Origin of the sequence: Halomonas sp. MS1, from assembly GCF_024182575.1 — a bacterium.
In the GTDB taxonomy this organism is placed as follows: domain Bacteria; phylum Pseudomonadota; class Gammaproteobacteria; order Pseudomonadales; family Halomonadaceae; genus Vreelandella.
The window spans coordinates 4,312,140-4,368,917 of the sequence record NZ_CP098926.1 but is presented as its reverse complement, the minus strand read 5'-3'; the positions used below and the strand labels follow the sequence as shown (position 1 = coordinate 4,368,917).

Sequence of the window (56,778 nt, the reverse complement as noted above, 5' to 3'; positions counted from 1 at the left end):
CCGTGTTTTCACAGACGCTGCCTTTGTGCTGGTCAACGGTGAGCGAGTGCCAGTCATGGGTAAAGTGTCAATGAACACAACCATGGTAGACGTGACAGATGTGGAAGGAGTGGAAGCGGGTGATGAAGTGGTGCTTTACGGGCTCCAGGGTGACGAGCGAATTACCATTGGAGAACTTGAAGACCTTAATGGCGCGCTACTTGCCGACCTTTACACGGTATGGGGAAACTCCAACCCGAAGGTGCTGCGTCCAAGCGATAGCGATACAGATACAGGTAGCGATAGCGAGTAATTATTGCCAATAAAGGTAGTAATGTACTGTGTTTGCTGACGAGGCCACCCCGCTCAACTGAGCGGGGTGGCCTCGCTTTGGGGAAGGATTATTGCGCTGAGAGGCTGGGGTTGCGCGTCATAGGATCATCGCGGCTATCCAGCCAAAGGCAATCAGCGGAATATTGTAGTGCAGGAAGGTCGGTACAACGCTGTCCCAGATATGGTCGTGCTGGCCGTCGGCATTGAGACCGGCGGTTGGGCCAAGCGTTGAGTCGGAGGCCGGGGAGCCTGCATCGCCCAAGGCCGCTGCGGTGCCTACCAACGCCACGGTGGCTAGCGGCGAAAAGCCAAAATTCAGCGCCAGGGGTACGTAAAGTGATGCGATGATCGGGATTGTTGAGAAGGAAGAGCCGATACCCATGGTAATGAAAAGGCCCACAAGCAACATAATCAATGCCGCTAAGCCCTTGTTATCACCAATTATCTCTGTAGAGCTGCTGACCAGCGCTTCAACCTCGCCACTGGCCTGCATCACACTGGCGAAGCCCGCCGCAGTGATCATGATGAACCCAACCAAGGCCATCATGCGCATGCCTTCGGTGAAGATGCCGTCCTGTTCGTGCCAGCGGAAGACGCCGCTTAAAGAGAGCAGTGCAAAGCCAAAGATCCCCCCCAGCACCATTGAACCGGTGTAGAGCTGAACGGCCACGGTGCCAACCAGTGCGATTGCCAGTACGGCTTTTTGCCAGCCTTGCAAATGCTGGGCCGCTTGCGCTGGGGTTTCATCGCCCTTGGCCAGATCTCGGTCTTGGTAGCTACGCCCTTTGCGATAGCTAAATAACACAGCTACGGCAAGGCCCAATGCCATGCCACCAATAGGAATCACCATTGCCATGGGCACCATCTGACGGGTGACTTCCAGTCCAAATTCGGCACCACTTTCATTGAGGTTGGTGAGCAAAATATCGTTCAGAAAGATAGCGCCAAATCCTACCGGTAACAGCATATAGGGGGCGGTAATACCGAAGGTAATCACGCAAGCAACGAGTCGGCGGTCGAGCTGAAGGTGATTCATTAGTTTCAGTAACGGCGGAACCAGTACAGGAATGAAAGCAATGTGTACCGGAATAAGGTTCTGAGAGCTGACCGCGGCGGCCAGCAAGGCGGCCAGTAGGGTATAGGTCACCATGCGACGACTGCTGCCAGAATCATCAACATGAAAACGCGCAATGGCGCGGTTTGCCATTACTTCAGTGATGCCCGAACGTGAGAGCGCGACGGCGAAAGCGCCCAGCACGGCATAGGCCAGGGCCACAGTAGCGCCGTTGCCAAGACCGTCGTTAAAAGCATCAAGGATGGCATTGATCGGCATGCCCGCATAAAGCCCACCCACCAACGTTGCGACGATTAAGGCAAAGACAACGGAAACGCGAGCCAAGCTGAGGCTGACCATCACTAAAATGGCCAAAACGATAGCATTCATGAATAGCTACTCTTGTCGTTGGAGTTAGAATTAGCTGGATTTAGATTTAGCTGGATTTAGATTTAGCTGGAATTGAATGCGGTGAAGCCCCGCAGCTTGTTGCTGCGGGGCAAGAATGGCCGCTTAGTGCTGGCTTGGCAGGGTGCCAGGGCGAAGCAGGTGGCTCAGCGTTCTGGCTGCCAACAAGTTGCTGGCTGCTTCAATGTCTGGCGCAAAGAAGCGGTCCTGTTCGTAGTGGGTGACATGTTCACGCAGCAACTGCTTGGCTTGTTCCAGCGGTGCGGTAGTGGTTAAACCGTGGCGCATATCCAGCCCTTGGCAGGCACCTAGCCATTCAATGGCGAGAATGCCACGCACGTTATCGGCCATTTCCCATAAGCGTTTGCCCGCTGCCGGGGCCATGGAAACATGGTCTTCCTGGTTGGCTGAAGTGGGCAGGCTATCCACGCTGTGCGGGTGCGCTAACGCTTTATTTTCACTGGCAAGCGCGGCTGCTGTTACCTGGGCGATCATAAACCCAGAGTTGACGCCGCCTTTCTCGACCAGGAAGGGCGGCAACTGGGACATGTGTTTGTCCATCATCAGCGAGATGCGTCGTTCCGACAGTGAGCCAATTTCGGCAATCGCCAAGGCTAAGTTATCAGCCGCCATGGCCACCGGTTCGGCATGGAAGTTGCCGCCGGAGATGATGTCGTCAGTATCTTCAAACACTAAGGGGTTATCAGACACCGCGTTGATTTCCACCGCCAATACATCGGCAACATGGCGAATCTGTGTCAGTGCTGCACCCATCACCTGCGGCTGGCAGCGCAAGGAGTAAGGGTCTTGTACTTTATCGCAGTTGGCGTGGGAGTTGCCGATGTCGCTGTTCTCACCGAGTAAATGTCGGTAGGCCGCCGCCGCATCGATCTGGCCACGTTGGCCACGTACTTCATGAATGCGCGCATCGAACGGTGAGCGTGAGCCCAGCGTGGCTTCAACTGTCAGTGAGCCGCAAACCGTGGCGGCAGCATAGAGGTCTTCGGCATCGAACAGGCCGCGTAGCGCGTAAGCCGTTGACACCTGGGTGCCGTTGAGCAGCGCGAGACCCTCTTTCGGAGCTAGTGCAATCGGGCTAAGACCGGCGACTTTTAGCGCTTCTTCGGCACTGAGCCACTCGCCTTTGTAGCGTGCTTTGCCTTCACCAATCAGCACCACACTCATATGGGCCAGTGGCGCGAGATCACCTGACGCGCCCACAGAACCTTTGAGCGGAATATGCGGGTACACCTCGGCGTTGATCAATGCGATAAGGGCATCAAGCACTTCACGACGAATACCGGAAAAGCCGCGTGCCAGGCTGTTAACCTTAAGCACCATGATCAGCCGCACAAGGCTGTCATCCATCGCAGCGCCCACGCCGGTGGCATGAGAAAGCACTAACGAACGCTGCAGTGCTTCCAGGTCTTCATCGGCGATACGTGTTTGAGCAAGCAGCCCGAACCCGGTGTTAATACCGTAGACCGTGCGGTTTTCCTCAACTACCCGATTGACGCAATCGACGCTTTTTTGGATCGCCTCGTCGGCACTGCTAGGCAGGCTAACCGTGACGGGGGATTGAAAGACCTGGCGCGCCTGCGCCAGTGTCATTTTGCCGGGCTGAATATCGAGATGGGTCATTATGAGTGCTCCTTGTAGTTGTTGAATTAGCTCTTCAGCATCGGCAAATCGAGGCCGTTTTCACGGGCAGATTGTTTGGCAATGTCGTAGCCTGCATCGGCATGGCGCATAACGCCAGTGCCCGGGTCGTTGCGCAGCACGCGGCCAAGGCGTGCGTGGGCATCATCGGTGCCGTCGGCGACGATAACCACCCCAGAGTGTTGGGAATAGCCCATGCCAACACCGCCACCGTGGTGTAGCGAGACCCAGGTCGCACCACCGGCGGTGTTAAGCAGGGCATTCAGCAGCGGCCAGTCGGAGACCGCATCGGAGCCATCCATCATCGCCTCGGTCTCGCGGTTGGGGCTTGCCACGGAGCCGGAGTCCAGGTGGTCACGGCCAATCACGACGGGTGCTTTAAGCTCTCCGTTTTTGACCATCTCGTTGAAGGCTTGGCCAAGACGCGCACGGTCTTTCAGGCCGACCCAGCAGATACGTGCCGGAAGGCCTTGGAAGCTGATGCGCTCCCGTGCCATATCCAGCCAGTTATGCAGGTGCGGGTCGTCAGGGATCAGCTCTTTGACTTTCTGGTCGGTTTTGTAAATGTCTTCCGGGTCGCCTGAAAGCGCGGCCCAGCGGAAGGGGCCAATTCCCTGACAGAATAAGGGGCGGATATAGGCGGGTACAAAACCAGGGAAGTCGAAGGCATTTTCAACGCCTTCTTCTTGAGCCATTTGGCGAATATTGTTGCCGTAATCGAAAGTGGGTACGCCCATCTTCTGGAAGTCGAGCATGGCTTGTACATGCACTGCCATTGATTGCTTAGCCGCTTTGACGGTGGCTTGTGGTTCGGATTTGCCACGTGCCACGTACTCTTCCCAGGTCCAGCCTGCAGGCAGGTAGCCGTGTAGCGGGTCGTGGGCACTGGTTTGGTCAGTGACCATGTCGGGCTTCACGCCACGCTTGACCAGTTCGGGCAATACATCTGCAGCATTCGCACATAGGCCAATCGAGACGGCTTTGCCTTCGGCAGTGTAGCGTTCGATACGCGCTAACGCATCGTCGAGATCGTCTGCTTGCTCATCTAAATAGCGCGTGCGCAGGCGGAAGTCGATGCTGGTTTGCTGACACTCGATATTCAGCGAGCAGGCGCCGGCCAGGGTAGCGGCGAGTGGTTGAGCGCCACCCATGCCACCCAGGCCTGCAGTGAGAACCCAGCGGCCTGTTAGGTTGCCGTCGAAGTGTTGGCGGCCCGCTTCCACAAAGGTTTCGTAGGTGCCTTGGACAATGCCTTGAGAGCCGATGTAAATCCATGAGCCTGCGGTCATCTGGCCGTACATCATTAGGCCTTTGCGATCCAACTCGTTGAAGTGTTCCCAGTTGGCCCAGGCGGGGACCAGGTTGGAGTTGGCAATAAGTACCCGAGGGGCGTCTTTATGGGTTTCAAATACGCCTACCGGTTTGCCGGATTGCACCAACAAGGTTTGCGTATCTTCCAGGCGCTGCAGAGTCTCAACGATTTTGTCGTAGCACTCCCAATCACGCGCAGCGCGGCCAATGCCGCCGTATACCACTAGATCCTCGGGGCGTTCGGCCACGTCAGGGTGGAGGTTGTTCATTAGCATGCGCAGCGGGGCTTCGGTCAGCCAGCTTTTGCAGCTGAGCTGGCTACCGGTGGGGGCAGCAATCTTACGGGATGCGTCGTGACGTTTGTCGTTAGTGGACATGGCGAAACTCCTCTTGAGTCATCGGTTTGTTATTAAAGGGCTAGTAATAGATGGATTAACGAATCCGGGCGCTAGGTGTCGAGCGCCAACTGAAAGACAATTCGTGCTGCCGCGCGGGCCGTACGGCTATCGATATCGTGATCTGGATTTAGCTCGGCGAGATCAGCTAAGCGCAGCTTGCCGCTGTCGCGAATGGTCTCAATCAGCGGTTCAATCAGCGCGAGTGAGACGCCGCGAGCGGCGGGGGCACTGACGCCAGGGGCTTCCCCAGCGGGCAGTACATCCAGATCGATGGTCAGATAGAGGTGATCGCAACGCACCATGAAGCGTTCTAGGTCGCGCCGAATGCACTCAAGGTGTGCCGGTTGAAAGTCCCGGTCTTCACGAACCATGACGCCGAGTTGTGCAGCACGGTTAAACAGTGCGCGCGTGTTGGCAGCGCGGCTTACGCCTAAGCAGGCGTAGCGAAACGGCCAGCCGCGCTTGGCGCATTCATCAGCAATTTGCGTAAAGGGGGTGCCCGAAGAGCGAACATGAGAGGGATCGCGCAGATCGAAGTGGGCATCAAAATTGATAATGCCGATGCGTGGTGCTTTTTCACCGTTATCAGCGAGATGCTGGGCAAGCCCCAGCCAACTGCCGTAGGCCACTTCATGGCCGCCACCTAGCACAACGGGGAAGTGTTCAGCCTTAAGTAACGCTGCTAATCGATCGGCGAGGGCTTGTTGGGCGGTTTCTAGGGCATCGCCTTCGCAGCGTACATTTCCCGCATCATAGGCTGGGCCTGTGCGGTGCCACGCCAGCGGTGCCAGTGCTTTACGCAGTGCCGAAGGGCCTTGCGCAGCACCGGTACGCCCCTGGTTTCTGGCCACACCTGCATCGCTTTCAAAACCTAATAAAGCACAGCCCGGCGCTGCCGTTGGGCTGAGCGGTTGGATCTTTTGATGCCAACGTTCGCTGTTGGGTTCAGGGTCTGTTCGGCCCGTCCAGAGTGACATGTCGAGTTCAGTGGCAGTGGCTTGACTGTTAATGGCCATGGGTAAGCACTCCCTGGAACATGCGCTGACGAAGGCGTCCTGGTTGTACGGCGTAAGCGAGCTCGGCGGGTGCATCGATATCCCATACACAGAGGTCGGCTTCTGCACCTTCGTGGATGCGTCCTTTGCCCGATAGGCCTAGCGCAGTTGCCCCATGAGCTGTCATGCCCGCCAGTGCCTCTTGGGGAGTCAGGCGGAACAGCGTGCAGGCTAGGTTGAGCATTAGCGTGGGCATAAACAGTGGGGAACTGCCGGGGTTGGCGTCGGTTGCCACCGCCATCGGGACGCCTGCGCTGCGCAGTGCCGCAATCGGCGGCTGTTGCGTTTCACGAAGGGTATGGAAAGCACCGGGCAGGATTACCGCCACACTACCGGCCTCATGCATGGCAGCGATGCCAGTGTCATCCAGGTACTCAATGTGGTCAGCAGATAGGGCTCCGTGGCGTGCGGCCATGGCCGTTCCGCCCAGGTTAGAGAGCTGTTCGGCGTGTGCCTTGATGGGTAGGCCGTGGGCCTCGGCGGCTGCAAACACTCGCTCGCACTGTTCCACCGAGAAGGCGATTTTTTCGCAGAACACATCAACCGCATCTGCCAGGCCTTCAGCCACTGCTGCGGGGATCATTTCCTGGCAGACAAGATCGATATAGCCGTCGCTGTCATCTTTGTATTCTGGGGGGAGGGCATGGGCGCCCAACAGCGTCGTGAAGACGTTGACTGGCAGCATCTTGCCGAGACGGCGCGCGACACGCAGCATCTTGAGTTCGTCTTTGACGGTAAGCCCGTAGCCAGACTTAATCTCTACGGTGGTAACGCCGTCAGCAATCAGTGCTTCAAGACGCGGTTTAGCGAGTCTTAGCAGCTCATCTTCGCTAGCCTCGCGCGTGGCACGAACGGTACTGAGAATGCCGCCTCCGCGTTTAGCGATCTCTTCATAGCTAGCCCCTTCAAGCCGCGCTTCAAACTCTTCAGCCCGAGAACCGCCAAAGACAAGGTGGGTGTGGCAATCCACAAGACCAGGGGTCATCACACCGCCACTGCCCATCTCTGTGCAGTTATTGGCGAGTTGCTCGTCGAACTCACTCATGGGCGACAAGGCGATGATGTGTGCCCCTTCGGTAATAACGGCCATGCGGTCGGGCAATGTCCGCAAGCCATCGAAGACGCTGATATCGCGCCAGAGGCGACGATCCGTTGCATTCGGCATGAGGAGCTCCTTTCAAAGGCGATGTGCAAAAATTTATTTTCAAATCTTAATGTATATACAATTAAGATCAATATGAGCCGATTCGTCAAGCTGCTTGTTACAAAATAGAGGGAAGGGTGAAATACATGAAAAGGTGAGATATTTTTGTTTTTGGTATTTTAAACAGTTTGTTATGTTTTTTTTGATGTTAATGAAGGCTATTTTTAGGCTGATTCATTAGACTAATGTCTATTTATATTGGCTGGAGGTGCTCTTCAATTGGTGTGTATATGTATATACATTAAGTGTTGAAGATACGTGGAAGGCTCACTAAACGCTGTTACACAACAAGAGGCATGCTCATGCTCCCTCCCAATACTACAACCCGCCAGCGGCCCAGCGCCGCGCTGATCCTCAAACTGTTTTTGCCAAGTGCGCTGGGGATTTTGATTTTCTTCGTGCCTGTCGAAATTGGCGGTCGCAGCACTATATTGCTCGATCACATGGTGACTGGTGCCCGGCGCTGGCTAGGAGATGCGAGTGGCTTCTATGCGCTGGCGCTGATTGCCGCTGGGGCTGCGTACCCGTTGATTCGAGGCTACTGGAATCGAAACGTTACCGAGCGCATTTTTACCGCACTAAAATTGCTTGGGGTAATGGCTGCCCTGATGGCGCTGACGGGCTGGGGGCCTGCCTTTCTGCATGAACCCGATATGCTGCCTTTCCTGTTTGAAAAGCTGGTGATTCCCGTTGGTTTGATCGTTCCTATTGGCGCGATTTTCCTGGCCTTGTTGATCAGTTATGGGTTGCTTGAGCTTATTGGCGTGCTGGTTCAACCCGTAATGCGGCCTATTTGGCGAACGCCAGGACGCTCGGCAATCGATGCGGTCGCTTCATTCGTGGGCAGTTACTCTATCGGATTATTGATTACCAATCGGGTGTATCAAGCGGGTCAGTATTCCGCGCGGGAAGCGGCCATTATTGCCACAGGGTTCTCTACCGTCTCGGCGACGTTCATGATTATCGTGGCGCGCACGCTGGATTTAATGGCGGTGTGGAACGCCTATTTTTGGCTAACGTTGTTGATCACGTTTATCGTCACGGCGGTCACCGTTCGTTTGCCGCCATTATCGCGTATGGATGACAGCGCTGACGATGGTGAACCGACGGCGCTGCCAGGCAAACGCTTGCTAACGGCATGGCAGACCGGGTTGGAAGTAGCTGCCCGAGCGCCAGCGTTGCATAAAAGTGTCGCGATCAACTTTAAAGAAGGGCTAGTGATGGCGATTAGCATCCTGCCTTCGATCATGTCGGTGGGTTTGCTAGGCTTGCTTGCGGCTAAATACACGCCGCTATTTGAGTGGCTGGGTTGGCTGTTTTACCCCTTTGTGGCCGTGTGGGGCATTGCTGATGCTGCCGCGCTTGCCCAGGCATCCGCTGCTGGCCTTGCCGAAATGTTTTTACCGGCACTGTTAATGGCAGAAGCGGACTTTGTCGCGCGTTTTGCTGCAGGCGTTGTGTCAGTATCCGCGGTGCTGTTCTTCTCCGCCTCAATTCCTTGCATTCTCTCTACGAGCATTCCGCTTTCTGTAGGGCGCATGGTGGTGGTGTGGTTTATTCGCGTTGCATTAAGCTTGATGCTCGCCATACCCACCGGATATTTGATGCAATCGCTTATTAGCTGAGTCTTTCCCAGCTAAGTCTTTAAGACGCTTGGCGATGTACCGAGGAGCGCAGTTTGTAGCGGTCGCCTGGGTGGAGTAGGCGGGCATAGCTGATGAGCTGCTCGCCTGACCACGTGCGTCGTACCATGCTCAGGCAGGGGGTGGCGGTATCAATAGCAAGCCAATCGGCAGTTTGCTGGTCGACAAGCACGGCTTCAACAGTGTGCTCTACGTCAGTAATCGGGCAGGCCGCTACCAATACTTCATTGGGTGTGTGCAGTGAAAAATCACTGGTTAAGTAGTTGGGTACCCAGCGAGGGTTAACATAGCGGTTTTCAAGCTGAATAGGCGTGTCGTCTTCCAAATGCACCAGCAGCGTTTGAAACACGCGGCTACCCAGGCGAACGCCTAGCCGTAAAGCGACTTCGTCATCCGCTTCAATGGCTTCACATACCAGTACGTGATTGCTGTAATGGTGTCCCCTGAAGCGCACTTCATCGGCAATGTTGTAGACCTCGACCAGGGATGACTCTGCCTTGCGATCTGTCACGAAGGTACCTAACCCAGGCTGGCGTGTTAGGTAGCCTTTTTGGACGAGATCACGAATCGCTTTATTAGCTGTCATTCGGCTTACCCCAAAATCTCGGGCAAGTTGCTCTTCGGGAGGGATCTGGTGGTGTGCTGGCCAGGCACCGCCCTGGATTTTCTCTAACAGGTGCTGCTGTATTTGCAGATAAAGTGGGGGAGCGCTGGTCATGAAGTGCCTTTCAAATGAATCTAATGTCTAACCCTATCCAGTGTACCTTGTGCAAAGGCCCAGGGCATCCTGTTGCTGGTTGGGCGTGTATTATGTACGAGGATTCATTGGCGTTGTCTGATTCGTTTAGTAATCGTCAGCATCGATAAGAAAGCGCTTATTTTAGGAGTTATTTTGCGCCTAAACTATTCTGGGTTACTGCCAGAGCGCGTTGGGTTTTTATTATTACCGCGCTTTTCAATGATGGCATTTTTTTCTGCGGTAGAGCCGTTACGCATAGCCAATCGTATCAGCGGCCAAACGCTGTTTGAGTGGACGCTATTTAGTCGTGATGGTGAGCCTGTCACCGCAAGCAATGGCATGACGCTATTAGTCGATCAGACCATGGGTGGTGGTCTCGATCTGCCATCGTTGGCTGTATGTAGCGGCTTTGAGCCTGAAGACCATTTAAGCCGAGCACTTATTTCGTGGTTGCATCGGCTTGATCAAGCCGGATGTGCCCTAGGTGGGTTAGACACCGGAGGGTTTATATTAGCTGCTGCCCAGTTATTGAAGGGGGAGCGGGTCACCTTGCATTGGGAGAGCTTGCCGGTCTTTCGTGAGCGTTTTCCAACGATTGAAACCACCGACGAGTTATTTGAGATCGGGGAGCGGCGTTTTTCCTGTGCAGGTGGTGCCGCAGCCATGGATATGGCCTTAGCAGTCATCGCCAGACGTCATGGGAGCAAATTAGCCGTCGATGTCTCAGAGCAGCTTATTCATGAGCGGTTACGTAGCCGCAGCGACCAGCAACGGATGTCGTTAGCGCAGCGGTTAGGCACTCATAACCGGCGTTTAGTGGAAGCCGTTGCATTGATGGAAAGACATTTAGAGGAGCCTCTTGCTTTGGCTGAGATTGCACGCCGAAGCGGTGTGTCATCTCGTCAGCTGCAGCGGTTGTTTGAGGATCACCTTCATCAAACACCGCGCCAGTGGTATTTGTCACTTCGTTTGGCGCGGTCAAAGCGTTTGCTGATTGAAACTGATATGAGCGTACTCGCCATAGGGGTAGCCTGCGGCTTTAGCTCTAGTTCGAGCTTTGCCAGAGCGTTTCGTGCTTGCTTTGGCTGCTCACCGATAGAGGCACGCCAACAGGGCCGCTAACTGAGCGATGAACGACGCAGCTCTGTCGTTTTACGCGTAGATAATGTCGCTTTGTGTCGTTTCCATTGTTGTCTAGTCGTCAAACTTGGTGCGGTATATTGCCAAAAGAGGACATTATAATGAAGAACGTACTTGTTGGTTTTAAGGGTATGTCAGCACTTAGCGCCGCTGGGGTGGCAGCGCTTGCGTTGTCAGGGCCCGCCGCAGCCGACCTTGATGAAGTACGGTTTGGTGTTCCTCCCTGGCCAGGTGTCACCGTGAAATCTGAAGTAGCAGCGCAGTTGATGGAAGCGATGGGCTATCAAACAAGTCAGCGTGACTTGGCCGTAAGCGTGATTCTTGAGGGGTTAGCGCGCAACGATGTGGACGTCTATCTGGGCGGCTGGTATCCGGTACAAACCGATATGGTAGAGCCTCTGGTGGCTGATGATAAAATTGAAAAAGTGGTCTCCAATATCCAGGGGGCGAACTCTGGCCTGGTGGTTCCTCAGTACGTTTACGATGCCGGTGTGACATCGGTGGCCGACCTGGACGCCTACCGTGACCGTTTCGACGGTGATATTCAGGGCATCGAGGCGGGCACCGGGATTAACACGGCCATTCTGGCGGCTATTGATAATGACATTGCAGGCTTAGGAGACTGGCGCCTGCGTGAAAGCTCCACCGCCGCTATGTTGGCGCAGGCAGAGCAAAAGATGGCGGATGAAGAGTGGGTGACCTTTGTTGGTTGGGAGCCCCACTGGATGAACGTCAGTTTCGACATAGCTTATCTGGATGATGCCGATGAGGCGGGCATTGCCCAAATTGAGAGCACTGTTTGGACTATCGTTCCGGCCAATATGGCTGAAGATGATCCCCAGCTGCATCGTTTTCTTTCACAGTATGTAGTGGATATTGAGGATCAAAACGCGTGGGTGCATGACTACAGCTATGAGGATCGTCCCGCCAACGAGGTAGCGTCTGAGTGGATTAGTGCTAATTTAGACACCGTAGAGACATGGCTGGATGGCGTGACGACTAAAGATGGGCAGCCAGCGATACAGGCGGTACGTTCGACTTACCAGTAACCAATATTTCGTGTTAACCGTTTGTTAAGCGCTTGGCAAAAATCTTGCCAAGCGCTTTGCATTTCAGGCAGGTCCGCGTGGGCATGCAATGCCGCATGAACCATGTTTTTTGCACAGCGATAGCCTACCGGTATACCGTTGTTCCTCCAGTCCGCAATGGCTTTTTCGAGCGGTGCGGTCAAAGGGTCGTGCTCAACTGAAAGAACCTCAATCTGCGTTTCCGGTGGAAGTGTATCGAAGTGGTTCCCAATCCACGGGCAGTAGGCAATGAGTGACAAGACATCATGTCGGCTAAGTAACGGCGCATTGGCCCCCAGCGTTTGCTGGTTTAGTTTGCCGACCGGCGGATAGATGAGTCCTAACAGCACAGAACGATGCAGTAAGGGGGCTAAATCTATGGCTATGCGACCGCCAGCGCTGTCACCGACTACTGCAATGGGCTTTATGGCTTTAGCAACCTTGAAGCAGTCTTCTAGCATGTTGTGGTAGCTCGCCTCGGGCGCTAAGCGGTAGCTAATGCTGATAACGTGACGCTTTAGCTGCTCTGCTAGATTTGCTGCTACCCCATGGTGGCTGTCGATAGACCCCAGGGTAAACCCACCTCCATGAATGTATAGCACTTGGCCAAACTGAGCGGATGCAGGGATAAAGTGTCGGAGGACGATGCTTTCCCGCGCTTCGTCAGTGATTGTCATGCCTGACGGATTAGGTGGTGCAAACGTTTGGCATAGTTGGTCGTAGCGCTGTCGTGCTACTGCAGGAGAGCCATTTTCGATATCTTTTAAGCCCGCATCGAAGCGGGTTATAAAAGCGTTAATGTCCATTAGCGGCTCCACCAGTCAGTCGTTACTGCGTTGGTTTGATGCTGTCTCTCACTGACAATCAGGCGCTGCCGTTAAGCACGCCTGATGTCATCGGGATGGTTAGATCAACGCCTTCTGCGCTGTGCATCGAGCGTTTCGCGGAACAGCGAAATCAGCACACCAGCCGTCATCACTAGCACTACAACACTGAGTGGCAGGGCGGCTGCAATAAGGGCTGTTTGCAGCGCCGTAAGACCACCGGCAACCAGCAGTACCGCCGCCACTAAACCAATCACCACGCCCCAGAACACTCGGAAGCGTTTAGGCGGTTCATTATCACCTAACGATAAAATGGTGGTCAGCACTAACGTGCCGGAGTCTGAAGAGGTGACAAACCAGCTCATTAGCAGAAATACCATCATGGCGGAGAGTATCCAGCCAAATGTGCCGCTGCCGACAATGCCATCAGCCGTGGCAAACAGCGCTGAGGGTAGGTTCCAAGCGTTAACCAGCTCGATGATACCGGCGCTGCCAGGGCCATTCGTTGCATATAACTCCTGATACATGGCGTTGCCGCCAAAGATGATCAGCCAAACAAAAATGATCAGGGTAGGTACTAACAGAACGCCCAATACAAACTCGCGTAACGTACGGCCTTTAGAAATTCGCGCGATGAAAAGACCGACAAAGGGAGCCCAGGCTAGCCACCAGCCCCAGTAAAAGATTGTCCAACCTTGTTGCCAAGCGGCGGTTCCTTCCTCATCAGCGTACCAAAGTCCCATGGGAATAAAATTGATAGCGTAGTCGAGCATGGTTTCGCCGAATGCCATGATGAGCCACAGCGTGGGGCCTGCAATTAGGAAAATGCTCACGACCACTAGGGACACCCAGATATTCATCTCGGAAATAAGACGAATACCGCCGCGTACGCCGGATACGGCTGAGAGTATTGAGATAACTGAAATACCCGCGATAAGTATTAACTGGGTATTTAGCCCTGGGTCGACACCTATTAGCCGTTCTAAGCCAACGGCCATTTGGCTAACCCCAAGCCCCAGCGAAGTAGCGACGCCAAAGACGCAGCCCAGCACCCCAAGGATATCAAACAGGTGGCCGATAGGGCCGAAGATGCGTTCACCGATAAAAGGATAAAGCGCCGAGCGCAGTGCGAGCGGCAACCCTTTTCGATAAGCAAAATACGCCAGCGACATACCGACAATCACGTAGATGGCCCAGCCGTGAAGGCCCCAGTGAAAAACGGTGACGCGTAACGCATCGATAGCGCGCTCGTGACCGATGGCGGCGGCACCGGCCATGTCGGCATGAGGGTTGTTGGGATAGCCAAAGGCGCCAGTATCGTCAAGGTAGAACACGGGCTCAGCGACGCCAAAAAACAGGATGCCAATGCCGATACCTGCAGAGAAGAGCATCGAGAACCACGCAAAGTTGCTGAACTCTGGGCGGCTGTCGTCAGTGCCAAGCCTTACGCTTCCATAGCGGCTGAAGACAATGAAGGCGCAGACTGCTAGTAGCAGCATGACGGTAATTAGGTAATACCCGCTAAACGTGCTCTCGATCCAGGCGCGAGTTGCTCCGAACACGCTGCCCGCTGTATCTGAGCCAAGCCCGGTGAAAAGTACGAAGAGCAGCACTAGGCCGCTAGCGGTTAGCGTCATTCCCTTGTGCATGCCTTGGAAGAAACCGCCTTGGGCGAGCTCTGTCACCATGTAGTCTGTACTGAGTTCGGCCTTGGGTGAGTTGTTATGCGAAGGCGGCGTGGGTCGGTGAGGGGAAGTTGGCGTAGCGATATGCTTGTCCTCTTGGGCCGGACGTCGGGCCGGCAATCCCGGTCAACCGTCCGTGCTGGCGGACGGTTCTCATTATTTTTAGTGTTGCTTTGCTATGTGGTTTTGCTGTGTCGTTATCGCCGTATGGCAATAGTGCGGCCGGCCAACTCTGGCCAGGCCGAAGGCTGAGCTTGGGGTAGAGCTGCAATGGCTTCTTCAACGGGGGCCGGGAAAGGCGCAGGGCGAGCGGTATTGATATCAATGCCCATCAGCATCTGCTCGCTGGTGGCAAGTAGGTTGCCTGTCTCATCCTGTAGCTTGAAGAAAACATGCAGGCGTTTGGTATCGTGATCCAGCAGGGTCAACGCTACGCTGAGTGGTTGCCCTTCGTGGGCCTCGCGGCGATAACAAAGATGCGTCTCAAGGGTGTAGATCGTGCAGCCGTAGCATGCTCGGCCTGCGCTATCTAAGCCGATATGCTCCATGAGTTCTTCTACTGCCAGTGAGAAGACCCGGGCATATTCGGCGTCGTTCATATGGCCGTTGTAGTCGACCCACTCTGAGGCAACGCGGCTTTGTAAAATAATCATTAGATACGTCCTTCCAAACCTTCGGCTTCAGGCCAATATTTTTGTACTAAGCCGAGCAGTTCCACCAGAAAGTCATCACGGCGGCGATCCAGCTCGGCCACTGAGCGACCAGCGGCTTGATGCTCGCAGCCTTCTACCACGCGATCAATCAGCGCGTTGGTAAGCTCGGGAGCTTCAAGCTTTGTCCACGGTAGTTTTAGCGCCGGACCGAACTGTTCAAGCATGTGGCGCATCCCTGACTCGCCACCAGCCAAATGAAAGGTGAGAAAGGTGCCCATTAGTGACCAACGCAAACCACAGCCGTAGACGACGGCGGCATCTATCTCTTCGGTTGTTGCAACGCCATCATTGACTAGGTGCAGCGCCTCACGCCAGAGCGCTTCCATCAGGCGGTCAGCAATATGCCCCTCAATTTCCCGGCGCACGACCAGCGGGCGCATGGCGAGTGTTTGGTAGAGGGCCTGGGCACGCGCTAGCTCGTCAGACGTGGTGGCTTCCCCGCCCACCAGCTCTACGAGTGGCAGTAAATAAACGGGATTAAAGGGGTGTGCGACGATCACGCGGCCCGGTGCCCGTGTGCAGGCATGTTGCAAATCGGTGGGTTTGAAGCCGGATGTTGACGATCCGATCAAGATATCTGGAGCTGCTGCGGCATCCAGGGCGGCAAGCACCTCACGCTTCAGCGCGAGTCGCTCGGGTACGTTTTCCTGGATCAGGTCGGCACCTTCAACAGCGGCCTCAAGGCTTTCCACGAAGCGCAGCCGCTGGGGGCTGGCGCCCTCGGCTAGGCCCTGGCGCTGCAAAGATCCCCATGCATTCTCAACGAAGGCGCGAGTACGCAGTGGCGCATCAGGGGCTGGATCAAAGGCCACGACGTCCCAGCCCCGAGCCAGAGCGCGCGCGATCCAGCCATTGCCAATCACCCCTGTGCCTATAACCGATAGCTGTTGACTCATGCCTGACCTTCCGTGGTTAGTGCGTTGGAGTGGCTGCTATGCGGATCGCGCAAGTTGAGGTGCACGCGAGTTTCTGCGGGTGTCATCACTCGGCCTCCCAGGTTGTCGATGACAGTGGCGGCTTTCTCAACTAATTGCCCATTAGTCGCCATTACGCCCTTTTTAAGATAAAGATTATCTTCAAGACCGACGCGGGCATGGCCGCCTAGTAGAACTGCCTGAGCCACCATGGGCATCTGATGTCGACCGATGCCGAAAGCTGCCCACTGAGCGTTTTCTGGCAGTTTATTGCGCATGGTCAACATCGTTTCAGTATCGGCTTCAGCGCCCCAGGGGATGCCTAAACAAAGCTGATAAAGAGGATCGCCATCGATCAGTCCTTCCTGCTGTAGCTGGCGTGCGAACCAAACGTGGCCCAGGTCGAAACATTCCAGTTCTGGCTTGACGCCAGCGGCCTGCACCAGGCGGGCGTGCTCGCGTAGCCAGTCGGCAGGGTTTACGTAGACCATGTCGCCGAAGTTGAGGCTGCCGCAGTCTAGGGTGCAGAGTTCGGGCAAAAGCTCACCGACTGGCTCATGGCGTTGGGCGGGCGTCTGGATATCCGTGCCGGGGCCGCCGCGTGTGGGGTCCTGGGCGTCAGGAATCCAATCACCGCCACCGCCAGCAGTAATGTTCATGACAATATCCACCTCGGCCTCGCGCACACGCTGCATCACCTCACGAAAATGCTCGAGAGAGTGGCTGATGCCGCCGGTTTCAGGGTCACGGACATGGATATGCGCAACGCTGGCACCGGCTTTGGCTGCGGTAATACAGTCGTTAGCGATTTGTTTAGGTGTGATAGGCACATGTGGGTTTTTGCCGGTGGTATCGCCTGCGCCGGTAACAGCGCAAGTTAAAATAACGTTGCGGTTCATTGGCCGCTCCTTGAGAGTGGTTCTAAGTAACGTGCTTCAGTATGGCTAAATAGCGTGATGATAATTGACAATAAGCGACGTTAAATATGCACAAAGCGTCGTTATTGATAAGTGGAGTTAATGCGATGCATCTTGAGGATTACCAAAAGTTTGACGCCACTGGCCTTGCTGACCTGATTCGCCGCCGAGAGGTAAGTCAAGCGGAGGTGTTCGATGCGGCAGTAGCTGCGATTGAAACGCTTAACCCCTCTCTTCATGCAGTGGTTCGAACACGCTTTGAAAAAGCAAAGCATGAGTGTGACCAAGTGTTGGAAAACTCGGTGTTTGCGGGTGTCCCCACGCTAAGTAAAGACTTATTGATGGCACTAGCAGGCGAGCCGCTGGCGTTCGGAAGTGCATCGTTATCAGCGTGGTGCCCTAAGCAAGATTCGCTGCTTATTCAGCGTGCGCGGGCGGCTGGGTTAGTGGTGATGGGGCAAACGGCCACGCCGGAATTAGGACTAATGGGGATTACAGAGCCTAAGGCATTTCCTCACCCGCAAAACCCATGTCGAGAGGGCTATTCCCCAGGCGGATCAAGCGGAGGTGCCGCAGCGGCGGTCGCTAGCGGGATGGTGCCTATCGCGTTGGCAGGCGATGGTGGTGGTTCTATCCGCATTCCCGCCAGTTATTGTGGTTTGTTCGGTTTTAAACCTTCTCGCGGGCGGGTGCCGTTAGCGCCTGCCCACGGCGAAGTCTGGCAGGGCGCGGTGGTCGAGCACGCCATCACTCGTAGCGTGCGTGATAGTGCAGCGTTGCTAGAACAGATTAACGGCATGGCGCCTTCTGGCCCTTACCCAGTACTGCGGGAAACGGGCTATGTGGATGCCTTATCAGCCTCTTCTAAGCCGCTGCGCATCGCCGTGTCGCTGGGTAATTTTTTGAGTTACGGACTGGATACCCAATTAAGTACCGATGTGAAAATAGCGGTTGAGAAAGCCGCAAAGGCACTGGCCGACATGGGGCATGAGGTGGAGTGGTGTGAGCCACTGGTTGATGGCGATGCCTTGGCCGATAGTTACCTGACGCTCTACCTTGGCCATTTAGCCGCTGATCTTCAGTGGGTAAGCCAGCAAACCGGTGTGCCGGTGCATCGGTTAGCCATTGAGCCATCTACCCGCGCCGTTGGCAGGCTGGGCGCTAAGCTTTCGGCGAAAGCTTACGAGCTAGCCAAGCGCTATTGGCACGAGGCTGCCGAGCAGATGAGCCAGTTTCACCAGCGTTATGACGCCCTGGTGTTGCCGGTAACCGCGGATACTGCTCCCAAAATAGGCGAGCTGTACCCCTCTGCGGCTCGCGAGCGATTAATGTCTCTGTTAGCGGTTCCTGGTGCATCAGCGCTGGCACTAAAAGCAGGGGTGTTAAAGCACCTGGCGGTGGATGCGCTCAGCCGCACCCCGTTCACGCAATTGGCGAATCTTACCGGTCAGCCTGCTATGTCGGTACCTTTCCATGTGGCGGCCAATGGATTGCCCGTTGGGGTGCAAGTGGTAGGGCGCCTGGGTGAGGATAAGCAACTATTACAGCTGGCGGCGGATATGGAGCGCAGTGCGTAGCGGTCGCCTAGCGGGCATAGCTGATGAGCTCACCGTTTTCCGGCGCTGGTTTTGATTTTTGGTGGTGTATCGGAAATTTTTTTCTCTTTGGTACGCCATTTAATCTTCACTTCCACTTCCTGTTTATCGCCTTCATCGCTTGCCCGCAGGGAAACTTGCAATAGCTGTTGAGGTGAAAGCACTAGGTCATCGCCACTTTCCTGAAAGGCTAATTCGCCTTCTTTGATGGCATTTGCCAGAGCGACCAAAAGCGCTTGGGTTGACTGACGATCCAGTAGTGAGTCGTGGCTGAACTTAGTTTTTGACTTCATTTAGTTCGCTCCCGCCAGTTTGCCTTTGTGGTTGGGTTTGAACACTTTTGCCTGGGGGTAATCGCAGCTAAGGCCTATAACACCGCGTTTTTTATCAATGAGTGTTACTCCGACACCCTGGCCATCTAGCCCTTCATTTTTTCTGGAGTGAGCATCCAGAGTGATATCGGCTTCGATATGGATGAGACCGTTTTTAAGCGTTACTCGTTGCCCAAAGTGCTGGTTGATATGACCGTGAACGAGTACTTGAATACCCGCCCGGCGAGCAACGTTGGCGCCGTACGGAGTAAGGGGTAGGTCGACTTTGCGATATTTCGTTCTGAAGGTATTGGCGAGTGAGCCATAATAAAAGCTGAATAAATTTTGGCCCAACAGGTTTTTTTTGAAGGCTTGATTGGCATGCTTTACGCCATGATTAGCGAGTAGTTCGGCCATCTTGTCGTCAAGACCAGCATGCAGGAACAGAAATGAGCCACGCTTCTTTACGAGCTGCATCCGGCGAAAAAACCAGCCAAACTCGCCTGATTGTTTTAGGAACAGTGAGCGGCATTTCATAGCAGCTGCGTAGACTTGCTGGAGTGATAGGTCGACTTTTGCGCAATGTGCCTCAAAACTCTGGGCTTTGCTCTCCATCTTGCTAATTTCACGATCGATACCTTCAGGGGTAAGAAAACCTGCGGCATAGAAAGGGAAGTTCTCGAACCATGCCTCGCTTGGGAACAGGGCTTTACGGCATGCTGCTTCAGAAGGTATCTCTCTGTCCCATTGAGTATCTGCTAAGTACTGGTCGAAGACTTCTTTGAACAGTGGAACCACTTTCTTTCCCATGCGAACAAAGAGATGCTGGCTTCCGGCATCCGTCTCGCGTTTCAGGGATAGTAGCCCCATGAGCAAGCGTAAATCATGGTTGCCGGCAAGCAGGGTGATGTTCGCGTTGAGGCGGTATAAGTGAGCTAAACTGCGTAGCATCGTCAGGTTGCTCGGCCCTTTGTCCAGACAGTCTCCACCCACCACAATTTCCGCTTTTGTACCGAACTTTGTCAGCTCGTATTCACACGGGTGGGGCCCATCTCGCTCAATCACCCCTGCGGCAATTAATGAGGCCTCAAAAGCCTCGGCATCGGCGTGAGGGTCGGAGATAAATACGACAGGCTGCTTGGGCCAGGCAAAGCAGCTTTTCCGTGAACGCTTTAGAAAGGTGCTCAATGCATCATCATGGTTGACCGAGCTTTGGTCATTAGGCCAGGGGACCCAATCTGTCGGCAGGCGCGCCAAGATAGCATCATGATACGGTTGCTTGCTTACCTTTGGAATAAAGTCCAACGCGGTCATCGTCGCCATCTTATAAGTTGCCACCTTTTAATCGATTGGGTCTGCCAAGTGCCGGTGCTTCCAGTTTCCATACAATCGGTTCCAGCCATCCGCCTGTTGCTCGTAAACGACGGGATGCCCGTGAAACATACTTAACCGCTTAATATCGCTGAAGTGTATGACATTTAAATGATAGCTAGCGTGACGTATGGATGCGCCATGGCCAACAACCAGCTGTAGTCGGTTATCCGTTGCGCATCGTGATGGTGTCTTTAAAAGTGCTGTTAAGTGTGCCGCGACTCGTTCGCCTGCTTCGATCAGGGATTCTGCACCCTCGAAAGGCAGCTTGAAGTGGCTGGCTGATTTCCAGCCTTCTGGTAAGGGCGTTAGGCGAGGATCCTGGGCAACGATCCTTTCTATTTCCTTAACACTGAGGTTGGCCAGCGCTCCAACACTGCGTTCACAAAGGGCTGAGAAGCAGCGTGAGTATGGGGGATCTGTAAAGAGTGTTGCTAGCTCTTCGCGGTAGATCTCAGCTGTTTGCCAGGCTCTTAACAGTGTCGAGGAGTGTATTTCGCTATTCAGTTGGTAGCCTGACGTAGATAGCCACTCGCCGAATTGCCGAGCTTGCTGTCTAACGTCTGCTGCCCCTTTATCGGTCAGCGGATAAGGCTGTAGAGCGCTGGGTGTGTCCGCCCGTTGTGCGTACTCACCATGCCTGATTAGGGCCAGTGCCACCATCAGAGAATGCCTTTGGCTTGCAGTAGTTCAATGGCACGCTCAAAGTCTATGCTGCCGGTAAGGCGCAGCACCTGAACGCCCCGTAAGTTATCGGTATAGGTCTCGACAGATTGAGTCTGTTCGGGAGGGAAACGGCCATCCGCCTGCTGAAAAAATGCTCCTGGGCTTTTGCGTAAACCCTCAAGTGCCTCTGGCGTTTTCTCGCTATCCACACTGCTCAAACGTGTGGGTTCCATTGAGCTTAAGGACCAGTCAAGGAGTACCAGATTACGTAGCTTTCCGGAACTAGCTGTTTTGTTCTCGCCGTAGGCGTTGGGGATCAGCACATCATATTTCTGCTCAAGATCCCACAGCTGACTTTTCGGCATGCGGTCCAACTTGGCGCATTCCTCGCTGGTAAGCAGCGCAACCAAGCGTTCAGAGTTAAGCAGCGTGCCTGGGTTAACGCGCGGATGTTTGGCGACACCGATAACGTTGACCTGACCCTCTTGTGGCTTAAACAAAATCCGATCATTAGAGAGAAAGCGCGCTTTTTCACTCTCTAGCGCTTTCAGCATTAATGTCGATTTGCCGCCACCTGAACTCGCGGCAATGGCGGTGGTACTGCCATTAATGTCAAAGGCTGATGCGTGGCCCAATAGGTAGCCGTCACGCTGATGATAATTAAGAAACTGATTGTTTATAAAATTGACTACTTGAGATCGATGTTGGGTTAAATCGCCAGTCGCAACCGGGTCGGTTAACGACTGGAATAGCACCATTCCCGTACGTACTTTATGTATCCAGCGTCCTTTCGGTGTGTCCACATAGGCTTCTTTTAGGCCAAGAGAACTGCTTTTGTTGCGCTTAACGGGCATCCAATCGATCCCGCTGGTATCAAACTGCCTATTGAGCAGGAATATCCGCTGTTCAGCGTGAAGAGGGGACGTGTGAGGGGAGAGCGTGTGAGGAGAGGTACTTGCCGTCAAGCTGGCGTAGTACTGCTTAAGATAGTCCAGAATAGCTGGATTATCAGCCAGCACATGCAGTGTTAGTCCGTGGAACACCAACGGTAGCTCGTAGAGACAAGCAGCCTTAGCCAGCATTATTTGCTTCTCATCAAACAGATGGGTCATTCGGCGGCCTCTGCTTCAAGTTGGCTAAGAACATAATCACATAACTTTTCGCTGGCATCGATGCCACAGCCTTTTAACGCGCCGCTAAATCCGCCAAAGGCCGAAACCTCAAATACCACAGGGCCCTCATCGGTCAATGCAATATCTACGGTGGTAAAGCTCAGCGTGAAGCATGACTGGGCTTTTTGGCCAAGCTCAATTAGCTCCTGGCTTGGCTCGTAGGCTTGATACTTACCACCGCTGTGTATCGTTGTGTTCCATGCATCGCCACTGGCAACACGGGCATAAGTGCATAAATACTGGCCGCCCAGAAAGACCATGCCTAAATCCTGGCCACCTAAGTTTACGAATTTCTGTAGATAAAAAAGTCCATGTTTAGACTTAAACTTATTCAACTTTTGGGTGTTGGTCGCGACGCCGTCGGACGCTTTTAACACCACCATGCCTCGGGCTTTGGTCGAGTAGAGTGGTTTTAGGATTGCTTTTCCGAACACCTTGATGGCCTTTAATGCAGCCTCAATACTTTCTGTAACACGTGTTGATGGTAGAGCAATGCCGCCCGCGGCCAATGCGCCAGTGCCCTCAAGACGATTAATTAAACGCATTACCTCGCTTGGGCTGCTGAAGCAGCGCACACCATCCGCTTCAAGGCTGTTAAGCATCCGCAAACGATCGTCTGCAGCAGGGGAGTACGTTTCGCTTATTTTTTTGATGATCACCCCGTCAAGCTCGTTGAGAACAATGTCTCGGTAGCGTAGCTTGCCTGTCTCTAGCTCTAGCACTACTTCAGACATATCGACGATGCAGCGGAAGCCGGTGTGCTTTTCCAAGTGATTTGCAAGAACTTCGGTTGACCACTTGCCAGGTATCCCGATAACTGCAATCCGCTTTTTAGTCATTAAAAATGTCCTCTAGGGGAAACCTGTAGTTCTCAAGTTCTTCAGGGTTCAGAAGTGTGATTGCTTCTAGCAGGTAGCTCGCTCTTAGCGCGAGTCGGTTGGCAAAGCTTTTGTCATATATAAAGCGCGTGGATGTCGCAAAGGAGCGCCCTAATGCAATGGCTAGACGCGCATCAAAGTTTGTATCTTTATTGTCTTTGGCAAATCGACACGCAAATTGATATAGCTGTCGGATCAATGCCATTAACTCGGCCCGTGGGGAAACATCCATAATGGGCAGCCGATAAATGGATGCCATGAGTACTGATAAGTCCTGAACATAGTCAGAGTAAGAGGCTCGGTGCAGATCGATAAAATAGATACGGTCTTTGAATTCGTCATAAATAATGTTGTCGACGTTGAAGTCACCGTGGATCAGGACTGAAAACGGTGCCCGGATGTGCTGCTCAAGGTTTTCAACGTGATCGATCAACTGGTCAAAGCTTGGTCGAGACAGTCCACAAATTAGCTGGCCCGTACTAAGCAGGTTGGGGTGAGTGTGGCGGGTTTCCGGCATCCGTTTACGCAACTGCTGCATATACTTGGGCTGAGCAGACTCGTTGGTACGTGACGTCTTCCAGATTTTTCTCAACGTCCGCTGGAGTGTGCGGGTAAGTTGCTTGGCCGATTTCCACTGGCCGTTTAACAGCAGCGATTCAAGCGTCCGGCCGGGGAGATGTTCGATCACCATCGAACCCAGCTCATCCCCCTGCTCGACATGATGCGAGAGCACCGTGGGCGCCACCTTGGGGTAGATCCGCTTCCATTGGTCTACCCCGTAAAGCTCTTCAATTACTTTCTGACTTTCCCCCTCTTTGTAGACTGCCATCATTTTGCCAGAGGTGGCGTGCTCGGCTTTAAGGGTAGCGATGGTGCTGCCGCTGCGGGTAAGCGCCAGCCGCTCAACGGTAAAATCGTCACTCTGGGCGGTCATTACGTGAGCGGCGTTTTGCAGCTGCTTGTAGTTTTGTAAGCGTACGGCGGGGCCAAAGTTGGCGGAGAGTAGGGCGTCGGCAAGCTCCGAAAGTAGATGAATCATGCGGTGAAGTTGAAAATCTACTACGGCGTTGTTACGCATGCCCGAAGCGCCAGGCTCGAAAGCAGCGGTTAAGCGGGCGGTTATTTTGGGAATTCGGTGACCGACTTTCAGGCCTTGTCGAGTGTTTGCATCATCGACATTAATCATCACCAACTTCAATGATTTACCTATCGATCGAATCAGCTTGGCATACTCTTTACGTGACTTGTCTGGGAGCTGTTTCAGAGCATTGATAGCGGTAAACTCTTGGCAGGCCTGCCCCAGTTGGTCAAGCAATCTTGCCAAGCGCTCAAGCGACTTGGATTGTTGAAAACCTGCACCGTCGACTTTACGTCGATGTACATCAACCGCTACGGCAAGTTCAACTTTCTCCAGTAGCGTGTTCCGGTAACCCTTGCGATTAATTAGGCGTCGCGCAATAGAGCCACTTGGCTGAGTCACATAAACTTCAACTAACTCGAAGTGATTTTCGACTTCGAATCGTAGAAAATAAAAATGCTCTAGAATTGATGCGTTGATAGACTGCCTCACCGTAAAAAGTGTCAATCAAGGGGGGATTACTATAAGTAACTGTGCCATTTTTTATGTTACGTTTTCGTTACAATTCAAAGGGTTGTATGAAGAAAAATCGCTTTACTTGTGCTCATGTTAATATGCCCCGAGAGCTTTCTCAGGGGCAGGATTTGCGTCTTGCCAGATACCGTAAAACGCCGGAACTAGGGCCAAAAATACTTTTTTTCAGCGGTGGTTCGGCACTCAGGCACTTCTCTGAGGTGCTGACAGACTACACTCATAATTCGATTCATCTTGTGACCCCTTTTGACTCTGGTGGCAGCTCCGCCGAATTGCGTCGAGCTTTTGCGATGCCTGCCGTTGGAGACTTGCGAGCTCGGTTACTTTCATTGGCTGACGATTCGGTGACTGGCCATCCTGACGTTGCTGCACTGTTTTCGCATCGTCTGACGGCTAATGAGCTGAAAGAAAGCGAAGAGAAGGCCGTGCTGGAGCAAAGCCTACAGGCACTGGTGAGCGCTAAGCATCCACTGCTCAAGGCGATTGCAGAGCCTATGCGGTCGCTGATTCAGAGTTATATCACTGCGTTTTATAAACACATGCCACAGGATTTTGACCTCGCTGGGGCCAGCGTGGGGAACTTGATCTTGACCGGTGGCTACCTTATTCACAATCGCTCACTGGACCCGATTGCTTTTCTATTTGGTCAGCTCATCAAAACACGCGGCACTGTTCGCACAACAACTGACGCTGACCTTCAGCTAGAGGTGTTGTTAGAGAATGGCCAGACAATTATCGGACAGCATTGCTTTACCGGCAAAGAAACAGCAAAAATTGATTCACCCATTAAATCGATAAAACTATCGGGGGAAGCGGATGATATCGATACTTTGGATGTCTCCAAAGTTTGTAAAGAAACTCGCTTACTCATCGACTCTGCTGAGCTGCTGGTTTTTCCACCGGGTAGTCTTTACAGCAGCATTATTGCCAATTTACTCCCCAAAGGTGTGACCAAAGCATTGGCTAAAAATCCAGCGCCGAGGGTGTATGTGCCCAGCTTGGGAACCGATCTTGAAACGTTTGGGATGACGTTGGTTGACCAGATCAGAATGCTCAATCACCACTTGTCACTCAAACCAGTGCCATTCAAGTCTATGTCATTCAAACCTCAAGCGAGGTCGCCAGAACGACCCTTAATAGACTTTCTGCTGTTTGATTCGCAGTTACTGAGTGTTTCAACTGAGCAGATGGAAATCATCAGTAAGCAGATGGGTATTCAAATTATCGATACGGATCTTGCAGCGGATAACGCTGATATAGACCGTTACGATGACGTTAAGTTGGCAGAAGCCCTACTTGGTCTTACCTAATCCCCCGCTAAATCCAAAACAGTGTTGAACCCGCCAGAGACTTCCCCGGATTGTCTCGACTCGTAAGGATGCCCAATGGATTATCGATCGCGTGCCCAGCCCCGCCAATGGGTTATAAAAGCCCCGCTGAGGTAATTCATCAGCGGGGCTTTTTGGCGCACTACTGGCTAATAATTAGCGAGATGCAGCGGGCACTTCATCACTGGTGAGTGTTGGCTCGGGCACTTGCTCCATTCGCTGGCGCTCTTGGTCAAGAATCGCTAGCGCCTGCTCCGGGGTAACGCGGGAAGCGGGTGTCACTAGACTTACCATCACGCCTGCTACCAGTGCTACAAGCACCGCAGGAATGCTTGGGTTACCCCAGAAGGCTGTCCAGTCTCTATTGGCGATAATCGTTAAAGAAGTCACCGACGCGCAAATTAGCGTGGCGATCGCGCCCTGCCAGTTGTAGCGGGGCCAGAAGCGACCGAGCATGGCACTCACAAACAGTCCTGACAGAATTGTCGAGATCATACGGGTGATGTAGGTGATGACATTATCCGAGGCTAGTGCGAACAGCAGTGCCAGACCAATGGTTGCTACGAGTGCAATACGTGAGAAGCGCACAACATTTCGTGCGGAGGGCGTGCGGCCCGTTGCCAGCACATACAGATCGCGAATCAGCGTGGAAACGCCGGCAATCGCATCGGAGCTTGCACTCGACATGGTGGCGGAGAGGCCTGCTACCAACAGCAGTAAGCCCAGCCCAAGTGGCATGATTTCAGTGGCTAGAAAAGGGAAGGCGTAGTTGCTGTTTTCGAGCCCAGGGTTAAGCGCGTGGGTGGCCATACCGATAATCGCGGGAATGATCGAAAAGCCCAAGTAAAGAACGCCGGTGATTAAGAACGAGCGGCGTACCGAGCCCACTGATTTACCTGAATAGATGCGCTGACGAAAGGAGGGCGTAGCAAGCACGCCGATAGCAATAACGGCGGCAAGTGACAGCGCCGGTAGTCCGCCAATCTGACCAATGCCTAGAAAGCTAGCGGCGCCCGCATCCATACCTGCTGTAAGACCTGAGAAGCCGCCAACCTCGATCAGTGCCAATATTGCCATCAAGATAAAGCCCGCGAACAGTACGACCGCTTGAATAGTGTCAGTCCAGATAACTGCGAAATAACCGCCGACCACGCAGTAAATGCCGAAGCCCAGAGCAACCAGAATACGCGCAGTCGTTAGATCAATACCCGCCATCCAAGAGAGGTAAAGGCCACCGCCAAGAATATGGGCGCCCAGCCAGCCTATACAGGCAATATAGATAAGTAGCGCGACCACATTGCGCACCAACCGGTTGGCGCCGACGTAATAGGCGAGTTCCTCGCTCATAGTCATAAAACGCAGCTTACGAACGGGGGCAAAACACACGGCGAGTAGTAAAACTCCAATTGCGCCGCCAATGCCATATAAAGCGCCTGCCCAGCCGTTGGCATAACCGAACCCAACGGCACCCATGCTTGAACCAGTACCTACCATGGTGGCAACCGTGGTGCCGACGGTAAGAAAGAGCGGTACGCTTCTCCCGCCGAGCAAGAAGTCGTCACCGCTGCTGCGTTTGTGTCTTGAAATCCACCAGCCAAACACAATCATGGCGACGATGTAGAGCACAAAGGTGGTAAGGAATAGTTGGCTGTTCATGTTAACCTCTTATCGTTGTTGATCCGGCCGTTGCCGCGGCCGGAGGTAGGCAATGGAAGCGATTACCGCAGGGCTTTTATCTGAATCACGCGGTAATCTGGCGCTGTGCCCTTGCCGGGGTACGGCGCTTTTTTTGTGGTAGTTATTTTTAGGTGTTTAGGCGCGATCAGCGCGGAAGCACTTCACGTCAACCTCAACTTTGCAATCCACCACCAAGTCTTGAACGCTGCAGATGCGTGCCGGTGGGTTGTCGCCAAAGACCTCCTTAAACACTTTGTTGAAAGAGCTGAAATAGCGCGCATCGGTGAGCACGGTGGTGACATGTACGACATCTTCAACGCCGTAACCAGCTTCATGCATAATGGCCAGGCAGTTGTTGAAGGCGAGGCGAGTCTGCTCAACAATGCCGCCTTCAACGACTTCGCCATCGGTCATGGGAGTTTGGCCGGAGACGTATAGCCAGCCACCTGCCTCTACAGCGCGGGCAAAGGGCAGCTTCTGACCGCCGGTGCCTACGCCGCCTTCGGTGCCGTATCGTGTAATGCTCATGAGGTTTGCTCCTAGTTGGGGTGAAAGGTGGGAATTGATTGCAAAATGCGCTCTGTTCTGCGCAGCATCCTGCCTGCGCGTTGGTCTGAAATTGTGCCCTGGTGATAGGCGATTTTGCCGTTCACTATGACCATTTCGATGCCTCTAGCGGCCGCAATAGGGGTCTCGTAATTGGCTGTATCTTCAAGAGTTTTCAGATCAAAAAGGGTGAGGTCTGCGTAGGCGCCTATGCGGATCACGCCACGATCTGTTAAGCCAAAATTAGCTGCCGAAAGGCTGGTCATTTTGCGCACCGCTTCGGCTAGCGGCATTAGCTTTAAATCGCGGCTGTAGTGAGCTAGTACACGCGGAAATGCACCCCAAAGACGCGGGTGAGGGTGCGGGTCGTTCGGTAAACCATCGGAACCGACCATGGAGAGCGGATGCGCTAACACTTGCTGCATATCCGCTTCACTCATGTTGTGGTAAACCGCCCCCGCTGGCTGTAGCTGTTTGGCAGCGTCTAAAAGAGATACTCCCCACTCGGCGGCGATCTCTTTAAGTGGGCGGCGCGCCTGCTCTGGGTGCGGTGTCGACCAGGTAATGGTGATCTCAATCTCATCTGTCACTTGGCCGAGATCGAGGGTGGAGGAGCCAGCGGTGTAGGGGTAGCAGTCGCAGTGAGCATGCTGATGTTGGGCGGCTGCCTCTAATTTACCCAACGCCTTACCCGCGCCTCCCCAATTACCCGCGCCGGCGCATTTTAGGTGCGAGATCACCAGGGGCACCTGGCCACTGCGAGCAGTGGCAAATGCTTCGTCCATGGCATCTAGCAGACCCGCAAACTCATCACGAAGATGGGTGGTATAGACGCCGCCTGATTTCCCGACGGCGGCCACCAGGGGAGCCATTTCGGTGGTCGGCGCGTGTATCGCGTTGCGGTAGGCAAGCCCCGAACTAAGCCCTAATGCACCTTCATCTAGCGCTTGGCTTAGCAACGCTTCCATGTTGGCAATTTCTTCTCGATTCGCAGGCCGGGCAAAGCTATCCATCACCTGGCTGCGTAGACTGGTATGCCCCACCAAGGCGGCGACGTTAATACTTGGTGCGGCAGCGTCCACGGCGTTGGCATAGGCGCTGAAGCTTGGGTAGCGAAAGTCTTCTAGCTTGCCCAATAAATTCATGGGGTCGGGAACTTCGCTAGCGAGCGTCACGGGGCTGGCGCTGATTCCACAGTTACCCACCACCACCGTCGTTACTCCTTGTGTCAGCTTTGGCAGCATTTCGGGAGTACGAATAACATTGGTGTCGTCGTGAGTGTGGACGTCAATAAAGCCAGGAGCCAGATAGCGCTCTTGGGCGTCAATAATGGTTGTGGCGGTGGCGTAGGGCATGTCGCCAATGGCGCAGATACGTTCGCCTTGAATAGCCACATCGGCACGAAAATGGGCTGCGCCGGAGCCATCCAATACGTTGGCGTTACGAATCAGCAGGTCGTAAACCATCTTAATCTCCTAGTGGCTGGCGGTTGTCGCCACCGCGATGGTCATCGAGGCTAAGTTTGAGACGGCGTAATTTAGTTCGTGAACGCTCACGGTGGCGCATGGCAAGTTCAAGCGCTAACACGTCGATGACCGCCAGCATGGCGTAGCGGGAAGCTGAAGGGTGATAGATGAAGTCGGTTTCCCGAGAAGTAATCGGTAGCACAATGTCGGATGTTTCGGCTAAAGGAGAATTCAGAGCGGTGATGGCAATCACTTTTGCGCCGTACTGCTTGGCAATTTGTGCAGACTCCACCATCTCCGGGGTGTAGCCAGTGACTGATAGCACAACGACGACGTCATTCGGCTCTAGGGTTGACGCTACCATGCGGGGCAAGAGTGCTTGAGGGTAAGCGCAGATCGCATAGCCCAGTCTAACTAAACGGAACTGAAACTCTTGGCAGAGAATGCTGGAACCGCCTCCTGCGCCAAATACCAATATCTGGCGCGCTTGATCCAGCAGTTCAACCGCGCCTGCTACATCGGCCTGGGCGAGTAGATCACGGTTAAGCGCCAAGGTTTGCGTGGCAATGTCATACACCACGCTTGAACTGTCTTCGGGGGTCGCTTCTTGTATAAAACGACGACCTGCTGCTAAAGCGCGTGTTAAGCGCGTCTTTAAGTCGCGCACATTCGTGCAGCCGATAGCGCGGGCAAATCGGGTGACGCTGGCATCACTTACCCCCGCGCGCTGGGCGATGTCACCGATGCTTGCTTCGGTGACAAATTCGATGTCAGCAAATATCAGCTCGGCGACTTTCTTTTCAGCTTCGCGCAGGGCAGCAAAGTCAGTGGTAATACGTGACAAGATGTCGATTTCTTGGCTCACCGTGGACTCCTAGGGGTTGCCTGATTTAGAAAGTATGTTAGTTTCTAACTTAAAGTCAACAGTTGTGAAAATATCTAACATTGATGTGTTTCATTAAACAGAAAACTAAACAGGAAGTGGGCGAATGCAGACAATGCCATTAGTAATGGATAAAGGCGGTGTGGAATTGGGATCAAACCTTCTATCAGGTGTCAGCCTGCCCGCTGCCGTGGTGCATGAAGGCCCACTGGCTCATAACGTAGCCTGGATGCAACGATTCGCCGAGGCTCATGGCGCTCACTTAGCGCCCCATGGCAAAACCACCATGACGCCCGCGCTTTTCCATCGACAGCTCCAGGCGGGGGCGTGGGGTATCACGCTTGCCACTGCACCCCAGTGTCGTGCGGCCTTCACCAATGGTGTCACTCGGATATTGATGGCGAACCAACTGGTTGGTCAGGCCAATATGGCCATCATCGCCAGCCTGATTGAGCAGGGCGCGACGTTTTACTGTGTGGTCGATAGTCAGGAAAACGTGCGTCAGCTCGGGCGTTTCTTTGCTGAGCGTGATTTGAATTTGGCGCTACTGATTGAGGTAGGGGTCACTGGTGGGCGTTGCGGCTGCCGCAATAAGCAGCAGATTCTTTCTCTGGCAGAGGCAATTGCTGATGAGCCTGCGCTTTCACTAGTGGGGTTGGAAGGCTATGAAGGGGTGGTTCACGGGGATAACCCCGAAGCGGGTATTCGTGCTTATGCTCAATATCTGGTGGATGTAGCGGTAGAGCTTGAAGCGGCTGGCCGCTTTGCGCAAGAAAACCCGATCGTAACGGCCTCAGGTTCTGCTTGGTATGACGTGATTGCAGAAGTCTTTGAGGGCGCACCGCTGCAGGGTCGATTTACTCCCGTGCTACGGCCTGGGTGTTATGTCGTCCACGATCATGGGCTTTATCGTGAAGCGCAGTCAGCGGTATTAGATCGCCGACCGGATTTACAGCAGGGGCTTGAGCCTGCTCTGGAAGTGTTTGCCCAGGTGCAGTCGCTTCCCGAACCTGGGCTTGCCATTGTAGCGCTTGGGAAGCGTGATATTGGTCATGACCAGTTACCGATTGCCCTGCGTCGTTTCCGGGAAGCAGGTAGCCCCTCGCAGCCATTGTCTGTAACTGGTTGGGAAGTGACGAAAATTATGGATCAGCACGCTTTTGTGCGCCTGCCCGAAGAGGCTCAGAATGTCGAGGTCGGTGATATCGTCGCGTTTGGCGCCTCTCATCCCTGCTTAACCTTCGATAAATGGCGCCAACTGCTGTTAGTGGATGACCAGTTAAACGTTAAAGAGCGTTTGGCCACCTACTTTTAAAAGAGGCTCTATGATCACTCGCCGCGACGTCGCTTACGCGGCTAAGCGCGCAATAGCGGCGGGCAGTTCATGGGCGTGTTGAATACCAATGGCACCCTCGGGGGTAACTTCCTCGTTAGGGAAGTGGTTGAGGTGAATGACGTGCATGCCTGCTGCCAACCCCGCTTCCACTCCCACCGCCGCATCATCAATCACCACGCATTGTTGGGGTGAGTGACCCATTGCGGCGGCGGCTTGGCGATAAAGTTCAGGGTTGGGTTTCCAGACGTTTAAGGTATAGGCGCTAAACAGCCTGTCGCCAAAATGGTGGCCTAGCTCGGTGCTTTCCAGCGCACAGCGAATTTTGGGTTCGGGGCCATTAGACACCACGGCTTTGGGGTGGCTGCTTAACTGCTCCAATGCGGCGGGCATACCCGGTATCGCCACCAGCTCGGCACGCATGCGGGTTTCCATACGTGCCCGCATGCCTGACTCAAGCTGAGAAAGCTTGCCGTCTTCCAATGTCTGAAAACGACGTTCCAGCGTTTGCACGATTGTCAGGAAACGTACCCCGCGAAATTCATCCATATATTGCTGTGCTGAGAAGGGTAGGTGAAATTCGGGAAGGATTTCACCCATCACCTCGGCAAGCAGTACTTCGCTATCCACTAGGGTGCCATCGCAGTCGAACAGTAAGCAAAGAGGTGTAGACGTGGTGTTAACAGCACTCATCGATATGCTTCCTCGTTGACCAGGCTGATAGGGCGTTCACCCTGAAGTGCCAAGCAAATATTATCCACCGCCCGCTGGGCCATGGCGTCGCGGGTTTCATGGGTGGCAGAGCCGATATGCGGCAGTGCGACCACATTGGGCATCTTCGGTAGCGGTGACGAGGAGGGGAGCGGCTCCTGCTCAAATACATCCAGCCCGGCTGCTTGAATAACGCCGTTTTTCAAGGCGTCTATTAACGCGTTTTCGTCGACGACTTTGCCGCGAGCGATATTGATGAAGATGGCGGAGGGCTTCATCAGCGCGAACTCATTCGCACCAAGCAAATGTTCGGTGTCGGCGGTGAGTGGCACGGTAACACAGACGAAATCGGCCTCGGCCAACAGCTCGTTGAGTTCGCGGCGCTGCGCACCCAGCTCCTTTTCAAGGGCAGGTTTGTGCGATGCATTGGAGTAAAGCACCCGCATACCAAAACCCAAAGCTCCGCGCCTGGCGACAGCCTGACCAATACGTCCAAATCCCACCATGCCGAGGGTTTTGCCATGCACATCGCTACCAAATAGTGCAGGGCCAATACTGGCCTGCCATTTGTCCGCTTTGACCCACTCGGCTAATTCAACTACCCGGCGCGCTGTGGCCATGATCAGAGCAAAACCAGTATCGGCGGTGGTTTCGGTAAGCACATCAGGCGTGTTACACAGCATAATGCCGCGCTGGGTCAGTTCATCAACGGGGATGTTGTCATAGCCAACAGAGACGGTCGCGATGACTTTCAAGTTGGGGGCTGCGTCCAGCAACTGAGGGGTGATCGCCAAGCCGGAGCCGATAATGCCATGCGCTTGCGCTAGGTTGGAAAGCACGTCTTGTTGAGTGAGGTCTAATGGTTTGGATAGCCCAACTAACTGGGCGTGCTGTTCAAGTTCCGCCCATTGGGATGAGCTGAGCCGCCCTAGTACGATGACGCTCTTTTTCATGCTGCCTCCTGTCGCTTGGATGGTGTTTGCGAATGCGAGTGGCTTAGCGTTGTTCTAGTGCCTGTAGCTGTTGGCGACTAGGTAAGCCTTCCATATCGCCCACTACTTGAACGGCCTGGGCGCCCACCAAGTTGCCGCGGTTCAATGCCTGCTGAGGCGTAAGACCATCTAATAAGGCGCTAATCGCGCCCACTGCGAAGCCATCGCCTGCGCCAACGGTATCGACTACTTCAGCGACTGGTTGACCAGGAACCAAATAACTTTCCAGTGAGCCGTTGATGTAGCCGCGATAGTAGCTACCTTCTGGACCCAGTTTAATAATGACAGCCTTAACACCGCGCGCCAGATAGAAGTCGGCAATTGCTTCAGGCGATTCGCAGCCAGTGAGCAAGCGCCCTTCGGCCAGCCCTGGTAATACCCAGTCGGCTCGGCTGGCAAGTTCATTTAAGGTAGTGCGCATGGCGTTTTCGTTGGGCCAAAGTGACGGACGTAGATTGGGGTCAAAGGAAATACTCGCACCATGAGTACGCGCTTGTTTCATTAAATGACGGGTAAGCTGGCAAGCACTTTCAGATAAGGCTGGGGTAATGCCTGTTGCGTGTAGGTGGGTAAGTGCCTGAAAGTCGACATTCTTAGCATCCTCAATAGAGAGGTGGCTCGCGGCACTGCCTTGTCTGAAATATTCAACTCGCGGGTCAGCGCCGTTCTGTGCACGCTCTTTAAAGAGCAGTCCTGTGGGGCGCTGTGAGTCAGTGTGAATATGCTGGCTATCGATACGCTCAGCTTCCAGTGCTTTGCGAATAAATTGGCCGAAACTGTCATTGCCCACTCGGCTTAGCCAGCTTACCTGAAAGCCCAGCCTGGAGAGGCCTATCGCGACATTATTATCGGCACCCGCCAAACGGCGCTGAAAGTGCTCAATGTTTGCAAGAGGGCCGGGGGCATCGGCGACAAACATGGCCATGGCTTCGCCGAAGGTCAGTATTTTGGGTGCAGAATCAGACTGTGTCATAGGGCGTCTCACTCGTTTTGCTGCTGATTGGGAACGATACCATTTCGAGGTGTCAGTTGTACGGCGTCTCGCAACGCTGCAGGTAAGGGCTGTCCTTAGGGGATGGTGCTACCCCGGGCAATTAGCGTTGGTGAGTGTCGGGCTTGTACGGCGAGCTTACCTGCGTGCTGGGGAAGCTGATTAAGCAGGCAGGCAACGGCGGCTTGACCAATCGCATCGGTTGGCTGGGCAAGGGTGGTGATGCCTGGCGACACGAGTTCACACCACTCCAACTCATCAATGCCTAGTAAGCCGATTGATCCCATCGTGAGGCCAAGGTGCTGAAAGCCGCGCACCATCGCGAGCGTTACGTTGCCGTTAGCGCACAATACTGCCTTGGGAGCGCTGGCAGGACGTTGGGTAAACTCGCTTAATGTTGGTATGGCTGAATGTTCATCTAGGCTGCTTAGCACTAGCGTCTGGTTGTCCAGGCCTAGGGTTTTTACTTGCTGCTTAAATCGTTTCAGCCGCTCTTGGCGAGCGCTGGCATGTTCAGGCGCTTCACTTACATAAAGCACTGAGCGATAGCCTTGTTGCATTAAGTGATCCAGTGCCATATCAATCGCCTGGGTGTTATCGAGCCCAATAACCTCGGCATCGAGTTGGCGAATTTCGCGATCAAGAAGCACCAGCGGAATACCGCTGTGCATTAATGCTTGCAACTGAGATTCAGGTTGCCCCGCCGCATTGATGATTAGGCCTTCCACTTGGTAGGCGGCCAGCGACGCTAGTTGCGTTTGTTCTTGCTCTGGGTCGTTATCGGTATTGCATACGATCAGCGAATAGCCGTGGGCTCGAGCGGCCTGCTCCACGCCATGCACAGCGGCAACCGAAAAAGGGTTACGTATATCAGCCACTAGCATACCCAGCAGCCGTGAGCCTCCGCCTTTTAAACCACGCGCCATGAGATTGGGTTGATAGCCCAATGTGTTAGCTGCCTGCTCAATTTGTGACTGGAGCTTGGGGGTTAGCCGTTCGCGTTCTGAACCGAAATAACGTGAGACGCTGGTTTTGGATGTACCCGCTAATTTGGCAACTTCGATGAGGGTGGCCCGAGATGACGGCATAAGTGGCGTGTTTCTTAAATAAATGGGAACGTTCCCAAATTAGCTGTTTTCGATCCGAAAGACAATACTCGTGGTATGGCTTGGCATCGACAATTAGCCCCCGTTGTCTTCACTATCGGAGCAAGCCTTCTGCTCTCAGGCAGGTTAAACTACGCGACTTTGAGTCAACGCTTGGCGCCATGCATGCATCCTCTTGATACATCAACAAGTCATATTTCAAACAGCCATATTGCAAAAGGCTATGAGCTAACCCAAGCGGGAGATCGCTATTTCGATGGCTTGGTCGATAAGTTCTCTCGTTCGCTTTACCAAGCGCCCCGTGGCGAGCTGCGGCTGGCGATGCTGGATTATTTGCTGCCGCAAATGCTGCGCCTGACGGCACAGCCAGTACTTGATGTTGGTGGTGGTTTAGGACAACTCTCGGGGTGGTTTGCTCAGCGTGGGCACGCGGTCACCATGGCAGAGCCTTCCCAGGATATGTTGGCTCATGCAAACGCATGGCACGACGAGCGACGTGCTGCAGGTGCTTGGCCACCAGAACAGCTTCGCTATCTTGCCGCGCCACTTCAGTCGCTGCCGCAGCAAGCGCCTGGGCCTTGGCCGCTCATCACCTGTCACGCTGTGCTTGAGTGGCTAGGAGAGCCTGAGCAGGCTGTGCAAACGCTTGCTAGTCTGCTTGCCCCCGGCGGGCAGTTAAGTTTGATGGTGTTTAACCGCGATGCGTTGCGTTTTTCCAACGTCATCAAAGGTAACTTACAAAAAGCGCTTAGCGACCAGCTTGAGGGCAAAGGTAAGCGACAGCGGTTAACGCCTATCTCACCGGTCACCCACGACGAAGTGTGCCAGTGGGCAGCGAATAACGGCCTGCTCATGGATTCCGTTGCCGGGATACGAATTTTTCAGGACTATTTACGCCATCCTTCTGCAGAGGAGAGTGATCAGGCAACGCTGCTGGCGCTTGAAAAGCAGTATTGCCGTCAAGATCCTCACTGGCGGCTAGGACGCTATTTACTTTATACCTTCACCAAACCCGAGGCCGATGTATGAGCGCTCAACTGCCTGCTTGCCAACTTCTTGAACGTTTCTATGGCCAATCGGCTGACTTATGGCCTGTTGCGCCGCCTGCTGATGCCTGGTTGCAAGCCCACTCCACGGCAATGATAAGTGGGGATGTGGCGCTGCGTGAACACTGGGCATCCGGCGGTAAAGCAGCCGCCAGCCCGTTTGATGCACCCTTTATTCAGCAGGCTGGGCAGGTGGTGCTGTTTTGGCCGAAGGCTCATCAACTGGGAATCTGGTGGCTAACATGGCTATGTCACGTGTTGCCTGAAAATACCCCGCTTGATGTTGTTGGTGAGCACCAGGGAGGCATCAAGCGCGTGCCTAAGATATTGAGTGAGTTGGGCATGCGCTGCGATAAGCTCGATAACGCTCGTCGTTGCTCGTTGTTTGCTACGCGCACAGTAGCGATGGGGCAGCCGGACAATGCGTGGCAAACCTTTGAAGCGCTGGATTTAAAACTGGTGAGTCATCCTGGCGTCTTTGGTCACGGCAAGGTTGATGAAGGCACGCGTTTAATGCTCGAAAGCATAGCGACTAGCTTGCCCAAAAAGCCGCTCAACGTGCTGGATGTGGGCTGCGGCGACGGCATTATTAGTGCTTGGCTTGCAGCGCGAGGCCATCAGGTCACCGCCGTGGATGTCAGTGCGTTTGCAGTGGAAGCGTGCCGCCGAACGCTAGCGACTAACCAGCTTAGTGGTCGGGTGCTTGAGAGTGACGTCTATTCAGCGCTTGGGGGAGAGCAGTTTGATCTGATAGTGAGTAATCCTCCGTTTCATCAGGAGCGCGAGATTACCTATAGCCCTAGTGCACGTCTTATTTCAGAAGCGCCCAATCATTTATCGGCCAAGGGGCAGCTTGTGTTAGTGGCGAATGCCTTTCTTCCTTACCCTGATGTGCTGGAAAGCACCTTCGGTGGTTTTGAGACCTTGGCAGATAATCGTCGCTTTAAAGTGTATCGAGCCGCTAAATAGTAAGCGCCACTGCTGAGACGACTATTTGCGTCTATGATGCCATTTGTAAGCCTTGTTTCGGTGACACGTGTAAAAGGAGATAGAAATGACAGGAAGCGTTCGTACGACGGCCGTAATTGGCAGTGCGTTGATCTTGGGCGGTTTGCTGGCGCTGGGGCTAGTGTGGGGAGGCAGTTACTTCAAAGGGGCAGCGGAGGTTTGGCAGCAATCTTCACGCAGCGTCACCGTGCGTGGCTTGTCCGAGCGCGAAGTGGCGGCGGATATGGTGCTATGGCCACTTAACTATACTGTTAATGCCAATTCGCTTTCTGACTTAGAGCAGCAACTTTCCAGCAATGAGCAGTTGATTCGCCAATTTCTGGATGCCCGTGGTTTCGATATGGGCAACGTCAGCGTAACGCCACCGCGTATTACTGATCAATTTAGCAATATGTATGGTGGCGAACGCCCAGACGAGCGCTATCGGGCTGAGGCTACGTTGTTGCTACGTACTGATAATGTTAGTGGGGTGATAGAGGCGGTGCCCCAAGCCACTGCTTTGGTACGCCAAGGCGTGCTGTTGTCGCCTAGCTATGAATACCGCACTGAGTTTTTGTTTACTGGCTTAGACGACATTAAGCCTGAAATGATTGCTGAAGCGACTGCTGATGCACGCAATGCAGCCCAGCAGTTTGCCGAAGATTCTGGTAGTGGTGTTGGGGGAATACGCCAAGCGACCCAGGGCTACTTTTCCATTGAAGATCTTGATAGCTATACACCCCATATCAAGCGAATCAGAGTCGTCACTACGGTAGATTACGCGTTAGAAGAGTAGTCCTTAGCGCCTCAAGTAGACGGTGATTTCATGCCCGGATAACGGATCGCCGTGATGGTGTAGAACGTCTCGCCATTGGGTGTGAGTACCGTGATATCGTCGTCTACTTCTTTCCCGAGCAGTGCTTTTGCCATAGGGGCATCGATACTGATCCAGCGCTTTTTGGTATCGATTTCGTCATGGCCAACAATCCTAAGATGAACTTGCTCTCCGCTTTCATCTTCCAAATCGACGTACGCACCGAAAAAAACCTTGCTGGTGTCAGCGGGCAGACGATCAACAATTTGCAGTTCGTCCAACCGTTTTGTTAGGTAGCCAATACGCGCAATAACGCGGTTTAACTCTTTCTTGTTATAGGTGTAATCGGCATTTTCACTGCGGTCACCCTGGGCGGCCGCTTCGCCGACTTTGGCCGAAATGGCGGGGCGTTTAACTCGCGATAGATGGTCCAGGACAGCGCGCAGGCGAGCCGCACCCTCTGCTGTGATCAGGTTGCTCTTAGGTTGTTGGCGCGGGTCTTTCGCTGGATCGCGCCAGCGCGTCATATTTCGGCCTTTCATTGCGTTTTTCACCTCCTCAAAGAGCAACAGCTTACGCTAATGGCAGTGTTGTTAACAAAGCGCTTATTTATTGGCGATTCATTCAAACGTTCGTTACATTATGGGTGTGGGTGATTTCAGACCCCAAAACCAAACGTATTACTTGTTAGAAAGCACAAAAATAAACCAGGAGCTTATTATGCGCACACCCCCTTTTTCTCGGTTACTCATTGCAGCGGCGTTAGGTAGCGCCTTAGCGCTAGCCCCATTAAGTGTGTCGGCTTATGAAGGCGACGTATTCTCGCTAAAAAATCGTTGGGAACACACCGTCACTGAGATGCCAGCTAACGAGCGCGAGAGCACGCTTAAAGCGCTGGCCAGTGAGGCTGAGCAATTGGCTAGCCAGCATTCTGATCAAGCGGAAGTATTGATCTGGCAAGGCATCGTGCTGGCTTCCTATGCACGTGAACGCGGTGGGCTTGGTGCCTTAGGCACCGCGGGCGATGCCCGCGATGTGCTGGAGCGGGCCATTGAAATCGACCCACAAGGCGGCAATGGTTCGGCCTATGTCACGCTAGGAGCGCTATACGACCGCGCCCCAGGCAGGCCTTTAGGCTTTGGCAACAGCGATACCGCTGAGCGCATGTTTCAGCGCGCGCTAGAGATTCGCCCAGACGGTATTGATGTGAACTATTACTATGCAACGTTCTTGAAAGAAGAAGGCAATACCCAAGCTGCTCGCGAGCATGCCCAGCGCGCGGTGAATGGTACTGCACGCGAGACTCGTCAAAAATCTGATGAAGCACTGCGCCGGGATGCCGAGGTATTACTCGGCGAGCTGTAGACTGTTAGCCAAGGCGCCTAGCGCTAAGGTTGATAGAAACGCTAAGGTTGATAGGCGCATTGGCATTCCCAGTGGTAAGCATTGATAATAGAACGATTGTTAACACTGGGAGTGCTTCATGGCATCTAGCCCTAATTCATTAGTGCCCGATGCGTCAGCGCCGCCTCAGTTAGGCCGAGACGATGTCGAGCTTATTCAGCGAGAGACCCTTTATCAGGGGTTTTTCCGTTTGGAAGCCTTAGAACTGCGTCATCGTCTGTTTGAAGGTGGCTGGAGCGGCACGATGCGGCGTGAGGTGCATAACCGCTTCGATGCTGTTGGCGTGCTGCTTTACGACCCTGCTCGTGACGCGTTAGTACTTGTCGAACAGTTTCGTGCTGGCGCGATTGACGATCCGCTTTCCCCTTGGAAGTTAGAGTTAGTGGCGGGGCTGGCAGATAAAGGCGAGTCCCTTGAAGATGTTGCCCGCCGCGAAGCCATGGAAGAGTCTGGCTGCCAGGTTGGCGTGCTGACTAAATTGCATACTTATTATCCAAGCCCAGGGGCGTGTAACGAACGCGTGACGCTATTTTGTGGTTTAGTCGATACCCAGGGTATGGGGGGAATTCATGGCCTGGATGATGAGCACGAAGATATCCGTGTTCATGTGGTGGCTTTTCCGACAGCATGGGAACTCCTGGAACAGGGAAGACTCGATAACGCCATGTGTTTGATTGGGCTACATTGGTTAGCGAGCCAGCGCGCTTCGCTGCGTGCTGCTTCTCATCGAGCAGCGACAATGCCAAGCGAATCTGAAAAGGAGTGAACATGGCTAGAACCGCCTATGTCACCGATTTAAAGTCCCTGCAGGGCGAGTGTAGCGCCAACTATATGCGCATGCTTCGTTTGGTAGGTGATATGGAAAGTGGCCAGCGACGTGATATCGCGCTGCATGGTGATGACCAGCATTTCGGCGATTTACATCTTAAGATTCTGGAGCAGGCGCCCTATACCACGATGGTGGAAGTGACCCAGAGTGGGCCGCTAGATGCGGTTATTGAAGGCCCCAGAATGCGTGTCCATCTCTACCATGATGTACGTATGGCAGAAGTGACTGATTTTCAGCGTGAGCGCCACTTTAGTGGTCGCTATCGCTATCCGAATGCCAGAATGCACCAGCCAGATGAGAAGCTGCAGCTGAATCGCTTTCTAGGTGAGTGGCTGGCGCATGGCTTAGCCCATGGCCATGCCTGTGATATGCCGGAGTTACCCTGATGCGGCTGGTTCAGATTACCGATTCGCACCTGCATGCCGATAAAGCGGCTCGCTCACGGGCGGGAATTCCGTGGCAGCAGTTTGAGCGTGTGCTGGAAGCAGTGAGCGCTGAGCGGCCTGACATCGTCGTATTTAGCGGTGATGTAAGCCAAGATGAAACGGCTGCCTCTTATGCGTTGGCACGCCAAGCGCTGGCATCATTGCCGTGCCCATGGTTCTGGATTCCTGGCAATCACGACCAGCTAGCTTTCATGCAAGCGGAGCACCCGCTGGTGGAGGAAGTCGACCTGGCCCAATGGCGATTATTGCTGTTGGATACCCATGTGGAAGGCCAGCCGTATGGCGAATTGGGCGCTGAGCGCTTAAACGCACTGGCTGAGCGCCTAGAAGAAGATGGCCGCCCAACCTTGATTGTGATGCATCATCCCCCCGTTGATGTGGGCGCTGTGTGGATGGACGCTATTGGCCTTCAAGATCGCGAGGCGTTTTGGCAACTGTTAAACCGCCACCCTCAGGTTAAGATCATCCTGTTTGGTCATGCCCACCAAGCCTATGCCCAGTCGCACCGTACCGCGGATGGCAAGATTGACGTGTATGGTTGTCCTGCCATCGCAGACCAGTTCTTACCCGGCGCTGAGCAGTTTGCGATTGATGAAGCATCTCGACCCGGCTATCGAATCATTGATCTTCATGGCAGTGATTGGCAGACCTGGATTGAGCGTGTTGTCGTATAGTGTGTGCCTGTGATGACACTGTTAGGCAATAAAGATATAAAAAGATAGTTATTAATTCTTTTGGGTTATTATTGACTCGGCGTTACCCTATCCTCAAATAACCGTCTTTCGGCAACATTGCCGTTAGTCGGAAAATAGCGTTTGCACGTGCAAGCACCGTTTTATGAGGGAGTAGGTAATGAACCAGTTTTCTGCGCCGTCAGCGTCCCAGCGTGAGGTGTCTGCCACACCTGACGCGGCACGTTTGACCCATCTAAAGCAGCTAGAAGCTGAATCGATACATATTATCCGGGAAGTTGCCGCTGAGTTTAGTAACCCGGTCATGATGTACTCCATCGGTAAAGACTCCTCGGTGATGCTGCACTTGGCGCGCAAAGCCTTCTACCCGGGGACACCGCCATTCCCGTTGATGCATGTGGACACTACCTGGAAGTTTCGTGAAATGATCGAGTTTCGTAACCGCATGGCAGAAGAGGCGGGGATGGAGCTGATTGTGCATACCAATGAAGAGGGGCGTGCCGCCAATATCAACCCCTTCGACCACGGTAGTGCGAAATATACCGACATCATGAAAACCCAAGCGTTGAAGCAAGCGCTGGATAAGCATGGCTTTGATGCGGCTTTCGGTGGCGCACGGCGTGATGAGGAAGCCTCACGCGCTAAAGAGCGTGTCTACTCCTTCCGCGATAAATACCACCGCTGGGATCCGAAGAGTCAGCGCCCTGAGCTTTGGAATGTGTATAACGCCAACGTTAACAAGGGCGAGTCAATTCGCGTCTTCCCACTTTCGAATTGGACCGAGCTGGATATCTGGCAGTACATCTATCTTGAGTCGATTCCGATTGTGCCACTTTACTACGCCGCCAAGCGTCCTGTGGTTGAGCGTGATGGCATGCAGGTTATGGTTGACGATGATCGCTTGCCCCTGGCACCCGATGAAGTGCCTGAAGAGAAGTTTGTGCGCTTCAGAACGCTGGGCTGTTATCCACTGACCGGTGCGGTGGAATCAACGGCAGCGACGCTGCCCGAGATTATTCAAGAGATGCTGTTGACCAAAACCAGTGAGCGTAGTGGCCGTGCCATTGATCGTGACCAGGTCGGTTCGATGGAGAAGAAAAAGCGCGAAGGCTATTTTTAAGGAGTAGGTCTAATGGCTCATCAATCCAATTTAATTGCTGACAATATCGAGCAGTACCTTCACGAGCACGAAAACAAAGACCTGCTGCGCTTTATTACCTGCGGCAGTGTTGATGACGGCAAATCTACGCTGATCGGGCGACTGCTGCACGACTCTAAAATGATCTTTGAAGATCAACTGGCGGCAATTACCCAAGCGTCTAAAACCAGTGGCACGACCGGTGATACGGTTGATTTAGCGCTGTTGGTAGATGGTTTGCAGTCAGAGCGAGAACAGGGCATTACCATCGATGTTGCTTATCGCTTCTTCTCCACCGAAAAGCGTAAGTTCATCATTGCGGATACCCCAGGGCATGAGCAGTACACCCGAAATATGGCCACGGGCGCTTCAACAGCCAGCTTGGCGATTATTTTGATTGATGCCCGTTATGGGGTGCAGACCCAAACTCGTCGCCATAGCTTTATTGCCGATTTGCTGGGTATTCAGCACTTGGTGATTGCGGTAAACAAAATGGATTTGGTGGAGTTCTCAGAGCAGCGCTTCAACGAGATTGTTGATGAGTACCGCGCGTTTGCCACCAACCTTAGCGCGCCGGATATTCGCTTTGTACCCATGTCGGCACTCAACGGCGACAACGTCGTCAACCCAAGTGATCAGACGCCTTGGTATTTCGGTACGGATTATGAAGGTAAAACGCTGATTGAGCTGCTGGAAAGTGTCGAAATCAGTCGTGACCAAAACCTCACTGATTTACGTTTGCCGGTACAGTACGTTAATCGCCCGAATCTGGATTTTCGCGGTTATTGCGGCACATTAGCGGCAGGTATTCTGCACCCAGGCCAGGAAGTAAAGGCGCTGCCATCGGGTAAAACGTCACGGGTTGAGCGAATTGTGACGTTTGACGGCGACTTAAGCGCCGCTTATCCAGGCCAAGCAATAACCGTCACCCTGGAAGATGAGATTGATATTTCCCGCGGTGATTGGATTGTTAGTGCCGACGCCGACTTACCGCTTTCTAATGCGTTCATGGCGGATATTGTATGGATGCATGAAGATGCACTGGCGCCGGGAAAACTGTATGACTTTAAGCTCGCCACCCGAGATCTATCTGGGCAGGTAAGTGCCATCGAGTATCAGATTGACGTTAATACACTTGAAAGACACGCCACTGACTCGCTGGGGTTAAACGCGATTGCTCGCTGTGAGGTAGAGTTAACAGCCGCGATTCCAGTGGATGATTATCGCACCAGCCCTGGTACTGGTAGCTTTATCATCATCGACAGACTGACCAACGTAACGGTTGGCGCTGGCATGATTCGCGGAACAGCCGATGCCCGCGAGCAGGTCAGTGGCGCTACTGATTGGGCAGCCTTTGAGCGTGATTTGAACGCGCTAGTGCGTAAGCATTTTCCGCACTGGGAAGCGAAGGATGTGCGCGACTTGCTGCGTTAACAGGGTCTGTTAGCAAGTGCTGTTAGTAGGTACTAGTAGCAGGTGCGTGAGCTGAACCAAAAAGCCGCCTTGGTCATTGACCAAGGCGGCTTTTACGTAAGGAGCAGCGCTACTGTGTGTTAGACGAAGACTGCGCGTTAGGGAAAAACAGCTGTTGGCCGTTGACGTCAAAATCGGCAATCGCTTGCTGTCCTTCTTCAGACACCAGCCACTGGTGCCACTGGGCCGCTAAATCATGCTTCAAGTGCGGGTGTTGCTGTTCAGAAAGCAGCAGAGTGCCGTACTGATTAAACAGCGCATCGTCGCCTTCAAATAACAGTGTTAAGTCTTGCGGGTTTTCAAATGCTACCCAGGTTGCACGGTCAGTGAATGTGTAGGCGTTCATACCTGCAGCGGTGTTTAGAGTTGGCCCCATGCCGCTACCTAACTCGCGATACCACTCACCTTGAGGGGTCACCTCTGCACCTTCCCATAAACGCAGTTCGGCACGGTTGGTGCCGCTATCATCTCCTCGGGATGCAAAGGGTGATTCGCTTTCCGCGATACGTGAAAAAGCCTCGGTGACATTGGCACTACTGCTCACATCTGCAGGGTCATCGCTGGGACCGACAATCACAAAGTCGTTATACATGACGTCCAGGCGCTCGCTGGCGTAGCCATCGGCGACAAACTGCTCTTCGCCCGCCGTGTCATGCACCAGCAGGCTATCGGCATCTCCTCGGCGGGCAATCTCAAATGCTTGTCCTGTCCCTACGGCGACCACACGCACATCAATGCCCGTGGTGTCGGTGAAGGTAGGAATAATCGCGTCAAATAGCCCTGAGTTTTCAGTGGAGGTGGTTGACGCTAAGGTGATGAAATCATCGTTAGCGAGCAGTGAGGCACTCCACGAGAGGCCTACTAATCCTGAGGTTAGTAAGCTAGCGGTAGTCAATATTGTGGTTTTTTTCATAGGGTTGCTCCTGGGGTTACCAAACAAGTTCGCCGCGAATAAAGGCTCCCGCTTGCGTGGAAGCTGGCGTGTCAAAAAAGTGTTGGGCCTGTGTGTGCTCTAGCACTTGGCCGCTATACATAAACACCACCTCATCAGCTAGGCGGCGTGCTTGATGCAGGTCGTGGGTCGTCATAATGATGCGGGTGCCGTTCTGGTGAAATTCATTTACCGCATCTTCAACCGCCTTGATAGCAGCAGGGTCTAGAGCAGATGTAGGCTCATCTAAAAACAGCACGGCAGGGTTAAGTAGCCAGGCGCGAGCAAGCGCAAGGCGCTGCTGTTCGCCGCCGGAGAGCACCCGGGCAGGACGCTTGGCAAGCGCGACTAAGCCAAATTTTTCGAGTGCCTGCAGGGCCATGTGTTTGCGCTGCCGACGTGGCACTCCGCTAACTGCCAGGGCATAGGTCAAATTATCGATTGCCGAGCGGCGCAGTAGCACCGGGCGCTGAAACACCATGGCTTGGGCCGGTGGCTCTCCCTGCCAGCTAATGTGCCCACTACTGGGGGTGAGCAGGCCGTGGGCCAAACGCATTAACAGGCTCTTTCCTGCACCGTTGGGACCCATAATGAGTGTGCGCTGGCAGCCTGAGAGTGTCAGCGTGGTGGGGGCGAGTAAACGATGGCCGCGATGCTCAAAACTGACCTGCTCAAAATGTAGCGTAGGCACGGTCGTCATAAGAGACTGGGGGAAACTCGCTGGTGGAAAAATAGACGCGTTCATCCCAATCGCCTCTTGGCCGTTTCACTGATCGTATGAGCCAATGCATTAATCAGCGTTACAAGGCTAAGCAGCACGATGCCTAATCCCAGCGCGAGGGGGAGGTTGCCTTTACTGGTTTCCAACACAATGCTGGTAGTCATTACGCGGGTGACGCCATCGATATTGCCACCGACAATCATCACCGCACCGACTTCAGCGCTAGCGCGGCCAAAGCCTGCGAGTATCACGGTTAATAGTCCGAAACGTGCGTCCCACAGCAGAGTAGGCATCATCCGTAGCTGCTTCAGGCCAAGGGAGCGCAGCTGTTCGGCATACTCGTTATGCAGTGTCTCTACTTGCTGGCGAGTAAGCGCGGCAATAATCGGGAATACTAAAATGACTTGTGCAATCACCATGGCCGTTGGCGTAAACAACAGCCCAAACTGGCCTAGTGGCCCTGCGCGAGAAAGCAGCAGATAGACACATAGCCCAGCGACCACTGGGGGAAGGCCCATGAGCGCATTGAGCAGCACAATCAACGCATTGCGGCCAGGGAAGCGCCAAAGAGCCAGCGCTGCGCCCAGTGGTAATGCCAGTACACTAGCGAGCAGTACTGCAAGCAGCGATACCTGCAGTGACAGCATCACGATATCGATTAGCCCCTGATCCATGCCCAGAATCAAGGCAAACGCTGTGTAAAAGGGGTTCTCACTTGGGGACATTGCCGTTCGCACCCTCATTTTTGTTATTCAGCATCGTTTTTAACAACCGACATCATGTGAGTTCAATCACCTTAGGTGCATCCGCTAGCATAATGTACGCAAACTTGATGTAATGCACTTTAGCCTGAAATATATGCAGCTATATGCAGTAAATTGCGAGGCGCATGAGCATGTTAAGGGAATTCCTCACCACGGCAGAGGTGGCCGACTACCTGCGCTTAAAAGAGCGAAAGGTGTATGACTTGGTGCGCCAGGGGCAGATACCTTGCAGCCGCGCTACCGGAAAATTGCTCTTTCCTCGTCAGCATATCGATATGTGGGTGCTCAGCCATTTAGAAGGTGACCAAGCGTTGCGTTCACCGCTGCCGTTGATATTGGCGGGTAGCCAAGATCCACTGTTGGAGTGGGCGGTTCGCGAAAGCGGTAGTGATTTGGCTTCACTGTGCCACGGCAGTGGTGATGGCCTGCGCCGTTTGATGGAAGGAAAAGCGATGCTGGCGGGTATTCACTTACTCAACTTTGAATCCGGGCGCTATAACGAGCCAGCGGCACTAGGGCTGGGTGGTGTGCGGGACTTAATCGTGCTGCATTGGGCGAAGCGTCAGCAGGGGTTGCTAGTGGCGCCGGGAAATCCACTGGGCATTCAAACGCTCAGTGATATTTCCCGGCAGAAGGCTACGCTTGCCCACCGTCAGCCTGATGCAGGTGCGGCGCAGTTACTGCGTTGCCTGCTACAGCGGTCAGCAATTGAACCGAATACACTAAATTTGGCAGCTAACGTTTCGTTGAGCGAAGATGATTTGGCCCTTTCCATTGCCCAAGGTGAGGCCGACGTTGGACTTGGGGTCGAAGCTGCAGCCCGTCGTCAACACCTACACTTTATACCGCTAATTGAAGAATCATTTGACTTGGTGATGCACCGCCGAAGTTACTTCGAACCAGCGGTTCAGGCGCTTATTTCATTTACTCGCCAGGAGCGTTTTATCCAGCGGGCGGGGGCTTTGCAAGGCTATAACGTGAGCGGCTTGGGAGAAGTGCTGTACAACGCTTAGCAATATGGCTTTTGGCGGTTGAGGGACACCCGCCATTACGCCACACTGGTGACCGTTTAGCTATTTAACAGAGCCATCACAGGAAGTGAACAATGTTGGGAATGACGCAAAATATAGCGGTTGCCGATGACGTGGCTGAGTGTTTTTCGTGTGGGTGCCAATAATGGCGTGGTACCACCAGTGGGCAAGCTTTGCCAAGCGGTTGGCTCACGTGGTGGCACAGCCGATGAAGCGCGACAGCGGTCATGGGGGGATGATGGTGCACCCCTACCGTGGTTATGGTTCCCAGCAAGAGGTGTTTGTGATGGGGCGCGTGTTTCGTCAGGCTGCATTAGGTAGGGCGATACCTCGGCGCGGTATGTTACGAGACACTGCAGATGTTGCTCGGCGTATCTTTCGACGCGGCCTCGCTAATGCCAAAGTGGATATACGCATTGGCGATAATCAGCTGTGTCTAACGACTGACCGCGACGGTTACTTTGACGCTCACTTGCCGATCAGTACTGTATTACCGGTTGATGTTTCCTGGCATCGTGCCGATATCATGGTTCATGCTGACGGCCACCCGCCAATCCGCACCAGCGTCGAAGTTTACGTGCCGCCTCCCGAAGCAGATCTGTTGGTGATCAGTGATATTGATGACACCGTCATGTTCACCGGCGTCGCTGAAAAACTCAAAATGCTGTATCGCTTGTTTGTCCGTAAGCCGCATCGACGCACGGCTTTTCCTGGGGTGGCATCGCTTTATCAGGCGCTGTATCGAGGAGAAACTGAGAAAGCTGAACGGCCTATTTTGTATGTTTCCAGAGGGCCCTGGGCAATCTATGAGATGCTGGAAACCTTCTTTCAACTCAATCGCATACCCGTCGGGCCCATTCTGTTTCTACGCGAGTGGGGGATTTCTCTGCGCCGTCCGTGGCCTCGGCGGGCCGAAGCGCACAAGCGTGATTTGATCGACCGCATGTTAGCGCTCTATCACGATATGCCCTGTATTTTGATTGGTGACAGCGGCCAGCACGACCCAGAGGTTTATACCGAGGTAGTAAAGGCATACCCCACACGAATCAAAGCGATCTATATTCGTCGGGTTGATAAAGACCCTCAACGGGAAGAGGCGATTCAGCGTTTACGGGATGAACTTGCCCATACTGATTGCGAATTAGTACTCGCCGCTGACAGTATTTTGATTGCCAAACATGCCTACTCTAAAGGCGATATTTCTGCCAGAGGGCTGCAAGCGGTACAACGGGATGTAGACGCGCATCACAATGATCCTGAATAGTTGCAGGTGAGTGCGCCTATTTTGTGCTCATGGTAAAACTAAACACGGGTTAGCGGGTCGTTAATTTAGGTTCTTAATCAGCGGTGAGTGTGATCATGGTCATTGTGTTAATCGTATTGGCGCTGGCCATTTTTGTTCTGCCTAACCTATGGGCAAAATGGGTATTGAAACGCCACACCCGTGGGCGGGATGACTATCCGGGTACCGGCGCGGAGCTTGCCGAGCATCTGCTACGTCGTTTAAGTGTAGAAGGCGTGAGGGTAGAGCGTACCGAGTTTGGCGATCATTACGACCCGGAATCGCGCTGCGTACGTCTCACCCCGGACCATTATGATGGCCGTTCACTGACGGCAGTGACCGTTGCTGCCCACGAGGTCGGGCACGCTATTCAACACCATGAAGGCTACGCGCCTCTGCTAGCCCGAAGTCGTTTGGTTCAAGTAGCGCAAAAGGCAGAAAAGCTGGGCGCTATTTTAATGATGGCCGCACCGTTTCTGTTTGTGCTCACAAGGCTGCCCGGTGGGCTGGCAGCGGTTATCGCCATGGCCGTCATTAGTTTTGGCACCGCCGCGCTGGTGCACCTAGTGACGCTACCCGTTGAGTTCGATGCCAGCTTTAACCGTGCACTGCCACTGCTTAAAGAGTACGTGCCGCCCTATGACATGCCCGGCGCTCGCCATGTGCTTACCGCCTGCGCGTTCACCTACGTTGCTGCTTCGCTGGCCAGCGTGATGAACCTTGGCCGTTGGCTGGTGATTTTGCGGCGTTGAGATTAGTGAGCGCTGGCCAAGCCCTGTTGAATAACAAAAAAACCAGCCCATCGGCTAATGCCAGCTACCGCACTGTCATTCCCGAGTGGGGTTATCGGGAATCCATCTTGATCTTGACCTTGACCTTGACCTTGACCTGCAGCAGCCCAGAATCCCAGGTCAACATGGATTCCCGCTAAGGGCCTGCGGGAATGACGAGGGCGTCTCGAAGGGCTGGGGTGGAGTCACCGTCAGGCACTTATTAAACAAAAAAAACCAGCCCATCGGCTAATGCCAGTCAGGCTTAACTGACTGGCATTACGCTCTATTGAGCGGCTTTTTTTGTCGTATGGGCAATGTGAGATGCTTACTTCTTGATCATCCGATAGCCGAACAACAATACCAAAGCACCTACAATAGCGGTCACAAAACTTCCAAAGCTGAAATCACCCATGGTGCCAAGCCCAACCAGTGAGCCAATCCAGCCACCGACAAAGGCGCCAGCAATACCGAGAAGAATGGTAACGATAAGGCCACCTGGATCTTTACCAGGCATAATCATTTTTGCAATCACACCGGCGATAAGGCCGAATAGAATCCACGCTAAAAAACCCATCTTTACTCCTTGATTAATATCCCATTAGTGAGCTTGTGCCTATATGAGCGATGACATTATGGGCTATCCCATAACGATCTAAGTAATTAAGAACTGTTACAAAAAAACGTGTTATTAACAGTACGATCATTACAAGCTTGATTGACACAAGCGTACGACACAGCCCATCAACATCCGTTTCGGTTGGCGATAATCACCGCTCGACGTGGTGCAGGGTAGCCTTCAATGGTGCGAGTTGGATCGCTGGGGTCGAGAAAATCGGCTAGCGATTGATAGGTCATCCACTCGGTTGAGCGCTGCTCGTCAAGCGTTGTTAGCGCTTCGTCGACCACTCGCACATTGGTAAAACCGCACCGTTCTAGCCAGTGACATAGCGCTTTTGAAGAGGGCAGGAAGTAAACATTAGGCATCGCGGCGTAGCGTTCGCCGGGTACAAACACGGTTTGCTCATCGCCTTCCACCACTAGTGTTTCTAGCACCAGTTCACCGCCAGGGGCTAACGCCTCTTTTAGTTGCTGCAAATGCTCAAGTGGCGAAGGGCGGTGGTAGAGCACGCCCATGGAAAATACTGTATCGAAAAACCCCAGCTTTTCCGGCACATCTTCAATGCCTACTGGTAGAAACTGCGTGCGACCGCCGTCGGCATTGCCAACGAAGTGGCGCACCGCCTGAAACTGCCAATAAAAACGTGGTGAAGGATCAATCACAAGCACAAAGGCTGCGCCTTCTCCGGCCATGCGCCAAGCGTGGTAGCCGCTGCCACCGCCAACATCCAATACCTTACGGTACTTTAGCGGCGCAAGATGCGGGGCGACTCTTTGCCATTTCCAGTCGGAGCGCCATTCGGTATCAATATCGATGCCACCCAAGCGAAAGGGGCCTTTGCGCCAGGGCGATAGTTTGCGCAGCAGATTAAAACACTGACGCTTTTGGCTATCGCTCAAAGCGACATCGACGCTCACTGTATCGCTGGTAAGATCGACGTGGCGCTCTTCGGGTAGAGCAGGCAGTTTGGCAACCGCTTTCTCCCAGGCGGACAGGTCGCCGTGGCGCTGGCGATCTAATCCATTGGCCAGCTGTTCGGGCAGCTTGGCAAGCCAGGGTGTCAGTGTGGCATCCTGACTGGCTTGATCTAAAAATGCCTGATAAAGCGCGCGATGATCATCGGGTAACAGCGGCACCTTAACCCTCCTTGAAGGCGATCAGCGAGGTAAAGTTCAAGTACTGGAACCAGGTCATTGAGCGAGGAAAGCCCGCTAGGGCTAAGCGGCCATGTAAGGCATCAAGCGTGTCGGGAATCAGCACATTTTCCAGCGCAGTGCGCTTTTGGCTGATTTCCATATCGCTGTAGCCATTGGCGCGCTTGAAGTCATGGTAGCGCTCAACCCGCCACGCGTTGTCCCGTTCATCGGCATCGATGGTTTTCTCCGATAAAATCAGTACGCCGCCCGGTTCAAGGGCATCGTAAAGCCGCTTCAGCAGCGCATCGCGATCGGCAGGGGGCAGAAACTGCAGCGTAAAGTTGAGAATGATCATGCCGGAAGGTGCATACTCAAGCGTGCGTATGTCGGCCTCCTCGATCTGCATGGCATGGTCTGGGCACTCTTCCAAAAAGGTTTGCTTGGCCCTAGCCACCATGGCGGGTGAAAGATCCACACCGGTATAGCGAAAGGCATCGGCGGGAAGTGCGCCCGCCAGTGCTAGGCCGGATGCGCCCAGCGAGCAACCTAGGTCGTAAACGTGAGCGCCATGGCGCAAATGGCGTTGGGCAATTAAGCTCAACATGCCGAGGATTTGCCCGTAACCGGGCACTGAACGGCGGATCATATCAGGGAAACACGCAACGACCTGTTCGTCGAAGGAGAACCTTGCCACCTTATCTAAGGGTGTTGAAAAGATAGCGTCGCGGTAAGATGCATCACTCATGGGCAAGCCAGGATTATTAATGAGGCTGCGTAGTTTACGCGCCCTTGATACACCAGAACAGACCTGTTTATAACAGATTCCTGCCGCACGGAAGGACGCCAAAGGAGAGGGCACATGGCTTCAGCAACACGCACAACCCCCGATACACTACCCGCATGGCAGACGTTGAAGCATCATGCTGACACGCTACAACACGTACACTTAAAAAATTTGTTCGGTGATGATGACAGTCGCTGGTTGAACTTCACGCGTCAAGTGGCAGGTTTAACCTTGGATTTATCTAAACAGCGTTGGGATGATGACACCCTTGAACACTTGCTGGCGCTGGCGCATGAAGCGGGGGTGCCAGGGGAGATTGATGCGTTACTAAGTGGGAAGCGTGTCAACGTCAGTGAAAATCGCCCCGCACTACATACAGCTTTACGGTTACCTGCTGATGCCACGCTTGAAGTAGAAGGGGAAGATGTGGTGGCCGCTGTGCATGACAGCCTTGCCCAAATGGAGCGTTTGGTGCAGCGCTTGCAGGCGGGACAGTGGCGTGGTGCAACCGGTAAGCCGATCCGGCATGTGGTGAATTTAGGTGTCGGCGGCTCGGATCTTGGCCCGTTAATGGTCACCCATGCGCTGGCAGATTATCGCCCAAAAGAGGGGCACTCATTGGACGTGCACTTTGCGTCTACCATGGATGGCTCCCAACTGGCGGATTATCTAAGTCGCTTTAATCCTGAAACAACCCTGTTTGTTTTATCGTCCAAGTCGTTTACCACTATCGACACGCTTTCCAATGCTAATACGGCCAAAGACTGGCTATTAGGAAAGCTTTCTGAGCATGGCGATCTTCCCAGTGCCGCGCCATTAAGCGCAGCGTTAATTGTTCGCCAGCACTTCATTGGTGTGTCGGCGAGCCCTGAAAAGATGAGTGAGTGGGGTATTTCCTCAGATCACCAACTGATGTTCTGGGACTGGGTCGGCGGGCGTTACTCCTTGTGGGGCACCATCGGCTTACCGATTGCGCTCGTTGTAGGTATGGATAACTTCCGCGAACTGCTGGCGGGTGCCCATGCAATGGACTGTCACTTCCGTGATGCACCGATGGAAGAAAACCTGCCAGTACTGCTGGGGTTGGCGGGTATCTGGAACGTCAATTTCCTGGATATTCGTGCCCATTCGATACTGCCCTACGATGGACGCTTAGAGTACTTTGCTGCCTATCTTGAACAGCTTGAGATGGAATCCAACGGTAAGTCAGTGACCCGCCAAGGCCAAGCGGTGAATTATTCAACGTGTCCAGTGCTGTGGGGGCAGCTTGGTCCCAACGCTCAACACGCCTTTTATCAGTTGCTTCACCAGGGCACCCAGCCGGTCGTATGCGATTTTATAGCACCGCTGAAGCGCTACGATGAGGTGGAAGACTCGGATACACGTCGCCATTTAAAAGCGCAGCACCGCCTAGCGCTGGCGAACTGCTTTGCTCAGTCACGAGTGCTGATGCTGGGGGATGATGCCCTAGAGGATGATGGCCCCCGCCCAGAGCACAAGCGCTACCGTGGGAACCAGCCCTCTACAACGGTCCTGTTGGACAAGCTAACACCCTTTACGCTGGGGGCACTGATTGCCCTGTATGAGCACAAAGTGTTTGTACAGGCGGTCATTTGGGATATTAACCCGTTTGATCAGTGGGGCGTTGAGCTAGGTAAGAAAATTGCCACCGATACCCAGGCAATCATTGATGGCGGCGGTGATATTTCCCGTATGGATGCTTCCAGCCGCGGCCTGATTGAGGCGTTTTGGGCGGCAGAGCAGGAGTAGCATGCTATTGTGATTTTCATGGCTGGATATACAGCTTTTTGCTTTTCCGCTATCCTGTGCCCTTTTGCCAGCCGCTAATGACTCGTTTCAGTTCGTTTTGTTTCAGTACGCTTTGTTTCAAGTACTTAAGAGCGGCTGCTAGCGCTATTTTTTTAGGAACCGATGTTACATGACCCAGTTTGATGCCTCCCAGTACGGCGCGAGTTCCATCGAAGTCCTGTCAGGGCTCGAGCCGGTGCGTAAGCGTCCCGGTATGTACACCGACACCTCGCGGCCCAATCACCTCGCTCAAGAGGTTATTGATAATAGTGTTGATGAGGCCCTCGCAGGGCACGCAACGGCTATCAGCGTGGTGCTGCATAGCGATGGCGCCATCGAAGTGCAGGATAACGGCCGCGGTATGCCGATCGATTTGCACCCTGAACATGGCGTATCGGGCGTCGAGCTCATCTTTACCAAGCTCCACTCGGGTGGCAAGTTTTCCTCCTCCAGCTATCGCTTTTCCGGTGGTTTGCATGGGGTTGGCGTATCGGTGGTTAATGCCTTATCGCGCCGTTTAGATGTTGAAGTGACGCGTAATGGCGCGCGCCATGCCATGGCCTTTGAGTTTGGCGAAAAAGTCGAAGAGCTACACGAAATTGGTAAAGCGGCGAAAAAAGCGACGGGCACTCTCGTGCGTTTCTGGCCAGATGAGAGCTACTTTGACAGCCCAAAGCTTGCCCTTTCAAAGTTAAAGCACTTGTTACGTGCCAAGGCCGTACTGTGTCCTGGGCTGGCGGTTACGCTGATAGAGCCTGATGGCACCAAAACTGAATGGGCCTATGCCGATGGCTTAAAGGACTACCTAGCTGAAGCTACCGATGGCTATGAAGTGGTGCCGAATGAACCCTTTGTAGGCCATTTTAGCGACGACGAGCATGGCGTTGACTGGGCGATTCAGTGGTTGCCCGAAGGTGGCGACGCGTTGTTGGAAAGCTACGTAAACCTGATTCCCACCCCCCAGGGCGGCACGCATGTTAATGGCTTCCGTTCAGGATTGTTGGAAGCGCTGCGGGAGTTCTGCGAATACCGCAGCCTGTTGCCCCGCGGCATTAAGCTAACCGCCGATGATTTATGGGAACGAGCCTCTTTTGTGCTCTCGGTGAAAATGCTTGATCCTCAGTTTGCCGGACAGACCAAAGAGCGGCTCTCCTCACGCACGATTGCGGGCTTCGTGTCTGGGGTGTTGAAAGATGCTTTCTCGCTGTGGCTTAACCACCACATTGAACAGGCCGAACAGCTGGCCGAAATGGTGATCAGCGCCGCCCAACAGCGCCAGAAAAAGTCCAAAAAGGTCGCCCGTAAAAAAGTGACTTCTGGTCCCGCGTTGCCAGGCAAGCTCGCCGACTGTTCCGGCCAGGATCCTGCCCTAAGTGAGCTGTTTTTAGTCGAAGGCGACTCGGCAGGTGGTAGCGCCAAACAAGCGCGCAACCGTGAAACTCAAGCCATTCTTCCGCTGCGCGGCAAAATCCTCAATACCTGGGAAGTCGATACCCACGATATCTATGGCTCTCAGGAAGTGCACGATATCGCCGTGGCGATTGGTGCCGACCCCGGCAGTGCAGATCTTGAAAAACTGCGCTATCACAAAATCTGCATCCTGGCGGATGCGGACTCCGATGGCCTGCACATTGCGACGCTGTTGTGCGCGCTGTTTGTAAAGCACTTCCCCAGCCTGGTGGATGCCGGGCATGTGTTTGTCGCCATGCCGCCGCTTTACCGAATCGATTTAGGTAAAGAAGTGCACTATGCCCTGGATGAGAGCGAGAAAGCCGCCATTCTTAAGCAGTTGGCGAAAAAACGTGGCACGCCTAACGTTCAGCGTTTTAAAGGCTTGGGTGAAATGAGCCCGCTACAGCTGCGTGAGACCACTATGTCAGTGGAGACCCGTCGTCTGGTGCAGTTAACGTTGGAAGAGGGCGATGGCACGATGGAAATGATGGATATGTTGCTGGCCAAGAAGCGCGCCGGTGACCGCAAAAAGTGGCTGGAAGATTACGGCAATCTCGCTGATGTAGAGGTGTAGTTACAGAGATAGAGGCGTCATTAGTCTGGTTGTAATGACTGTTTTTGCGACTGTTTTCACAACAGTTGCAAAGCCAGTTATAAAGACCGGAGGCGTGAGCCCAATCTGCTAGGCAAACGTTAACAGGCATTATTACAGTGCCATGCTATTTGGCCGATAGTTGAATAAGTAGCTTACATACTAAGACGCGTAAAAAACGCTCATAGACAGGGGAATAGCTTTGTTCAACACAATCTCTCGGCAGTTAACGTTGTCTGCAGTGGTGCTCACACTACTAATGGCTGTCAGTATTTACGGCGTGATGGCCTGGCGTGGTCAGCCGTTGGTGATCGATGCAAGTCAGTCATTGATTGAGCGTACGGGCGGCTCTATCGTGAATGCGCTGAATGGCC

54 protein-coding genes (2 of these 54 running past the window's edge) are annotated in these 56,778 nt (G+C 53.7%); 22 read left to right on the top strand and 32 right to left on the bottom strand.

The features are described 5' to 3' along the window. On the top strand, positions 1–292 hold the final stretch of the coding sequence (gene alr / locus NF683_RS20230) for an alanine racemase (protein ID WP_253920803.1). It extends 968 nt beyond the left edge of the window; 292 of the gene's 1,260 nt are visible here — the last part of the coding sequence; its start codon lies beyond the left edge, outside the window; its stop codon occupies positions 290–292. Positions 293–409: 117 nt separating this feature from the next. On the opposite strand, the gene NF683_RS20225 is transcribed toward alr, so the two are convergent. The 5 genes from NF683_RS20225 to hutI all read right to left on the bottom strand — a co-directional run bounded on the left by NF683_RS20225 (position 410) and on the right by hutI (position 7,362). Further along, complete coding sequence (locus NF683_RS20225; protein WP_253920802.1) at positions 410–1,756, bottom strand: Na+/H+ antiporter family protein; 1,347 nt, start codon at positions 1,754–1,756, stop codon at positions 410–412. Between the two features lie 123 nt (positions 1,757–1,879). Then, on the bottom strand, positions 1,880–3,415 hold the full coding sequence (gene hutH / locus NF683_RS20220; RefSeq protein WP_253920801.1) for a histidine ammonia-lyase: 1,536 nt from the start codon (positions 3,413–3,415) through the stop codon (positions 1,880–1,882). Between the two features lie 26 nt (positions 3,416–3,441). Beyond that, positions 3,442–5,121, bottom strand: a complete 1,680-nt coding sequence (gene hutU, locus NF683_RS20215) for a urocanate hydratase (RefSeq protein ID WP_089037548.1) — start codon at positions 5,119–5,121, stop codon at positions 3,442–3,444. A gap of 71 nt (positions 5,122–5,192) precedes the next feature. Continuing rightward, positions 5,193–6,158, bottom strand: a complete 966-nt coding sequence (hutG, locus tag NF683_RS20210) for a formimidoylglutamase (RefSeq protein WP_253920800.1) — start codon at positions 6,156–6,158, stop codon at positions 5,193–5,195. Further along, positions 6,148–7,362, bottom strand: coding sequence for an imidazolonepropionase (hutI, locus tag NF683_RS20205; protein WP_253920799.1), 1,215 nt, complete (start codon positions 7,360–7,362; stop codon positions 6,148–6,150). Before hutI ends, hutG begins: the two co-directional genes overlap by 11 nt. A gap of 341 nt (positions 7,363–7,703) precedes the next feature. Between hutI and NF683_RS20200 the strand changes: the two genes are divergently transcribed. After that, a complete protein-coding gene (locus NF683_RS20200; RefSeq protein WP_253920798.1) occupies positions 7,704–9,026 on the top strand; it encodes a YjiH family protein in 1,323 nt (440 codons plus the stop codon). A 19-nt stretch (positions 9,027–9,045) separates the two neighbouring features. Here the strand turns inward: NF683_RS20200 and hutC are convergent, their stop codons facing one another. Continuing rightward, positions 9,046–9,762: a histidine utilization repressor gene (gene hutC / locus NF683_RS20195; RefSeq protein ID WP_089037552.1), complete on the bottom strand. Its 717-nt coding sequence runs from the start codon at positions 9,760–9,762 to the stop codon at positions 9,046–9,048. 174 nt (positions 9,763–9,936) lie between these two features. On the opposite strand from hutC, the gene NF683_RS20190 reads away from it, so the two are divergent. Together NF683_RS20190 and NF683_RS20185 are read left to right on the top strand one after the other, a co-directional pair. Further along, entirely contained in the window at positions 9,937–10,905 is a 969-nt protein-coding gene (locus NF683_RS20190) for a GlxA family transcriptional regulator (RefSeq protein WP_253920797.1), read from the top strand. Between the two features lie 119 nt (positions 10,906–11,024). Then, positions 11,025–11,972, top strand: coding sequence for an ABC transporter substrate-binding protein (locus tag NF683_RS20185; protein WP_253920796.1), 948 nt, complete (start codon positions 11,025–11,027; stop codon positions 11,970–11,972). Here the strand turns inward: NF683_RS20185 and NF683_RS20180 are convergent. From NF683_RS20180 to NF683_RS20160, 5 genes are all read right to left on the bottom strand, one after another. Further along, positions 11,963–12,796 carry an alpha/beta hydrolase gene (locus NF683_RS20180; RefSeq protein WP_253920795.1) on the bottom strand — a complete coding sequence of 278 codons (834 nt, stop codon included), beginning with the start codon at positions 12,794–12,796 and terminating at the stop codon, positions 11,963–11,965. The two genes, NF683_RS20185 and NF683_RS20180, sit on opposite strands and share 10 nt — an antisense overlap. Before the next feature lie 104 nt (positions 12,797–12,900). Further along, complete coding sequence (locus NF683_RS20175) at positions 12,901–14,502, bottom strand: BCCT family transporter (protein ID WP_193068313.1); 1,602 nt, start codon at positions 14,500–14,502, stop codon at positions 12,901–12,903. 194 nt (positions 14,503–14,696) lie between these two features. Then, positions 14,697–15,152 (bottom strand): thioesterase family protein, encoded by a 456-nt coding sequence (locus tag NF683_RS20170; protein WP_253920794.1) that lies wholly within the window; start codon positions 15,150–15,152, stop codon positions 14,697–14,699. Continuing rightward, positions 15,152–16,108, bottom strand: a complete 957-nt coding sequence (locus NF683_RS20165) for an L-carnitine dehydrogenase (RefSeq protein ID WP_253920793.1) — start codon at positions 16,106–16,108, stop codon at positions 15,152–15,154. The genes NF683_RS20170 and NF683_RS20165 overlap by 1 nt, the downstream gene beginning before the upstream one ends. Continuing rightward, positions 16,105–17,025: a BKACE family enzyme gene (locus tag NF683_RS20160; protein ID WP_089037557.1), complete on the bottom strand. Its 921-nt coding sequence runs from the start codon at positions 17,023–17,025 to the stop codon at positions 16,105–16,107. Before NF683_RS20160 ends, NF683_RS20165 begins: the two co-directional genes overlap by 4 nt. 125 nt (positions 17,026–17,150) lie before the next feature. Here NF683_RS20160 and NF683_RS20155 point away from each other — a divergent pair, with 125 nt between their 5' ends. Beyond that, a complete protein-coding gene (locus NF683_RS20155) occupies positions 17,151–18,620 on the top strand; it encodes an amidase (protein ID WP_253920792.1) in 1,470 nt (489 codons plus the stop codon). Between the two features lie 29 nt (positions 18,621–18,649). Here the strand turns inward: NF683_RS20155 and NF683_RS20150 are convergent, their stop codons facing one another. Genes NF683_RS20150 through NF683_RS20125 form a run of 6 tightly spaced genes read right to left on the bottom strand, consistent with a single transcriptional unit; the run spans position 18,650 to position 24,516 of the window. Continuing rightward, entirely contained in the window at positions 18,650–18,931 is a 282-nt protein-coding gene (locus NF683_RS20150) for an amphi-Trp domain-containing protein (protein WP_125749407.1), read from the bottom strand. Then, positions 18,932–20,272 (bottom strand): metallophosphoesterase, encoded by a 1,341-nt coding sequence (locus NF683_RS20145; RefSeq protein WP_253920791.1) that lies wholly within the window; start codon positions 20,270–20,272, stop codon positions 18,932–18,934. Between the two features lie 18 nt (positions 20,273–20,290). Next, complete coding sequence (locus NF683_RS20140; RefSeq protein ID WP_253920790.1) at positions 20,291–20,983, bottom strand: histidine phosphatase family protein; 693 nt, start codon at positions 20,981–20,983, stop codon at positions 20,291–20,293. Beyond that, entirely contained in the window at positions 20,983–22,098 is a 1,116-nt protein-coding gene (locus NF683_RS20135) for an HprK-related kinase B (protein ID WP_253920789.1), read from the bottom strand. Before NF683_RS20135 ends, NF683_RS20140 begins: the two co-directional genes overlap by 1 nt. Then, positions 22,095–22,997 carry a GAK system ATP-grasp enzyme gene (locus NF683_RS20130; RefSeq protein WP_253920788.1) on the bottom strand — a complete coding sequence of 301 codons (903 nt, stop codon included), beginning with the start codon at positions 22,995–22,997 and terminating at the stop codon, positions 22,095–22,097. Before NF683_RS20130 ends, NF683_RS20135 begins: the two co-directional genes overlap by 4 nt. Next, complete coding sequence (locus tag NF683_RS20125) at positions 22,990–24,516, bottom strand: aminoglycoside phosphotransferase family protein (protein WP_253920787.1); 1,527 nt, start codon at positions 24,514–24,516, stop codon at positions 22,990–22,992. Before NF683_RS20125 ends, NF683_RS20130 begins: the two co-directional genes overlap by 8 nt. 143 nt (positions 24,517–24,659) lie before the next feature. Between NF683_RS20125 and NF683_RS20120 the strand changes: the two genes are divergently transcribed. Next, on the top strand, positions 24,660–25,958 hold the full coding sequence (locus tag NF683_RS20120; RefSeq protein ID WP_253920786.1) for a GAK system CofD-like protein: 1,299 nt from the start codon (positions 24,660–24,662) through the stop codon (positions 25,956–25,958). A gap of 174 nt (positions 25,959–26,132) precedes the next feature. Here NF683_RS20120 and NF683_RS20115 read toward each other — a convergent pair whose 3' ends face one another. From NF683_RS20115 to NF683_RS20100, 4 genes are all read right to left on the bottom strand, one after another. Beyond that, the gene (locus NF683_RS20115; RefSeq protein ID WP_253920785.1) at positions 26,133–27,632 is read right to left on the bottom strand and encodes a sodium:solute symporter family protein; all 1,500 of its coding nucleotides are present in this window, start codon (positions 27,630–27,632) and stop codon (positions 26,133–26,135) included. A gap of 156 nt (positions 27,633–27,788) precedes the next feature. Then, the gene (locus NF683_RS20110; RefSeq protein ID WP_038485767.1) at positions 27,789–28,181 is read right to left on the bottom strand and encodes a RidA family protein; all 393 of its coding nucleotides are present in this window, start codon (positions 28,179–28,181) and stop codon (positions 27,789–27,791) included. 11 nt (positions 28,182–28,192) lie between these two features. Then, positions 28,193–29,665 carry an N-acyl-D-amino-acid deacylase family protein gene (locus NF683_RS20105; protein ID WP_193061230.1) on the bottom strand — a complete coding sequence of 491 codons (1,473 nt, stop codon included), beginning with the start codon at positions 29,663–29,665 and terminating at the stop codon, positions 28,193–28,195. A 1-nt stretch (position 29,666) separates the two neighbouring features. Beyond that, positions 29,667–30,530, bottom strand: a complete 864-nt coding sequence (locus NF683_RS20100) for a MurR/RpiR family transcriptional regulator (protein WP_193061231.1) — start codon at positions 30,528–30,530, stop codon at positions 29,667–29,669. A 124-nt stretch (positions 30,531–30,654) separates the two neighbouring features. Between NF683_RS20100 and NF683_RS20095 the strand changes: the two genes are divergently transcribed. Further along, positions 30,655–31,863, top strand: a complete 1,209-nt coding sequence (locus NF683_RS20095; RefSeq protein WP_253920784.1) for an amino acid deaminase — start codon at positions 30,655–30,657, stop codon at positions 31,861–31,863. 33 nt (positions 31,864–31,896) lie between these two features. Here the strand turns inward: NF683_RS20095 and NF683_RS20090 are convergent, their stop codons facing one another. From NF683_RS20090 to NF683_RS20075, 4 genes are all read right to left on the bottom strand, one after another. Then, complete coding sequence (locus NF683_RS20090; RefSeq protein ID WP_253920783.1) at positions 31,897–32,574, bottom strand: HAD family hydrolase; 678 nt, start codon at positions 32,572–32,574, stop codon at positions 31,897–31,899. Next, entirely contained in the window at positions 32,571–33,545 is a 975-nt protein-coding gene (locus tag NF683_RS20085; protein ID WP_253920782.1) for a 2-hydroxyacid dehydrogenase, read from the bottom strand. The genes NF683_RS20090 and NF683_RS20085 overlap by 4 nt, the downstream gene beginning before the upstream one ends. Positions 33,546–33,588: 43 nt before the next feature. Beyond that, positions 33,589–34,557, bottom strand: a complete 969-nt coding sequence (locus NF683_RS20080) for a sugar kinase (protein WP_253920781.1) — start codon at positions 34,555–34,557, stop codon at positions 33,589–33,591. A gap of 95 nt (positions 34,558–34,652) precedes the next feature. Then, positions 34,653–35,663, bottom strand: coding sequence for a LacI family DNA-binding transcriptional regulator (locus NF683_RS20075; RefSeq protein ID WP_253920780.1), 1,011 nt, complete (start codon positions 35,661–35,663; stop codon positions 34,653–34,655). 183 nt (positions 35,664–35,846) lie between these two features. Between NF683_RS20075 and NF683_RS20070 the strand changes: the two genes are divergently transcribed. From NF683_RS20070 to NF683_RS20060, 3 genes are all read left to right on the top strand, one after another. Next, complete coding sequence (locus tag NF683_RS20070; protein ID WP_253920779.1) at positions 35,847–36,710, top strand: methyltransferase domain-containing protein; 864 nt, start codon at positions 35,847–35,849, stop codon at positions 36,708–36,710. Next, entirely contained in the window at positions 36,707–37,696 is a 990-nt protein-coding gene (locus NF683_RS20065; protein ID WP_253920778.1) for a methyltransferase, read from the top strand. The genes NF683_RS20070 and NF683_RS20065 overlap by 4 nt, the downstream gene beginning before the upstream one ends. An 85-nt stretch (positions 37,697–37,781) precedes the next feature. Next, on the top strand, positions 37,782–38,510 hold the full coding sequence (locus NF683_RS20060) for an SIMPL domain-containing protein (RefSeq protein WP_089037575.1): 729 nt from the start codon (positions 37,782–37,784) through the stop codon (positions 38,508–38,510). Positions 38,511–38,521: 11 nt separating this feature from the next. Here the strand turns inward: NF683_RS20060 and greB are convergent, their stop codons facing one another. Continuing rightward, complete coding sequence (gene greB, locus NF683_RS20055) at positions 38,522–39,070, bottom strand: transcription elongation factor GreB (protein WP_084183742.1); 549 nt, start codon at positions 39,068–39,070, stop codon at positions 38,522–38,524. 178 nt (positions 39,071–39,248) lie between these two features. On the opposite strand from greB, the gene NF683_RS20050 reads away from it, so the two are divergent. The 6 genes from NF683_RS20050 to cysN all read left to right on the top strand — a co-directional run bounded on the left by NF683_RS20050 (position 39,249) and on the right by cysN (position 44,471). Continuing rightward, positions 39,249–39,893 (top strand): TRAP transporter TatT component family protein, encoded by a 645-nt coding sequence (locus NF683_RS20050; RefSeq protein WP_253920777.1) that lies wholly within the window; start codon positions 39,249–39,251, stop codon positions 39,891–39,893. Between the two features lie 118 nt (positions 39,894–40,011). Further along, positions 40,012–40,698, top strand: a complete 687-nt coding sequence (locus tag NF683_RS20045; protein WP_089037577.1) for an NUDIX domain-containing protein — start codon at positions 40,012–40,014, stop codon at positions 40,696–40,698. A gap of 2 nt (positions 40,699–40,700) precedes the next feature. After that, positions 40,701–41,147: a DUF1249 domain-containing protein gene (locus NF683_RS20040; RefSeq protein WP_193061241.1), complete on the top strand. Its 447-nt coding sequence runs from the start codon at positions 40,701–40,703 to the stop codon at positions 41,145–41,147. Then, positions 41,147–41,881 carry a phosphodiesterase gene (locus NF683_RS20035; protein WP_253920776.1) on the top strand — a complete coding sequence of 245 codons (735 nt, stop codon included), beginning with the start codon at positions 41,147–41,149 and terminating at the stop codon, positions 41,879–41,881. The genes NF683_RS20040 and NF683_RS20035 overlap by 1 nt, the downstream gene beginning before the upstream one ends. A gap of 178 nt (positions 41,882–42,059) precedes the next feature. Then, positions 42,060–43,019 (top strand): sulfate adenylyltransferase subunit CysD, encoded by a 960-nt coding sequence (gene cysD, locus NF683_RS20030; RefSeq protein ID WP_089037579.1) that lies wholly within the window; start codon positions 42,060–42,062, stop codon positions 43,017–43,019. Positions 43,020–43,031: 12 nt separating this feature from the next. Continuing rightward, positions 43,032–44,471 (top strand): sulfate adenylyltransferase subunit CysN, encoded by a 1,440-nt coding sequence (gene cysN / locus NF683_RS20025; protein WP_089037580.1) that lies wholly within the window; start codon positions 43,032–43,034, stop codon positions 44,469–44,471. Between the two features lie 109 nt (positions 44,472–44,580). On the opposite strand, the gene NF683_RS20020 is transcribed toward cysN, so the two are convergent. The 3 genes from NF683_RS20020 to NF683_RS20010 are packed head-to-tail and all read right to left on the bottom strand — an operon-like array spanning position 44,581 to position 46,887. After that, entirely contained in the window at positions 44,581–45,423 is an 843-nt protein-coding gene (locus tag NF683_RS20020) for a substrate-binding domain-containing protein (RefSeq protein WP_253920775.1), read from the bottom strand. A gap of 16 nt (positions 45,424–45,439) precedes the next feature. Next, a complete protein-coding gene (locus NF683_RS20015) occupies positions 45,440–46,186 on the bottom strand; it encodes an ATP-binding cassette domain-containing protein (RefSeq protein WP_253920774.1) in 747 nt (248 codons plus the stop codon). Further along, positions 46,183–46,887, bottom strand: coding sequence for an ABC transporter permease (locus tag NF683_RS20010; protein ID WP_253920773.1), 705 nt, complete (start codon positions 46,885–46,887; stop codon positions 46,183–46,185). Before NF683_RS20010 ends, NF683_RS20015 begins: the two co-directional genes overlap by 4 nt. A 164-nt stretch (positions 46,888–47,051) precedes the next feature. Here NF683_RS20010 and NF683_RS20005 point away from each other — a divergent pair, with 164 nt between their 5' ends. The 3 genes from NF683_RS20005 to NF683_RS19995 all read left to right on the top strand — a co-directional run bounded on the left by NF683_RS20005 (position 47,052) and on the right by NF683_RS19995 (position 49,991). Continuing rightward, a complete protein-coding gene (locus NF683_RS20005; protein ID WP_253920772.1) occupies positions 47,052–47,939 on the top strand; it encodes a helix-turn-helix transcriptional regulator in 888 nt (295 codons plus the stop codon). A 163-nt stretch (positions 47,940–48,102) separates the two neighbouring features. After that, positions 48,103–49,221 carry an App1 family protein gene (locus NF683_RS20000; protein ID WP_253920771.1) on the top strand — a complete coding sequence of 373 codons (1,119 nt, stop codon included), beginning with the start codon at positions 48,103–48,105 and terminating at the stop codon, positions 49,219–49,221. A gap of 95 nt (positions 49,222–49,316) precedes the next feature. Beyond that, entirely contained in the window at positions 49,317–49,991 is a 675-nt protein-coding gene (locus tag NF683_RS19995; protein WP_253920770.1) for a zinc metallopeptidase, read from the top strand. Positions 49,992–50,337: 346 nt separating this feature from the next. On the opposite strand, the gene NF683_RS19990 is transcribed toward NF683_RS19995, so the two are convergent. From NF683_RS19990 to cmoA, 3 genes are all read right to left on the bottom strand, one after another. After that, positions 50,338–50,586 (bottom strand): GlsB/YeaQ/YmgE family stress response membrane protein, encoded by a 249-nt coding sequence (locus NF683_RS19990; protein ID WP_089037587.1) that lies wholly within the window; start codon positions 50,584–50,586, stop codon positions 50,338–50,340. 167 nt (positions 50,587–50,753) lie between these two features. Further along, positions 50,754–51,767 carry a tRNA 5-methoxyuridine(34)/uridine 5-oxyacetic acid(34) synthase CmoB gene (gene cmoB, locus NF683_RS19985; protein WP_193085329.1) on the bottom strand — a complete coding sequence of 338 codons (1,014 nt, stop codon included), beginning with the start codon at positions 51,765–51,767 and terminating at the stop codon, positions 50,754–50,756. Position 51,768: 1 nt separating this feature from the next. After that, positions 51,769–52,512 carry a carboxy-S-adenosyl-L-methionine synthase CmoA gene (gene cmoA / locus NF683_RS19980; protein ID WP_089037589.1) on the bottom strand — a complete coding sequence of 248 codons (744 nt, stop codon included), beginning with the start codon at positions 52,510–52,512 and terminating at the stop codon, positions 51,769–51,771. 114 nt (positions 52,513–52,626) lie between these two features. Between cmoA and pgi the strand changes: the two genes are divergently transcribed. The 3 genes from pgi to NF683_RS19965 form a co-directional block, all read left to right on the top strand. Then, positions 52,627–54,321, top strand: a complete 1,695-nt coding sequence (gene pgi, locus NF683_RS19975; protein ID WP_253920769.1) for a glucose-6-phosphate isomerase — start codon at positions 52,627–52,629, stop codon at positions 54,319–54,321. A 169-nt stretch (positions 54,322–54,490) separates the two neighbouring features. Beyond that, entirely contained in the window at positions 54,491–56,386 is a 1,896-nt protein-coding gene (gene parE / locus NF683_RS19970; RefSeq protein ID WP_089037591.1) for a DNA topoisomerase IV subunit B, read from the top strand. 220 nt (positions 56,387–56,606) lie between these two features. Then, positions 56,607–56,778 carry the 5' end (the start) of a methyl-accepting chemotaxis protein gene (locus tag NF683_RS19965; RefSeq protein WP_253920768.1) on the top strand. It continues 1,796 nt past the right edge of the window, so 172 of the gene's 1,968 nt are visible here — the first part of the coding sequence; the start codon lies at positions 56,607–56,609; the stop codon falls past the right edge of the window.

What these genes read in the sequence shown, in the direction of transcription:
- NF683_RS20000 (WP_253920771.1), top strand. Translation starts at nt 48,103, where the DNA reads ATGGCGTGGTACCACCAGTGGGCAAGCTTTGCCAAGCGGTTGGCTCAC.
- NF683_RS20150 (WP_125749407.1), bottom strand. Translation starts at nt 18,931, where the DNA reads ATGAAGTCAAAAACTAAGTTCAGCCACGACTCACTACTGGATCGTCAG.
- NF683_RS20060 (WP_089037575.1), top strand. Translation starts at nt 37,782, where the DNA reads ATGACAGGAAGCGTTCGTACGACGGCCGTAATTGGCAGTGCGTTGATC.
- NF683_RS20085 (WP_253920782.1), bottom strand. Translation starts at nt 33,545, where the DNA reads ATGAAAAAGAGCGTCATCGTACTAGGGCGGCTCAGCTCATCCCAATGG.
- NF683_RS20040 (WP_193061241.1), top strand. Translation starts at nt 40,701, where the DNA reads ATGGCTAGAACCGCCTATGTCACCGATTTAAAGTCCCTGCAGGGCGAG.
- NF683_RS20035 (WP_253920776.1), top strand. Translation starts at nt 41,147, where the DNA reads ATGCGGCTGGTTCAGATTACCGATTCGCACCTGCATGCCGATAAAGCG.
- NF683_RS20020 (WP_253920775.1), bottom strand. Translation starts at nt 45,423, where the DNA reads ATGAAAAAAACCACAATATTGACTACCGCTAGCTTACTAACCTCAGGA.
- NF683_RS20080 (WP_253920781.1), bottom strand. Translation starts at nt 34,557, where the DNA reads ATGACACAGTCTGATTCTGCACCCAAAATACTGACCTTCGGCGAAGCC.
- NF683_RS20120 (WP_253920786.1), top strand. Translation starts at nt 24,660, where the DNA reads ATGTTACGTTTTCGTTACAATTCAAAGGGTTGTATGAAGAAAAATCGC.
- NF683_RS20075 (WP_253920780.1), bottom strand. Translation starts at nt 35,663, where the DNA reads ATGCCGTCATCTCGGGCCACCCTCATCGAAGTTGCCAAATTAGCGGGT.
- NF683_RS20200 (WP_253920798.1), top strand. Translation starts at nt 7,704, where the DNA reads ATGCTCCCTCCCAATACTACAACCCGCCAGCGGCCCAGCGCCGCGCTG.
- cysD (WP_089037579.1), top strand. Translation starts at nt 42,060, where the DNA reads ATGAACCAGTTTTCTGCGCCGTCAGCGTCCCAGCGTGAGGTGTCTGCC.
- NF683_RS20160 (WP_089037557.1), bottom strand. Translation starts at nt 17,025, where the DNA reads ATGAACCGCAACGTTATTTTAACTTGCGCTGTTACCGGCGCAGGCGAT.
- NF683_RS20130 (WP_253920788.1), bottom strand. Translation starts at nt 22,997, where the DNA reads ATGACTAAAAAGCGGATTGCAGTTATCGGGATACCTGGCAAGTGGTCA.
- NF683_RS20145 (WP_253920791.1), bottom strand. Translation starts at nt 20,272, where the DNA reads ATGGCGACGATGACCGCGTTGGACTTTATTCCAAAGGTAAGCAAGCAA.
- NF683_RS20165 (WP_253920793.1), bottom strand. Translation starts at nt 16,108, where the DNA reads ATGAGTCAACAGCTATCGGTTATAGGCACAGGGGTGATTGGCAATGGC.
- NF683_RS20045 (WP_089037577.1), top strand. Translation starts at nt 40,012, where the DNA reads ATGGCATCTAGCCCTAATTCATTAGTGCCCGATGCGTCAGCGCCGCCT.
- hutU (WP_089037548.1), bottom strand. Translation starts at nt 5,121, where the DNA reads ATGTCCACTAACGACAAACGTCACGACGCATCCCGTAAGATTGCTGCC.
- cysN (WP_089037580.1), top strand. Translation starts at nt 43,032, where the DNA reads ATGGCTCATCAATCCAATTTAATTGCTGACAATATCGAGCAGTACCTT.
- NF683_RS19995 (WP_253920770.1), top strand. Translation starts at nt 49,317, where the DNA reads ATGGTCATTGTGTTAATCGTATTGGCGCTGGCCATTTTTGTTCTGCCT.
- NF683_RS20170 (WP_253920794.1), bottom strand. Translation starts at nt 15,152, where the DNA reads ATGATTATTTTACAAAGCCGCGTTGCCTCAGAGTGGGTCGACTACAAC.
- hutI (WP_253920799.1), bottom strand. Translation starts at nt 7,362, where the DNA reads ATGCCGAATGCAACGGATCGTCGCCTCTGGCGCGATATCAGCGTCTTC.
- greB (WP_084183742.1), bottom strand. Translation starts at nt 39,070, where the DNA reads ATGAAAGGCCGAAATATGACGCGCTGGCGCGATCCAGCGAAAGACCCG.
- NF683_RS20005 (WP_253920772.1), top strand. Translation starts at nt 47,052, where the DNA reads ATGAGCATGTTAAGGGAATTCCTCACCACGGCAGAGGTGGCCGACTAC.
- NF683_RS20070 (WP_253920779.1), top strand. Translation starts at nt 35,847, where the DNA reads ATGCATCCTCTTGATACATCAACAAGTCATATTTCAAACAGCCATATT.
- NF683_RS20135 (WP_253920789.1), bottom strand. Translation starts at nt 22,098, where the DNA reads ATGACCCATCTGTTTGATGAGAAGCAAATAATGCTGGCTAAGGCTGCT.
- parE (WP_089037591.1), top strand. Translation starts at nt 54,491, where the DNA reads ATGACCCAGTTTGATGCCTCCCAGTACGGCGCGAGTTCCATCGAAGTC.
- NF683_RS20110 (WP_038485767.1), bottom strand. Translation starts at nt 28,181, where the DNA reads ATGAGCATTACACGATACGGCACCGAAGGCGGCGTAGGCACCGGCGGT.
- NF683_RS20185 (WP_253920796.1), top strand. Translation starts at nt 11,025, where the DNA reads ATGAAGAACGTACTTGTTGGTTTTAAGGGTATGTCAGCACTTAGCGCC.
- NF683_RS20015 (WP_253920774.1), bottom strand. Translation starts at nt 46,186, where the DNA reads ATGAACGCGTCTATTTTTCCACCAGCGAGTTTCCCCCAGTCTCTTATG.
- cmoA (WP_089037589.1), bottom strand. Translation starts at nt 52,512, where the DNA reads ATGAGTGATGCATCTTACCGCGACGCTATCTTTTCAACACCCTTAGAT.
- NF683_RS20090 (WP_253920783.1), bottom strand. Translation starts at nt 32,574, where the DNA reads ATGAGTGCTGTTAACACCACGTCTACACCTCTTTGCTTACTGTTCGAC.
- NF683_RS20050 (WP_253920777.1), top strand. Translation starts at nt 39,249, where the DNA reads ATGCGCACACCCCCTTTTTCTCGGTTACTCATTGCAGCGGCGTTAGGT.
- hutG (WP_253920800.1), bottom strand. Translation starts at nt 6,158, where the DNA reads ATGGCCATTAACAGTCAAGCCACTGCCACTGAACTCGACATGTCACTC.
- hutH (WP_253920801.1), bottom strand. Translation starts at nt 3,415, where the DNA reads ATGACCCATCTCGATATTCAGCCCGGCAAAATGACACTGGCGCAGGCG.
- NF683_RS20225 (WP_253920802.1), bottom strand. Translation starts at nt 1,756, where the DNA reads ATGAATGCTATCGTTTTGGCCATTTTAGTGATGGTCAGCCTCAGCTTG.
- hutC (WP_089037552.1), bottom strand. Translation starts at nt 9,762, where the DNA reads ATGACCAGCGCTCCCCCACTTTATCTGCAAATACAGCAGCACCTGTTA.
- NF683_RS20095 (WP_253920784.1), top strand. Translation starts at nt 30,655, where the DNA reads ATGCAGACAATGCCATTAGTAATGGATAAAGGCGGTGTGGAATTGGGA.
- NF683_RS20180 (WP_253920795.1), bottom strand. Translation starts at nt 12,796, where the DNA reads ATGGACATTAACGCTTTTATAACCCGCTTCGATGCGGGCTTAAAAGAT.
- NF683_RS20115 (WP_253920785.1), bottom strand. Translation starts at nt 27,632, where the DNA reads ATGAACAGCCAACTATTCCTTACCACCTTTGTGCTCTACATCGTCGCC.
- NF683_RS20155 (WP_253920792.1), top strand. Translation starts at nt 17,151, where the DNA reads ATGCATCTTGAGGATTACCAAAAGTTTGACGCCACTGGCCTTGCTGAC.
- NF683_RS19990 (WP_089037587.1), bottom strand. Translation starts at nt 50,586, where the DNA reads ATGGGTTTTTTAGCGTGGATTCTATTCGGCCTTATCGCCGGTGTGATT.
- NF683_RS20010 (WP_253920773.1), bottom strand. Translation starts at nt 46,887, where the DNA reads ATGTCCCCAAGTGAGAACCCCTTTTACACAGCGTTTGCCTTGATTCTG.
- NF683_RS20140 (WP_253920790.1), bottom strand. Translation starts at nt 20,983, where the DNA reads ATGGTGGCACTGGCCCTAATCAGGCATGGTGAGTACGCACAACGGGCG.
- NF683_RS20175 (WP_193068313.1), bottom strand. Translation starts at nt 14,502, where the DNA reads ATGGTGACAGAGCTCGCCCAAGGCGGTTTCTTCCAAGGCATGCACAAG.
- NF683_RS20105 (WP_193061230.1), bottom strand. Translation starts at nt 29,665, where the DNA reads ATGGTTTACGACCTGCTGATTCGTAACGCCAACGTATTGGATGGCTCC.
- NF683_RS20065 (WP_253920778.1), top strand. Translation starts at nt 36,707, where the DNA reads ATGAGCGCTCAACTGCCTGCTTGCCAACTTCTTGAACGTTTCTATGGC.
- pgi (WP_253920769.1), top strand. Translation starts at nt 52,627, where the DNA reads ATGGCTTCAGCAACACGCACAACCCCCGATACACTACCCGCATGGCAG.